Below are 57,241 nucleotides of genomic sequence, written 5' to 3'. Positions count from 1 at the left end.
TTCATATGTATCGCCAGGCTCTGCCGCGCGTCCCGCAAATGCGGAGGCGATATCCGACAGTTCGGCCCGCAGAATCTCCATGCGATGGGCAAACGCCGGGGGTCTGGCAACATCGCTCAACCGATTACCACGCAGCTTGTAGCTGATTGTGTCGAGGAAATCGGTGACAATATCGCCCGATATCGCCCGCCGCGTCCGGTAGGGTATCGTCCTGCCCAGGATCGTGTAGCGCCGGGACGGGATATACATGCCCTGGAAAAAATAGTCGAAGCCATGTCCGTGCAGTCCGACATCGGCAATCGGGGCGACGGCTTCCTGATGACCATGAAACATGCACATCGGCATGGTCATGGCACCGGTAAGGCGAACGGCCTCATCCAGTGTGCTGCGGTAATGGCCTTGCGGCGTTTCCATGAAGATGTGTTTTTGCCCGGTTAGTTCGGCCGCCCGCCGCGCCACAAGCACTTCACGATTCTCAAAGGCATTGATGGTGATGCAGGGAAGTTCAAGGCCCAGTTCGGCGGCATGCGCCAGGACGAGGCGCGTATCCATGCCGCCACTGAGGAACAGCGCGTAGCGTCGGCCATCGCTGGTTTTCCGCTGCAGGGATTTCTTCAGTCTGCCCGAAAGTTCTTCGGCGGCTTCCTGTGGAGAAAGCGAGAGTTTTCTGGAAAAATCAGGCGCCCAGTATGGGCTTGTGCGCAAGCCGCTGGGATCAAGAGTCAGCCGGTGCGCCGGGGGCAGCGCGAATATATCCGGATGTGGGCTCTTGGTTCCGAAGACACGTTTGTAGACCAGGGTCTCGAACAGCGATTGGGTGTTCACACCGGTGCGGCCAAGATCCTGCATGCGATCCCAGACGGCTGCGAATAGTGTTCCCCCAAGAAGCTTTCCGTCGACGAAAGCATACCAGAATGGCGGATAGCCAAACCGGCTGCTGATGATCTGCAGGGAAGGGCCTTGGGCGTGCAGGAGAAGGAATTCACCATTCAAGCTTGCAAGCCAGGCGTCATCGTGAATCTGGTAGGCCGCCTGTTGCGCCACATCCACATTCGCAATGCGATCGCCAAGAATGACGTGGCCGACCACAATTGTCCGGCTGCCATTCGGCGAATCATGCCGCGTCAGGCTGTCGGGGTGAATCCTGTCCGCGTGCATGCTGATCGATTGCGGCCCGAGGCAGGCCCATTCTGCTGTCGGAGCGCCGGCGCCGGCCGGCAGAGTTTCGACGTAAAAGTTCGGAATCTGATGTGTCACGCGACGATGCCTGATTCGACTTCAGCCGTAATACTGGCGAACGAAGCTTGTATCACGGGCCCGTTCGGAGGCCTTGAGGATGGCTTCATCGAGATCGGACCATGCACAGGAAATCCGATTCTTTCCATCAAAGCCAGCAGATACAATGGCAACCCGGCGCTCCAGCGACGCGCGGGCTTCCGGCGCAATCGGTATAACGCCAAGATCAACCAACACAATGGGGCGCCCTGAGCGGACGGCGCTGACGAAGGCACTCGACTGCGGCCAGTCGAAAAGCAGAAGATCGGCCTTGGTCAATGAGATCTCCAGAACATCCTGCACCAGTTCCGCCTCGTGGGCCTGCATCAGGGCATCCGGTGGGGTGGCGCGGCTTTCCGGATGCGGACGGAACAGGATTTTGTGCCCGCGGCTTCTCAAGTGGCCGAACAGACGATCCTGCCAGTCAACCTGCACAAGATCCGAGGGAACCGGTACGATCTCGCCCTTTTCCCCGGGGTATAGCGTCGAGACGTACATAATTTTCCGCGGCCCGGCCAAAGTCTGCGGAGGCAGCGTGGGGATGGCCTGAAAGGCTGCGGCTCCAGGCGCCGGCTCGATCTGGCAGACATGGCTCTCGTCAGCGAGCAACTGTGGGTCAATATCGGCAGTTTCGCGCTTGGCCTGAGCGGCAGTGAACGTGATGAAGCGGGTTGCTGCAGCATATTCCACCAGAGTACGGGCAGGCAGTATCCACCATCCTGCCCCGGTGCCATGGTCGAATGCGGCGCTTTCTCCACCGTGACGGGCGACAGAACGCGCCATTACCCGATTATGGAACGGTCCGAGGGAATTTGCCCAGAAGTGTCCCGGCAGCCATCGGGCCTTGGCCTCCAGGGAATCCATATAGACTTTCCCGACACCAGCGAGGGTGATGAGGGTGGTTCGGAACCGTTCCCTGATAGCAGGGCCGAACTGTTCGCCACCGGCGGAAAAGGCAGTCTCGAACGCAGTCAGGATGGCCTCAACGATTGCATTGCCCAAGGGCTGCGGCAGTGTGGCTGGATTGTGCGATCCGGTCGGGAACCAATCGGATCGGTCGCCCAGAACCAGCCGCAGGCCGGCGGCTGAAGCGGAGCTGATGATAAGCGGCGTCACGTTGAAGGCGAGAATGTCGCGATTTTTCCGCATGCTCCGCGGCAGATCGCGCGGCAGGCGCGTGCCGCGCCAGGGGGCAAGTGCGGCCGACGCCAGTCGTACGATCGGAGAGCGTGGCGGGATCCCTTTCAGGATGCGAGACAGGGCAATCGGCAATGGCAACGTGGCGCCCGTGGCCAGGGCACCGAGAATGCCGGCGCCATCATAACGGGCAGCAATGCCGCGATTCGCAAACCGGCGGCTCAGTGCCTGTGCCGCGTAGCATTCCATGCTGTCGATCATCAGGACCGGCCCCGCCAGCCAGGCGAGCTCGGCCTGCTGGTTCCGGTTGATGCCATGCGCTCGGATAACGGCTGCGAATTCGGCGTTGAACACATCGCGGACGCGCACGATCTCTGCGCTGCTGAGCGGCCAGCCGTGGCCGCGAATCAGCGCGGCCTGCACCTCGCCCCAATGCCGGGGATGCAGATCGATATTGCCGAGCAAACTGTCGAGGTTCATGGCAATGAAATCACTGGAAATCTTATGACGGCCGGACTTTTCATTCCTGCCAACTCGTTGCCTGGTGCAGTCGGTGGTATTTCCATTCCAGCCGCTCCCAATCTTCCGGTGTGTCGATATCGCAGCGATAGGCTGCGGGCACTTCATACGGAAGTAGCTTGTCGACCAGTTTATGGGATGGGAAACGGCTCAGTACCTTCTGGTCGAAGACATAGAACAGCCCGGAATCGGTGAGTGCCGGTGGCAGATCCTGAGAGTTGGTCTGAACCTTGTCGGGGAAAATCGGTGTCCAGAACCCATCCTGCTTCTGCCGGAATGCCCACCAGACCGGATGATCGTAGGATTCGCAGCTCATCAGAACATCAGGTCGATTCTGCTGAAAGGCTGAAATTGCATCGGAATACACTGCCGCGGGTACTAATGCTGCTGTTGCGAGTGCAAAAACGACCTCAGATGTACCGCCATTCGCCTCGATGTATCTCGGAATATCTTCGCGAATGAGATCTATGAAGCCGGCTTTACTGTTCGACAGATCGGAGCTGCGGGGTTCGAGGCAAACTGCGCCATGTGCTTCGGCAATTGCCCTGATCTCCCTGTCATCCGTCGAGACGTGAATGCGGTCAATGCCCGGAACGGCCTGCAATGCCTGAATAACATGGACAATAATCGGCTTACCGCCAAGGGTTTTTATATTCTTGCGCGCTATACGCTGAGACCCGCCGCGAGCTGGTATATAGGCGAACATTCCAGATATCCTATAATTCGAGCGTCAGGATTGCAGCGGCAACGCGCGAAGCGCCGGGGCCTTCGAATAATTTGCGGCCGGCCGCGATCAGATCCTGGCTGACCGCGGTATCCGCCAGAAGGGATTTCAGGCGGGTCCGCATGTCATCCGTGGATTTGTCGGCAAAACTGGCCAAGACCATTGCGGCGCCGTGGTCGACCAGGCGATCCACGAATTTCCCCTGATGCGGTTCCAGTATCACGGCAGCCATCGGCACGCCGGAGGCGGCAAGTTCGTAGCATGTGGTTCCACCGGCTGTCAGCGCCAGATCGGCTGAAGCGATGAGGGAAGTGAGTCCGGCGGGCGCAACGGTCAGATGCTTTCTGGTCAGCAATTCTGCGGCGCGTTCCACATCCGTCCGGTCAGGATGAAATGGCCCCACAACCACATCAACAGTCCAGTTGTTCAGGATGTCTGCCGCATTCCGGATCAGCCATGATGTGCAGTTCCAGGGGTCTTCGCCGCCCATTGTGATCAGGATGCGACTTGGGGGAGAGGAGCGGGGCAGGCTGCGCTGCGTAAAGTATTCCGGGTTTATGAGGTTGTATGCTGCTCCGCTTAGTATCCGGCGCGCAGCAGCGGCATGCGGATAATCCGTCACTCGGACCCAGAAGTTGGGATTAATCAGAAGACTGCAGGGCAGATCGCGTAACGCTTCATCGTCCAGAACTACGGTCGGGGCAACGCTTGTGATTGCCTCCGTGTGGCCGGCATTCAAATTGCGCGAATCCAGGACGACGATGACCGGGGATCGGGACACTTGCAGGACGGACAGCAGGTGCTCTGTATCTGCGGCCGTGCCAAACAGGAAAGGGGCCTGGGTCGCGACAATGCCGTTGCGGGTTGCAAAATCAAGGGCTGCATCCCCGCCGCCATTGATCAAGATTTTTGGGTTCGCGCCAGCCGCAGCCAGGGCTCCGGCGAGGATGACGCAGCGAGAGAGATGGCCATAGCCGGCCTGTTCGCCGGCATCGCAGCGCAGAATAACGCTGACGGGTGCCATCACGACTCGATGGCACGAATCAGGTTGAAGGACTCGGCATAATTCAGGCCGCTCTGCGCGCCCCTGAAGCGGGCCAGGCTGCGGACCATATCTTCCGAACGAGGATGGGGAGCCGGCCGCATTTCATCGCCATAGGCGGCAAGGGCCGATATTTTCCGGTCGATCGACGACGATATGTCCACGAAGCAGTTCGCCTGGAATGGGTGGGCCGGATTCCATTCCGTGGAAGACAGTACCTCGAAGCTGTACACAGCCTTGGGACTCTGAGGGCCGAGCGGCCGCACCGCCGGCAGCACGGCTTTAAAGGCAATCTGGTGATCGATGTTGGGATCATTCTGGGCGTGAGTGTAAACGACACTGGCCCTGAAATCCTTCAGGTGCGCCTCGATTTCCTGGGTGAGAGCCAGCAGGGAAGCCTGATCAAGGCGGCAGCAGGGGCGTTCGGATACGAATACCTGATCCGCTGGTACGCCCAGGATATCGAGCGCTTTGAAGGCGTTGGCATTACGCAGGCGGCTGGCTTCAAGAGCCGCAGGGCTGTTGATCTGGTCGGCGGAGTAGCGGGACATCACGCCTTCCGCGAGGAAGATGACTCTGACGTCCCGCTTCTTGTCCCGGGCTGCGGCGATCATGCCACCGCAACCAAGAACTTCGTCATCCGGATGCGCGGCAACCACTAAAATGCGATTCATCGATTCACCTCGCGCCAATCCTGTGCCAAGCGATTAATGCTGTCTTCCAGATCCGGCAGGCGACGGCCCAGAGCAGACTCTATCGCGCCAACATCCATCCGCATATCTCGAGGGCGCCGCGCTTTCAGCGCAACATCAGAAACGCTGCCATCCCGCATCCAATCGGTCGCAACGTCCATGGCACTGGCCAGAAGCCGGAAGAATTGGGCTTTGGATAGTCCGGCGCCGCTGCTGCCAAGATTGAACGTGCCGCATAACTCGCCGGACACAAGCTCGGGAAGAAGGGCGACCAGATCGTTGACATAAAGGGGGTTGAAAAAGACGTCAGTGAAGAGTGTGCTGGCCTGGCGGGCAGTCGCTTTGCGCAGAAGCCAGCCGACCTGGCCAGTTTGCCCGCGTGCCGGTGACCCGAAGAAGTTGGTCCGTAGGATCAGGTGATTCGTCGCATGGCGCGCGAAATCCTCGCCCCACAATTTCGTCAATGCGTACGCATTGCAGGGGGCAACAGTATCTTCGCGGCTGAAGCCGGGAGCGTCATATACTTGGTCGGAGGAGATATAAATCAGCCTCGCCTGTGGGCGTTTACGGCCGAGCCAATCGACAATATTCTTTGTAGCCTGCACATTTGCCGCGTAAGCCAGAGACATGTCGGCTTCGCAGGCATCGACGTTCGCCAGCGCGGCACAATGGACAATGCAATCTGGGATCAGCTCATCAAAAAGCAGATTCACCGAAGCTGCGTCGGCGAGGTCGACCGTATGGCTAACCATACCTGCAGGTTGACGGGCAATGCCATGCAGGCGCCCCAGCGGTGCCAGGCCTGGCATTAGGTGGCGGCCCAGCATTCCGGACGCACCGGTGACGACAATAGTCATGCTGGGTGCCGCATAGAGGTGATAGGAAAGACCAATAAGAGGTATATCAGATTCTGGCATCCGCCTCGCCGGCGGCAATGAATTCGGACAGATCTCTTCCCGTCAGCCAGTGCGTATTGATGTCACTGGAGTAATGAAAATCTTCGGCCACTTTTCTGGTACCGGTCTCCTCAAGCAGGCTGGATCTCTGTCGGTCCCACAAATGAATCGCCGGCTCAATGATGTAGCGATCATCCAGCTCAACGGTGGTGCGCGCATCGTCCGTGGTTATCATCATTTCGTGCAGTTTTTCGCCGGGTCGTATGCCGACCATGCGGAGCGGTAGATTCGGCGCCAGATTGTGCGCCAGGTCCACCACACGAATGCTGGGTATCTTCGGAACAAAAATTTCTCCGCCGCGCATCATCGCCAGTGACGACAGCACAAAAGAAACGCCCTGCCCCAAGGTGATGCAGAAGCGGGTCATGCGCTCATCTGTGATGGGGAGATCGACTGCCCCCTGCGCAATCAGCTTGCGGAAAAAAGGCAGTACGCTGCCGCGCGACGCCATGACATTGCCGTAGCGGACAACTGAGAACCTACCGCCATCGCCGCCAGCTAGATGGTTGGCAGCAACAAAAATCTTGTCCGATGCCAGCTTCGTCGCGCCATACAGATTGATCGGGCTGGCTGCCTTGTCGGTGGACAGGGCTATGATGCGCTTCACGCTATGCTGCAGGGACGCGCGAACAACGTTCTCAGCACCAATGATATTCGTCTGTATGCATTCAAACGGATTATATTCGGCTGCGGGGACAATCTTCATTGCCGCCGCATGGACGACATAATCGACATTCTTCATCGCCATCGACAGACGATCGAGGTCACGGATGTCACCGATGAAGAAGCGGACCCGTTCATGATCGGCAGCGTTGAGCGCGAGAGCAAGATCGGATTGCTTGTGTTCATCGCGGGAATACACCGCAATACGGCGCACCCGCGTCTGATCGAGCAGGTGTCGGATAAATGCCTTACCGAAAGATCCGGTGCCGCCCGTCACCAGAATCGAGGTATCGGTCAGATCAAGGGGTCCGCCTAGGTGCGGCGGGCTGTGGAATTGTTCCAGTTTCACGTGGGACTCATTTCAAGATTGAGTGAATTAATAGGTGATGTGCTTCTGGATCGATATACTGGCAGTGGCCAGGATGTTGGCAATCCTCTCACCTGAGCGGCCATCGCCGTACAGCGGATCCGGCGCATACTTGCCATGTTTAATCTGATCGGTGATGGCTTTCTCGATGTCGCTTTTAGTGTGGGATGCGTTGACTACGTTGTGGCCGCGCTCCCGCTGATCTTGGCGGGAGCCAACATTGACGACGGGCGTGCCGATGAAGGCACCTTCGCGGATGCCGCTCGAGGAGTTTCCGACGAGGCAGGCTGTCCGTGCCATAAGCTCGACATAGGTGTCGATCGGAAGATTCTTGAAGAAGTGCAATCCCTGCGCAAGGCCACGTTCGCGCCACTTGCGGATGCCGCGCGCTATATCTTCCGAGCCGGCATCTGCATTCGGCCATAACACGATGGCCGGCAGGCCGACGGCCTTGATCGCTTCCAGGGTGGCGCTGATCTGATCCTGTCCACGCCCATACTCGGTCGTGACTGGATGCTGGGAGACCAGCAGGAAGGGTTGGGAAATGTCGATCGGATCGCCGACGCCGCCTTGCATGAGGCGGCCGTTCCGCACAGTTACCGGGTTTGCAAGGATTTCCTGCACCAGATCCACTCTGGGGCAGCCCACCATGTAGACCGTATCTGGGTGCTCGCCCAAGCGGATGATACGTTCGGCGGCACCTTGTGTAGCCGGGAAGTGGATGTGGGCGAATTTGGTAATGGCGTGCCGGATGCTCTCATCAATGGTACCGGAAACTTCGCCGCCCATGGTGTGAGCGAGCGGTATGTTCATATAGGCCGCTGCCACGGCGGTCGATACGGTCTCGTAGCGATCTCCGACCGTCAGGACAACGTCGGGTTGCAGCGATTCAAGGACGGTGGGCAGCTCCAGCAGGCCAAGACCGGCCGACTTGGCCATCGTGACTGGGGTCTCGCCTTCGATCAGCATGTTGACCCGGGCGCTGATTTTGAAGCCATCCTTCTCGATGATATCGCTGACCTTACCGTATCGGTCCAGCAGTGCTGAGGCGACGGCGATCAGCTGCAGTTCGAGATCAGGATGCGCCTGAACGGCGCGCATGACCGACTTGATGCTGCTGTAGTTCGCGCGGGACCCAACGACAATACAGATTTTCCTCATTTGAAATCTTTCTCGGTGAATTTATGATCAGCCGGCAATTGCTGCCTGACTTGTTTGCCGATTACTTCCTTGAAACGGGTGGCGGATATGCCATCGCCGGGTTTTTTAAATGCCAGGTCTTCGAATTTGAGGATGGCTCCGGCGTCGAGTGCTCGTGCCGAAACGATGCTTTTCTCGAAGATGCGCTTCATATCGGCAAATGCGCTCATGTCATCTTTGTTGACCGGACTGCCGAATGCTGTCCAGGTCTCGTGCAGACCATCTACCATCGCGGCGAACCCCTCAGGTTCCATCGCATTAGCGGCGTCCGAACCGTACATTTTCTTTGAGAATGTTAGGTGTTTTTCAATGCAGACGGCTCCCAACGCGGCCGCAGCGATGGGGGCTGCAAGCCCCACTGAATGATCGGAGAAACCAACCGGTAGGCGGTAGCGCTGCGACATCTCTCCGATCACGTTCAGTCCCCAGGAATCCGGCGGACAGGGATAGGCGGATGTGCATTGCATGATGATGAGCGGTCCGCCCGGGCGCAGGGCCGCAACGGCACGGTCGAGCTCAGCCCAGTCGCTCATTCCCGAGGATAACAGGGTCGGCTTTCTGGTTGCAGCAACACGCTCCAGGAGCGGCAGGTTGGTGACCTCACCCGAAGGAATCTTGTAAGCGTCGACGCCAACAGCCTCGAGCAGGTCGACCGCCTCAAGCGAGAATGGCGACGACAGAAAGTTTATCTTCGCCTCAGTGGCTTTCGTTTTCAGTCCACGCCACTGCTCCAGCGAGAAACCAGTGCGCCGGAAATACTCCATCCTGGGTTCGCCCCGGAAGTATGCGGGCGACGGGGCATTGGCCAGTGTCTCTGCTTCGGCAATATGGGTCTGGAACTTGGCCCAATCCGCTCCCAGTTCGGCGGCCAGCGCAATGAGTTTGCACGCGTTGCCGAAGCTGCCATCATGCACAGAGCCGATTTCGGCGATAACGCTGTTATGGAACACGGTCATGCGGTGGCCGCCATTTCTGCCTAGAGATAATTCTCGTCGGTTTCCTTCTTCCAGCGTTCGAAGAATGCGATAACGCGGGTGTAGTCGTCGCGCGGCCACGGCTTTTTGGCGCCGGATTCCATCTTTTTCCCGATGACGACCAGATAGTCGGTGTCGATGTAGCGATTGACGTGAATCGGATCGAAGCCGACCGAACCGAGCAATCCGCACAGGGCATTGGCGCTGAAGTGGAAGGAATGCAGGTCGACGGGATTGCGTGGGTTGAAATAATAGTGCAGCGGCTTCTTGAACGGCACCAGAATGCGGCTGCCAGTTGCCACTTGCAGGTACCCGCCTACTGGCAGCAAGTCATAAACCGCTTCAATCACGCGACGTGCGTTCTGCGTGTTTTCAAGAGTCCAATTGAGACCGATGAAATCGAAGGCGCCCTTCTTGGTGTCAGGGTGCGCGATATACTCCTCGACGCCCCCGGCAAAGCAGGAGATACCCATGCCATCAAGCAGCCTGCAGTTTTCCACCGACGGCTCGACCCCGAACACGCTCTCAGGGTTCTTCCGGGATTTAATCATCTCCAGGAAATCGCCTTCGCCGGCACCGATGTCGCAGACCTTCTTTCCTTTGAAGCCGACCAGGGTGTCGAAATTCTCAAGCGCGTATGTCAGGCGGGCAGTGACGGCAGGCACCTTGGCGGTATAGCCGGTATAGCCGGTGTTTTCCGTCTGCTCGACATCGAAGGCGTCGCCGAACATGCTTTCGGCCCAGTCTTTCTTGATCGCTTCGTCGGATCGACGCATATGGGCAAAGACAAATCCGCACTGCGTGCAGGTATGAAGAGTCTGCCCACCCGAATAATCCGGAACGACCGGAATCTCGGCCGCCTCCATGCTACCGCATACGTCGCAGGCGAAAGGGGAAAGCGTGGCGCTCATAAGGTCAGTCTCTCTTGGCTGGCAAGTTGTTCGAGTGGCATTCTGAGTTTCCAGGCATTGCCTTCAAACGCCCAGATTTCATTGTTGCGATGCATGTCGACAATCGAATTGAACTCGGGCTCGCTGAAGCCGAGGTACTCCAGTGCTTCTGGCAAATATGTTTTCGGGTATTCGCCGTCGTACTTTAAGGCAAGCTTCAGGCCGTCCAGTCTGGACATCTGGTTATTCTGGATCATGCGGCAGGCATCGCGAACCGCCCGGCCGAAGCCAAACTTCACAAACTGCATGTAATAATAAACGTTGTCGATTTTGTCATCGAGGCTATCGAAGTCGGTGAATGTGCCGTCGGTGCGGCCATTCGGAGCCGTATGGAAATCGATCTTGTCGCGGAGGTAGTGATAATTATCCAGCATGCTCCAGCGGAAGAAATAAGCGAAATACATCGCGGTAATACCGAGTTCTTCAACCTGGTTCAGGTCCGGATAAAGGTAAGGTGCGAGATCGCGTTCCTCCACTACATCGTCGATCCAGTTGCGCGGATCGTCGCCTATCTGGTGTTCCAGAACTTCGGTAAAGTTGCGGATCTTCCGGCTCTCCTCGTTGAGGACGCGGCCGCCGTATTCGCTTTCACCGTGCTCAGCGTAGAATATAAGCGGAATCTTGTATTTGACCGCAACCTGAACCGGAATCGTGTTCACTCCTGCATCCCAGTGCACTTTGGGATTGCCGCGCTCAGAGAAGAAGCGCCGGGACAAGTGGCGTGAGACGCGTTGGTTCGGCCGTACAAGGATATGATCGAAGCCGAGCTTCAGCATTTCCTCGCGATTATGAACGGCCAGTTCGTTTGGGATAAGCGGAGAGCAGGTGACCAGGAGCGGATTCAGGCCGAACTCGAATTTCAGCTTGTGCGCTATGGCGCTCGAATCCTTCCCTCCGGACCAGGGCACGATGCAGTCATAGGGCCCTGATTTCGGGCGCAGCCGCTGAAGGTAATCAAGGAACTCCCTGCGGCGCGCGCTCCAATCGATGCGATCCTTTTCCTCAGCCGTCCGGCAGGCGTTGCACACACCCTCGCCATCGAAAACGATACGTGGGCGACTGTCCGGCATCAGGCATTTGCGACAATAACGAACTTGCATGGTCGGTATCCCGTTGATAAAGGCGATCCGTCAATCCTACGGATAGTTATGCACTGTGAGGTCAAGGCCGGTCAGCGCAGTTACCCGAAGGTTATCGGCATGAAATGTCTCCCGCAGGATGTCTTCATATCCCAAGAAATTATATTCGGCGCGGGCCGCGCCGGCCTGGCGAAGCAACCTGTCGAGTGTCCATCGTGCGTGATCGATCCAGAAATTATAGACCATCCCCCGTCCCATATTTGCGGGTGTACCGATCCGGCGGAACAACTGCCGCGTCAACCAGACGACGGGGCCGCAGGGGCTATCGTTGACGCGCCGTCCGAAATCCACGGCATCTAGGCCATCGGAAGGTATGTCGAAGCGCTGCAGTACAGCTTCGATTGTCTCCCGGCGATACAGGTCTTCAGCCGTAATTACATGGACGCGCTGTTGGCCGAAAGCCGTTTGGTAGGCCTCAATGAGAGGTGCGTAGCGGAACCAGTCCAGCATATTGTGGAAATGCCGGTGCCGCGCCCATGCCTCGAAGTCGGCGACATAGCCGTACTCGACATCATCCATGTAGAGGGATTGGACGATCGAACGTTGATTGCGGATGACAATCAATACAGGAACGTCGCCAAATATTCGATGCAGGCGTTGCGCCGCCAGCGGCGCATGGCTTCCCGTGGCGGCGGCGATCGAGCCATATCCGGAAAAAGCCTCGTTCGACAGGCAGTTGAAGTCCTTTCTGGAGAATTCACGCGCGACCGCCTCAATGTCGAACCCGCCATCGCCCTGGCTGGCTAGAGAAATCCAGGCGCGACGGAAGCGCAGGTCCGAGGTTCCATCCGGCTGTTTGCCGGATGGCTGGCGCAAGGCGTGGATCTTGGGCAGGACTTCATACTGCAGGAATGTGCTGCCGCATTTGTGATGCCCGACATGAATGAATTTCAATGGTGGGCCGCGATGCAGTGGTTGATCGGCTGACATGATGTTCAAAAAAATTACTCGGTTCGGATCGCTACGCCGCGCTTTGAAAGAAACGATTTCGCACTGCGGATGCTGGTTTCGGTAAAATGGTAAATATTCTGCGTACAGGCGGCATCGACCGATGTGTTAGAGAATAAATCTTGCATGTGCGCCCAACTGCCACAGCCGCCCAGCGCCAGAACCGGAATGCCGACCGCCTCTGCAACCTGGCTGGAGAGGTTGAGATCGTAGCCTTCCAGCGATCCATCGCGATCGATCGATGTTATCAGAATTTCGCCGGCGCCGAGTTGTTCGGCTTCCTGCGCCCATTCGCGCGGGCGGCGCCCGGTCGGCATGCTGCCGGCATCCGCATACACTTCGTACCCGCCATCGGCTGTCTGTTTGGCGTCAATTGACAGGACAACGCATTGCGAGCCATAGCTTTCGGCGATTTCTGTAATCAGACTTGGCCTCTGCAGCGCGCCAGTGTTGATGACAATCTTGTCGGCGCCGCTGTCAAGAAAGCGCGCGACATCGTCGAGAGTGCGGATACCGCCGCCGGCCGCAAGCGGAACGAAGCAGCGGCTTGCAAAACCGCCGATCGCATCATGGAATTCTTTCGCTCCGGTGCCGCCCTGGCGGGTGACGTCGAGGACCACGATTTCATCCACTGACCACGCATCCACAAAATTCAGTGTATAGCGGTAGTCCGGATGGAACAGCTTTGTGCGGAACAGCACGCCGTTGTTGAATGTCAGCACCGTGACGATGCGTTTGCTGAGGGCGGTCATAGCGCGAGATAGTTCGTCAATACCTGCAGGCCCTGCCGCTGGCTTTTCTCAGGGTGGAACTGCGCCCCGAAAATATGCCCCTTCTCGACGACAGTGCAGAAGGCATGGCCATGGGTGCATTCGGCAACGGCCGCAGTCTCGTCCTTCGGCCGGAAGTGGAAGCTGTGGACGTGATAGAAATAGGCGTTTTCGGATACGCCCTGCAGCAAACGGCTGAATTCGATTTGTCGGATTGTATTCCAACCGACATGAGGGACGCGTTCTCCCGTGGCATCAGAGGTAAGGCGTGTGACGTCGCCGGGGATCAAGTCTAGTCCGGGATGCTGACCGAATTCCGAACTCTGGCTTGCTAACAGTTGCATACCCAGGCAAATGCCCAAGATGGGAATACCGGCTGTGAGAACGCGATCGCGAATGACAGCATCGAGGCCGCGTTCCCGCAGGTTGTTTATGCCCCGGCCGAATGCACCGACCCCAGGCAGAATAAGCTTGTCAGCCCGGGCCACAGCCTGCGGTGTTGCGACGAGCTCTGCGCTCGCACCGAGTTTCCCCAACGCGCCGACCACTGACCTCAGGTTGCCCAGGCCATAGTCGATGACACCAATCATCTCAGGTCAGTCCGCTCACTATTTTCGCTACTGGGAATTGGTGAGCGTACGCTGCCGGGCCTGATCCCAGCGCTCGATATACCACTCGGCATAGCGACGATAGCCGGTTTCCAGGGACCAGGACGCCTTGAAGCCAAGCTTCTCTTCTGCATGGGCCGTGGAGAGCGTGCCGCGAACAGGCTTGTCCTCGGCCCGGGCTGTCTCAACGCCGATAGCGTTGGGCACCATTTCTTTCACGATGTCGAACAGGTCCTTAATGGTGCGGGCATTGCCATAAGTGATGTTGAATGTTTCGCTGATCCCGCTTCCCTCATGCAGCGCCAATGCACGCACCATGCCGTCCACAAGGTCGGCGATATAGGTGAAGTCCAGGCGGCCGTCGCCGCCGCCTTCAAGTCGAAGCGGCTTTCCAGCCAGAGCATTCTCGATGAACATCTGGCTGACGCGCTGGCTGACGCAGCGTTCGCCATACAGCGCGCTGGGACGGATGATCGTGGTGCCAAGTCCGTGCTGATGGCAGTAGGTGCGGACCAGTCGCTCTGCCATGTATTTCGTGTTGGCGTAAATGCCTTTCGGCTGTGGACGAGTATCCTCGGTGACCGTCGGGGTCTCAAAGTCGCCATATACGGTGCTGGAACTCAGCAGCATGATCTGATTGATTTCGCCGACACGTTCGCGGCAGAGTTCAAGAACATTGCGCAATGTCACCAACTGCAGGTCGAAGCACAGGCCGGGATCGTGTCGCGCGCGTACTGCACTGGCGATTGCCGACAGGTGAACCACCTTGGTCGGCTTGAATTCATGAAAGGCGCGTGCCAGATCGGTCATGATGCGGGCATCGCCGTTCTTCATAGTCAGCTTCGGCGATTTACGCAGAATCTCGAAACGTTCAAGCAGAAAACCACGATACAGCTCGGCCTGTACGGCTTCGCGCTGATTGTTGTAGACGTTCTCGATCAAGCTGTTGAACATCAGATTGTCAAAGATCATCGTCTCGATGCCCTTGCTGGTCAGTTCCAGCGCAAGGTTGTGGCCGATGAAGCCGGCGCCGCCAACCAGCATGACACGTTCACCAGCAAGCTTATCGATGCAGCTCTGATAGGAAATTTCAGTCATAGTGCAATGTCCATTTTCTCTGGGATAATTCCGGATACTTGCGAATAGTGTTGTTGCCGGGCGGCGGTTACTGGCGCTTTGCTTGCATGATGGCGGTCTTCATCGCAGCTCCGATCCGCTCGGGGTCGCCATCATGCAGGTGAGGTCCGACGGGAAGTGAGATCGTCTGTTCGGCCATCCATTCCGCCACTGGGAACTGACCCGGGCGGTAGCCGTATTTTTCGCGGTAGAAAGTGAATAGTGGTACTGCGCTCGGATAGTGAACGCTGGTACCGATGCCCTGTGCATTGAGGCTTTGCACGACAGCGTCGCGATCAATACTGCGATCGTGCGGCAGGATGGCGTTCAGGCAGTAATGCGACGAGCGCGCCTTGCCCTGCTGCGGTGCAAATACGGTCACTTCATCCAGGCCGGCAAGGCTATCGCGCAAGGCGGCGTAATTCCGTGCCCGCACCTTCTGAATTTCATCGAGTCGGTCCATCTGTGCCAGCCCGATAGCGGCATGCACTTCGCTCATCCGATAATTGAATCCCAAGCCGACCACATCATAGATGCCGGGCTTTGTCCGTTCGCCCAGGCCGCGATCATAGGAGAATGCTTTGGCGCGCCCCAAACGTTGGGCCAGATTATCATCATCGGTGATAATCATACCACCTTCGGCCGTTGTCATATGCTTGGCAGGGTAGAACGAGAAGGTGCCGGCGAGGCCCAGTGTGCCGGCTTTGCGGCCATCATAATCAGCATCCAGGGCCAGAGCGCAGTCCTCCAGCAGGAAGGCATTCGCCGGACGAGCGAGAGCCTCAAGGCGGTCCATATCGCAAGGCAGACCAAGGTAATGCACGGGGATGATGGCGCGGGTTGCTGGCGTCAGGAGCGACTGGACATGGGCAGGGTCGATATTGCCGCTGTCAGGCAGAATGTCGGCGAAAACAGGCTTGGCGCGGCAGTATTCAACGGCGTTGGCGGTTGCCACATGGGTCATCGCCGGCACAATAACCTCGTCACCAGGACCGATGTCATGGACGTGAAGTACCAAATGCAGCCCAGTCGTGCAGGATGACACGGTAATGGCGTGCTTTGCACCTGCACGCGCGGCAAACCGCTGCTCGAATGCCTTGGCGACTGGGCCATGTACAAGCTGCGGACCGGATAATACCTGGACCACGGCATCGATTTCCGCCTGGCCCATTTGCGGGCGACCGAAAGGAATCGGATTCTCGATAGTCATGATGACGCTTGTTCCTTAAGTGATGTGAAGCACGGTCAGATTAAATAGCTGATAGATATCGTCCGGCGCTGCTCTGCGGCTTCCATTGCCGCAAAGCAGACATCCATCACGCGGAAGACGTCGATATGGTTCACATTAGGCTGTCGGTGATTGCTGATCGCCTCGACGAACTCTGGAATCAGGTCACCCTTTTCCATTCCTGGATACGGCGTCACCACTTTACTCTCGTTTTCTGGCTGATCGCCGGAAAACACCTTGGCATCTGGCGTGTCGTTTTCGAAGCTGCGTTTGGTTCCATAAACGTTAAGCGCGTGGAACTTTGGCCGCGCCGGTCCGAGTGTCGTCAGGCATTTCCCGAGTGTCTGGTTTTGGAATTTGAGCATCGTCAGGAAAGTGTCGTCGAAGCGGTATGATGTATCGCGGGTTAAGATCTTGTTGCCGAAGGTAGCGACTTCGGCAACCTCGGCGCCGACAATCCACCGCATCAGGTCGATAAGATGGATGCCGCCGCCATAAATCGTGGAATAGTAGGGCATCTGTCCGCGCCAACCCCGGATGATCTTCCAGAGGATGTCGTGCAAGTAGTCGCCCTCAATACATATGATCTCGCCGTATTCGCCGGCCTGAACCTGTCGGCGCAGCTCTTTGAAGCGCGGACTCTCACGCAGGATCAAGTTCGAACTGAGCGTCCGTTTTGCATCCTGCTGTGCCCGCAGTATGGCTTCGGCATCGCGTCGGAAAAGCGCCACCGGCTTTTCAACAAAGACATGCTTTCCGTTTTGGAACGCGGATATGCACTGCTCGGAATGCGCGTCATCGTAGGAGCATATCGAGACGATATCGATGTCGGTGGCTTCGGTAACATGACGCCAGTCAGTCGTGCGGCGCGCGACACCGTAGCGATTCCCAATTAGCTGCAGCCGGTCGGGGTCAATGTCGCAGATAACCGAAACCTCGCAGTCTGGGAGTGACTCGTAACTGCGCAGGTGCGCCTCACCCACGCCAAGACCGACAATACCAACGCGCATCATCTCAGGTCGTCGCTTTCATCGCGGATGGGTGCCAATGAAATGTCCGATCGATACGGATTCTGCGGAAGCCATGCTTCTCGTACAATCGGAGTGAGCCATGATTGCTGCTTTGCGTGCCGACCTGCAGGGAATTGCAGCGTTTCACGTAATGATCCTGCGCCGCAGTGACCAGGGCACTGCCTACCCCGCTAGCCTGATGGGCAGGCGCCACTGCAATCAAGTCGATCAACGCAGTCTTGTCGCGCAGGAGGCAGGTGTTGAAACCGCACACCTCATCCTGTCTGCGGAAGAGGAATGTTGCATCAGCACGTCCGGCCGCGTTGTTGCGGGCCCATGCGGCCTTGATCGAATCCGCAATGGCGCCTGGAATTTTTATATCCGCATGATAGCGGTCATGCCTGAATGCCTGTGTGGCAATGGCAGTGATAGCCGCCAGATCGGTCGATGTGGCGATGGTGATGGCCGGGTTGGATAGCTTGACTAGGGTCTCGCCGGACAAGTCGCATTCCAGTGTCACAAGCTCCTCAATACAGGTGAAGCCGGCAGACAGAAGCAGATCGGTACTGGCCTGGGCATCTGACGGTATGCGGCAGAAGGCTAGGCAAGATGCCGAAGACTCCAGGAATCGGACGATCTCCCTCATCGTATCAGCCTCGGTCGGAAGAGCGATGCGCCAAACGGGCCCTCCGAAAAAACCGGCTTCAAAGGCTTGATGCGACAGAAACGGTTGCAACCGCGAAGGGCAAGTGTGCGGCGTCACGACGCAGCGGCCTCGGCCTGATCGAGGAATATGCGTGCCGATATGAAGCTGAAGATGAATTTTGAGAAGCTGTTCCGTTCGTCGGCACTCTCAAGAAAGTCGGTGAAGCGGGTGCGATCGACAATATCGAATATTGGGCCGTCAGCCATCATCCAGTCCCGTGTTTCGGCAGACTTGACATCGATGAGAGAGCCGATGGGTACGTTGAAACCGCGTTTGCGCCGGTCAAGCCGTACCTCATCCGGCACCCGGCCAGCGCCTGCGGCACGCAGTAGCCATTTGGGATAGCCGTCGTAGATAAGGTGTTCTGCCGGCACGGTAAACAGGAATTCCGCAAGCTGCCGGTCCAGGAACGGGGTGCGATTCTCGATCGACTCCTGCATGAAGACCAGATCGTTCTGGTCGAGGAGTAACGGCAGGCTTTCATGCCATATTTCGTTCAGAAGTCGGCGATGCAGGAGGTCTCCGCCGTAAGGCATTTCGTGAAATCCGGCCGCCATAGGCTCGTGCATCAACCCGTTGAAAATATCTTCATTCAGATAGATGTGGTCGCGCCGTTCCGGCTGTTTGGCAAAGCAGAGTGGATCGCTGAGTACAGGGTTTCTGACGAAACCGCCATAACCCTTGCGCCAGTCGGTGATCAAGTCGTCGATATTTCCACTCTTCTGTCGGTCGGCCAGCCAAAAATTGTAATGGTCATAATAACCGGTGAACAGCTCATCGGCCCCTGTGCCGGTAATGGCTACTTTGTAACCGTTGGCGCGAATGGCCTCGGCCAGGAAAGATTCGACATAGAAGCTGATCGTGGCCAGGGGAGCGTCGTGATAAGCGATCAGACGCTTCATGCGTTCGAGAAAGCCATCCTTCGAGGTATGGGTGATGTGGTGGTCGCAGCCAAGTGTCCTGACAACACGCTCGACATTCTCGGATTCGTCGTAGCGGCTGTCGTCATCGTATATGCTGAAGGCGTGGATGCTCTGCCTGAATTCATGATGTGCGATGCCGGCCAGGGTAGTTGAGTCGACTCCGCCACTCAGGCAGAACGCGATCGGGACATCGGCGCGAAGACGCAGGCGTAGCGCGTCGTCCACAAGACGACGAATCTCCATTTCGGCCTCGTGGAGTGACATGTTCCGGGGCGCATAGGATAGGGTCCAGTAGCGCACGGGTTGTGGCTCGGCGGGCCGGGTCAGGAGCGCGTAGCTGGCTTGGGGTAATTGACGCACGTCGTTATAATAACTGTCCGGGGACTTGAACAACGACTTGTAGCCTTGAACAAGAAAACGCCGGATATGGTCATGATTGAGACCGGTATCCTTGGATCCGAGCGTACGAAGAAATGATGTCTGTGACGCGAAATACAGCGTCTTCCTCGTGGCATCCCAGCGATAATACAGTGGCTTTTCGCCGAAACGGTCCCGACTGAGAAGCAGGCTGCCGGCTTTGCCGTCGGTCAAGGCGAAGGCCCACATTCCTTCCATGCGTTTGAGACAATCGACACCCCAGCGACGATAGGCCTCGATGACGACTTCCGTATCGCTATCGGTGATGAATGTGTGGCCCAGGCCTTCAAGTTCGTGGCGCAGTTCTTTGTAATTGTAGATTTCACCGTTGTAGCAAAGGCTCAGATGATCTTTCACAAAGGGCTGGTTTGACCTGTCGTCAAGATCGACGATGGCCAGGCGCGTGTGCAGCAGATTCACGCCGTGCCCTGCAAGATCGCCCTGCCAGTGCGCCGCGGCATCTGGTCCGCGATTGTTCATCGCCGCCAGTGTCGCAGCCACCCGCTCATTACTGAGCGGTGTGTTGCCGAAGCTTCCTGCAATGCCACACATGATACTATTCTTGCAGCCGGTCTATTCTATGTCCTGCCGGGCGATCAGTTCGCCGCCGCGGCGAGCGGTGTGCAGTTTCCGGCCGATCAGGACGTGCAGGTCGGCAGCGGGGAATTCACGGGCCGGCCGGGCATACATGAGGTCGGATTCGGTCAGCACCGCGCCGGCATCCAGATCGCGGGCGGCCACGACGCCTTTGCGGACTGCTATCAGATTCCCGGTTTCGCTCGGCATGCGCTGCTTGTCATATGAGCCGAGGCTCGCTTGGATGCGCGTGACCTGGCCGACCAGGTCACGCAATTCGTCGGGCTCAAAACTCAGCTCGTGGTCACGGAACGTGCGGTTGGCTTTTTGATCGGTCATATGGACTTCAAGTACTGTGGCGCCAAGGGCAATGGCACCCCAGCAAGCCTCCGGACCGATGACATGATTGCTGTATCCGACATATAGGCCGTAGCGGTCGCGCATGAACGGGATCGCCCGAATGTTGGCTTCATTCATGGGTGTCGGATATGCACTGACGCAGTGCATCAGAATCAGGCGCTCGGTCAGAGGGGCGGTGCCGATTTCGCTCCGCACCCAACCAATGGCCGCATCGATTTCTTCGATTGTGCCTAGGCCAGTCGACAGGATGACGGGCTTGCCACTGCGCGCGGCGGCACGGATAACCGGTTCGAACGTCAGATCGCCCGATGCAATCTTGTAAGCAGGCACCATCGGCGACAGACGATCTACCCAATCCTCCGTCAGCGGGGTGGAGAAGAATGCCACACCCAGCTCGGCGGCCTCTGCGGCGAGACGGCGATGAGCGCTCTCGTCCAGTGCGAAGCGCGAAACGCGGGCCAGGCGCTCCGGATCGGAGGCCGAGGCGTAACGCTCCGGCGTATAGCTCTGGAACTTTACAGCATCCACGCCCGTATCGGCTGCAAGCTGTAGCAGGCGCGAAGCCGCTGCCGGATCGCCTTCGTGGTTGACCCCGATCTCTGCCACGACGGCGATTTCTCGATCAAGCGATTTTCCAAAGATTTTCATGCCTTGTACCCGAGCTCCTCGACACTGGCGAAGGGATATGGCCGTCCTTCGAAGCCCACCATGATTCTGCGGATGTGGAATGGCCCGACATCCTCGATCGTATTGCTGCCTTCGATGGCGGTCGGGCAATGATCAAAGCCGCGCTGCTTCAAATATGCAATGACAGAGTCATTGTAGTCGCCTGCCTGGCCTTCCGGATAAGAGAAGAAGGGGGAGGGCTCATCGATCATCCTGGCAAGATGGCTTACCGATTCATCGATCTGACGATGCATCTCCGGCAGCGGCACTTTAGCCAGGGAGATGTGATCGATCGTGTGGGCACCGAAGGATATCAGCGGAGACCGGTTCATCTCGCGTACCTGATCCCAGTTCATGAAGGCATATAGCGGATGATCGCCCGACGAGCCGTGGCCAAGGGTGTCTGTCACAGCGCGAACGACGCGGTCTTTATCTTCATTGGGTAGCGCCTTGCAGCGTGTCTTAATATCAAGAAAAGCGGCAACACGGCCTGCGCTTGAGTCGAGTGGGTAGTAAAAAGACTGGCCGGCGACTGCAATATCAAGATGGCTCTGATCAGTATCCAGGATACTGGTCTCCAGCTGATCGCTCCAGATCATCCGGCCGGTACCGATATATCCGGTGGCAATGTAGATTGTTGCCGGAACGCCGAATTCCTCGAGGATGGGCCAGGCTGACTGATAGTTGTTGAGAAATCCATCATCGAAGGTCACTGCCACGGCACCTGCAGGCAGGGTTTTTCGTCCGGCATAGGCATCGGCAATGTCCGCCATCGAAACAACGGCACGATTGGCGGCAAGATGGCGCATCTCCGCCTGGAAGCGGTCGCTCGGAATATGCTTGCCGGAGCGGTTGCGGGGCCGGGTCTGCAAGCCGGTATCGTATACGCCATGATACAGTAGCACATCATAGGCGGTCATGGCGTGGACTCCTGAATGCGGGCTTGCATATGCGTCCGGGCCGCCCAGCGGGCGATTATCCGGCCGGCACGAATCTTCATCAGATGCGGCATCGGGCCGTAGTATCGGCCGGATCCCGTTTGGGGAGCAGAAGCGACATTGCCGGCCAGAAAGCGCGACAGAAGATTGAGGGTCATCGGCACCAGCGTGACCGTGACGTGGTACCGCAGGCTGACGAGCGACAGGTCAGGCGCCGGCTGGAGGCGCTGTTCGGCAAGAATGTCGCCGGTATCAAATTTTTCGGCGACGTGATGAAGCGTGATGGCCATATCTTCGGGGTGGCCTTCGAGTGCGGCCCATAGATTTGTATCGAGGCCGCGGTAATTCGGCAGCAGGCCACCATGGGCATTAATCGCCGCGACCGCGGCGCGCCGGTATACAGAAGGTTTCACCAGGCCGGTTCCGTAGACAAACAGGATGTCGGTGGGATGTTGGTCCAGGAAGGCCGCCGCATCCGCATCGTTGACGTCTGCGACTGTTATCAGGGGGAGATCGGGGGGCAGCGCATCATCGCCGTCGACGAAGAAGCGAGCCCGCTCATAGGCGAGAACCGATCGGGCGAGATTTTTGGATTGAAGATAAGGGTTCCCCAGCAGGCCAATCCAGGCATTGGGCAGCTTCTGGATGAAGAATGCCTTGGCGCGGCTAATCCAAGGATAAGGTTTGGTTTCAAACATCACGAAGGACAGATGGGCCGGTGCAGGCAGCAAGCGATAAAGCTCGCGGATAAAATAGCGATGATGAGGCGTGTCGGTGGTGAGTATGCCGATGCGCATGGTCATTCGACCTGGTTCGCACTTGCCGCCGCGACCACTTGGTCAAGCGTGGCGGTTTCCGGTCGTACTCCGAGATGGCGTGTGATGGCTTCCGCCCGGGCGTAGTCTTCCGGGGTGTCAACGACGAGGCGCAATCCGATGTAGCGTTCATGCGTGGCGGAATGTCGCGCGATATGAAAACGCTCGGGGAACCGGTAACAGAACCTTGTCAGGTGTTCACGATCTTCGGGATCGCTCGCGTCCCGATCCAGGCGTCGGGTCAGGCCTGCCGTTAGAATCTCGACGGAGATGCCAAAGGGGTAGCTGCGCGGCAACATGTTGGTGGCGAGCTCAGCATTTTCCTCCGCATGCAACGCCAGAAGGTGATCCACCAGCTCAGTATCCATGAACGGGCTATCGCAGCAAATGCGTACGAACCTGTCCAATTTGAAATGATCGACACAGGCGACGGCGCGGGCGAGCACGTCGTTTTTATCGCCACGGAAAACGTCCACGGCTTCGGATTCGGCAAAAGAAGCAATCCCGTCGTCGTCCGGCTGGTCGCTGGTGGCAACAATAATTCTTGCGGGTGTGGACAGGAGGCGCATCCGGTCGATGACACGCCCGAGCATCGGGCGGTCGCCCAGCGGCAGCAGCACTTTGCCGGGCAGGCGACTCGAGTTGAAACGACCGAACAGCACGACGGCCGTCGTGCGATCGAGCGGTTTCGAGGTCTCAGCCATAATGTGGGTGTAAAAGCTTGCCGGTTGGATGCTGACTTGCATCTTTCGTGCGCCAAGCTTCTGGGATCAGGGGGCCGCTCACCGGTTCGCCGGACGCTAGCAGCTCTACGAAACGCATCAGGCGATCCATGGCCTTGCCATCGAATATGGTATCCTGGGCAATGCGAGCGGCCTGCTGCCGAAGATCGAGCATTTGCGGTGATCGGGTATAGGCGAGCGCAATCGGCAGCACCGCCGCGCATTCGTCCGGTGTGTATACCTCGAATACGCCGCAGGGTTCGCGGAAGTAATCCAGGCGCAGGCCGAGATAATCCATATTCAGGACTGGCACGGCGCACAGCTTTGCCCACAGGCAGGTCGTCGAGCAGCTGCAAACGAACAAATCCGCGGCCGGAAGGATGTCGTGAAGCCGCTCGTCTGCGAAGTGGAAGCCGCAACGATCGGCGAGAGCTTGATAGTTCTTGCGCTCGGATTTTGGGTGCAGGCTCAACAGGACGGTAGCATCATGGCGCGCAATCTTGGACCAGAAGGACTCCTGGCGCTGCAGGTGCGTGGGCCAGTCGCAGAGATCGTGTTCGGCCTCATTGGGTACGGCCATCACCACCAGCGGACGGCCGTCAGCGATGCCGTAGCGCCCCGACAGTTCTTTGCGCAGGGCTTCCTTCCGGAACAGGTTTCGATGCAGCGGATCAAGCGTCACGTCGCCGATGCCCACTACCTTCGAATCGGAGAGGCCCTGCCGAAGGTATTCCATCAGCTTGCTGCGGTTATGCTGCAGGATGAAATCGCTCAACCCGCCACCCTGTATCCAGGGCTGCTCTGGCAGCATGTTTTCCAGGGCCAGGGCAAATGTGCGCCAGCCGGGTGAGAACAGCAGGCGGCCATAACTGGAGCGCAGAGTTTGTTTGGGATGAAGCCACGCCGCCAGAACGCTCAGCAGTGGCGCACCTCTATGAAGCTCGGACTGGTGGCCCGGATCGTTCAGGCGGGTAACTTCCAGTCCGCCTGAATAAGGCAGATTGGTTGCTGCGATCAAGGTTGGCACATGCTCATCACGGCAGGCGCGCAGCATAGAGGGAACCGGGGATAGTTCACGATCGCCGGGCAGCAGGACGGCTTTCGCCTGACAACTGTGCAGGAAGTTGCGGAAAATGTCCCGTTCTACGCCAAGCTGGCGACGCAATTCGATCATGCGGAGCATGGCGACGGGCAGCCAGTTGGCGAAGCGGGGGCTGTTCTCAACCCTGTCTTTGATGTGTGCCAGAAGCCATGCCGCCACACCCGCTGTAGCCGACATCCTGGTTGCAATTTCGCTATACAGATCAACGAACGGCAATTGTTCGGTTTCTAGAATGTGCTTGCGGGCTGCGGTATAGTCATTGGCCAGCACAATGAGGGAATGCAACTGGTCGGTGTCGCGTATCCGCTGCGCTATCGGCAGCATTTCAGCCCACGATGTAGAGTGGCGCGGCAGTATGACAATAGTTTTCTTGCTAAGCATCATCAGGCGGCGGCGCCGGAGCGGTACTCGGACTTGCCGGCCGCGCGATGTAGCAGCTCGGAGAATCGTTCGGCCGCGCGACCGTCCGGATTGCCGATCTGCTGATTTAAGAATGCCTGGAGCCGTTCCGGGCTGCCCCGGCGCAGATCATGTCCTTGCAGTGCCTGTTCCAAAAGTTTCTGGAGGCCCTGCTTGGATTCCGCAATGCTGAAAAGATCAAGATAATCCCGGAAATAAATCATGTCTGCGTGTCGCCCTGCTGCTTCGGCGAAGATCGGAATAATCGTATTGCGATCCAGCACGCGCGATTCGATGACCGTGGTGGAGTTCAGGACGATGTTGGCCAGCGATCGGCGCATCAATATCGGAGCGGAGTCGCCAACGATGCGCAGGTTGGGGATGTCGCGGATCTGCAGGCCGGTCGCCGACCGGACAATGGCGTCGATTTCGCGGATCCACCAGTCTTCCACATTCTTGGGCTTGATCAGGAAGTCGGCTTCCGGGTGCTTGATCGCCATTTCCGCAAAGCCGCCATGCACATCGGCAAAAAGCTCAGTGAAGCCGCAACTTTCATCGGCGCTGAAGTAATAAGAGCGCAAGGGTGGCAGTGGCGACGGAAATGGACCGGTCAGAGTGCCAAAGGAAAAAAGCGTCAGTTGCGGGCGTTGGCCGGAGGAGGCTGTGGCCTGTGGCAGATGCGCTTCCCGGTGCAGGGAATCCGCGCGCATCAGACCGATCGTGGAAATCTTGGTCGACGGGAAAATCCCTGCATCCGCCATCAGTTTTTTTGCCGTTTCACTGACCACGGCCAAATGACTACCAAAGAAACGGAAACCGAGGTTGCGCGCTTCGGTCGCCCGTTGGGCGACATGCTGTGGTTCAAGCACGGTGAATTCTTTGTGCAGGGCGACGAATGGCAGGTTGATATAGTTGCAAGCACGTGCAAAGGGCACTTCCCGGACATATTTGAACGCACCGCTGACCGCGCAATCGAGTCGCCGCCATTTTCGAACCCACTGCATGACCTTGGCAATACGTGCGGCGTGACGGTCGCGATCCTCGAGGACCATGGGGTCGGCTTCAAGGAAGTAGTCGCCGGGCGCATAGCGCCGCCGCGTCCGGGGTGGTTGTAGGATTGCATTGATCAGCTCCACCAGACGGGTGGGGAAATCCAACAGCTGCAGGTTCTCGATCCGGCCAAGGGTCTCTACATCCTGACGCCAGCGCTCACGGCTGAAGACGGCCACTCTCAGTCGAGTCTTCCCGTCAGCACGGCCGGTGTTGATCGGCTTCAACGTGCAGGACACAGCCAGTGCAATCAGGAACAGGCCGGGCTCGGAACTGAGCAAGGACCTGAGCAGGCGGAGGCCGCCAGACTTAAGCATGTTGGACAAGGGTGCTGTGCCTTCGGGGAAGTGTTACGAATCCGACATGACGGCTTCGCGCGGACGCCGGCGCAGAAGGCGACGAGCCAGGCTGCGCGCCAGCCGCGCCGGCGAGGTATCTTCAATCAGGTTAGTGAAGGGCTGATAATGCGAGCATTTCTTGCAGCAGTCGGGAATGTTTCCTGCGGCCCAGTTGTCGCGCAAGCGCTGCAGGGCCGGATCGCGCCAGGCGCTGCCCAGACTCTGATAATCCTTGATGTTGCCGGCCCATAGTTCCGGTTCAACGCGGCATGAGCAACCTTGTATCGTGCCATCGATCAGGACCTGGAGCTTGCGGAAGAGCGCATAGCAGGGAACGGTCTTGTCGACGGCGTTATACTTGAATTCATGCCCGACAGGTATGCCGTCCTGTCCGATAACGCCGTGGAAGTCATCCCAGAGGTTATCGAGAATCTCGATGTTGCCTGGATCGATATAGGTGGTGATCTCCTTGTAGAGATCAGAGGACAGGAAGACGTCGAACGGCTTATCGATCCGCAGCAGCAGGCTGAAAAGGATGGGGCGGCCAAGCGTGGCGTTCATACGCAAAAGATTCAGGATATTGCTGACAACCTGATCGTATTTATCGACACCATAGAGACGCTTGTATTGCTCGCGCGACCCCAGACTAGTAGAGATGGCCATATGCGTAAGGCCGGAGGTCAGAACCTCCTTCGTGTCGAAACGATCGAACAGGATTGCGTTGGTGAAGCAGGATACGCCGACGATGTTGGCATGCGAGCGGGCCTCGCGCACCATGTCGATCCAGTCCGGGTGCGCGGTTATCTCACCCAGGATGGGTGACAAGGCAAACGAGCCGCCACCAGCATCGGAGTAAAGCTTCAGAATGTGGGAGTAGATCGACCGATCCAACTTCCGTTTCGGACGCGGATCCGCAGCCTTGCCTTTCGGCCCTTTGCCATAACCGCAAAATGAGCAGTCAGCATTGCAGGTGTTGATGATCTCGGCGCCCACATCAATCGGCAGCGGGGAGTTGATGATATCCTGCGAATAGACAGTTGCGCGCGGCTTGCCGAGGATCCAGCGAACCGCCTGGCGCCACAGGCGTTGTCTTGCCGTAAGGGGAATGGATGGAATCACGCCGGACCTTCAGAGGTTCTCTGTCGTAACGCGGCATCGGCAAGCATCAGGTCGAACGGAGTGTCGATATCAATCGAATCCTCCGGCTGCATGAGGTAGGGCCGGCAGGGGTTCGCGTACAGGGTACCAGCCAATATATCGGCTGGTCTGGATACGACGATCGCCGGTCCATTCCGAACGAATACGGGTGGTAACGCTGAGGATGCGGCACCGGGCACGTATTCGCTGGCCAGGAATGGCTCCAAGGCTCCGTCCCGCTGCTGCATGACCTTATAGGGATTGTACTGATGAGGCACGACGGTCACGCTGACCACGGAGCCGGTGGGCTGGCTCTGGAACAGGGCCACGGCCTCGTCAATATGCCGGCCAGTGCGCAGCGGTGACGACGGTTGCAGCAGAATCACGGCATCAATCGTGGAATCGTCTTGAACTGCTCGGAGCAGGTGCTGGAGCACCGGCAGCATGGGCGTATCATCACGGCTAAGTTCGGTGGGGCGCAGAAACGGCACTTCAAAGCCCAGTTCCCGGCCTGCTGCGGCGATCTCGGGGTCATCGGTCGACAGGATCGCGCGTGACACGCTCCGACTGTTGCGCACGGCTTCGGCGGTCCACGCCAGGAGCGGGCGATTGGCGCACGGAGCGAGATTCTTGCGTGGCACCCGCTTGGAGCCACCTCGTGCCGGTATGATGGCGAGCGTTTTCAAGCGGTCTGGATGTTTCTGTCGCTACTGGGCAGATATGGAAGCATGCCTGCCCGTTCCGTAAGCCGGCCATTCTCGAGTCGGTATGCAATAGATGCGATCCGTTCGATCGCCGGGCGATGGGTGATGGCGATGACGGTAATATCGGGAATCAGCTTTGCCAGCGTTGCGCAGAAGTCACGCTCTGTTTCAGCGTCCATTGCGCTTGTCGCCTCATCAAGCAGCAGGAGAATGGGTTTTCTCAGCAGGGCGCGCGCAATGCTCAGGCGCTGCCGCTGTCCACCTGACAGAGAGGCGCCGCGTTCGCCGACCATTGTTTCCAGGCCATTCGCTTGTGCCGCAACAAACTCGGCTGCACCGGCGCGCTCTAGAGCGGTTTGGATATCGGTTTCGGAAAACTCACCGCCGAGCGTGAGGTTATTGCGGATGGTGTCGTGCAGCAATGCGGCTTCTTGCGGCACATAGCCGATGCTGCGTCTCCAGGCTGCGATATCGTGATCCCATAGCGGCTTGCCGTCGACCATGATGCGGCCGGTTTCAGTGCGCGACAGGCCGGACAACAGATCCAGCAGCGTCGACTTGCCCGCGCCCGACGTCCCGACAACGGCAACCAATGATCCAACCGGCACATTGAGCGAAAGATTTTCCAGCACCGGGGTGCCGGGGATGTAGGAGAAGGAAAGCTCTTCGACCCGCAATTCCGATTGCAGGTGGGGCTGCCGTCCATGCGTCGTGCTCTCAAGCGCCTCGTCGGCAGCCTCGGCTGCGCGGATGGTTGCTTCGAGTTGGTGGTGGGTCGATTCCAAGATGGCGATATTCACCAGGGCACTCTGTATGCCGCTGATCCGACCGATGGTGCGGAGAAATATGCCGGCGAGAATAAGCAAGGCGGCCGGCGGCACATCGAGCACTTCAACGGCGAGAATCAGGCCGCCCATCAGGAACACGATACCGAAGGGTTCTTGCAGCGCCTTGATGATGCTGCCATATAGCTGAATCCGGGTTTGCGCCCGGCAGATGCCTTCGACATTTTCCGCAAGCCGGCGGGCCAGCAGGCCTTCGAGATGCATCGCCTTCAGCGATTTCAGTCCATGCAGCCAATCAATCACACCGCTGCTGAATGTGCGCATCAACTCCGTACGACGGCGGCCATGTCGCCGCGAGACGCTGATCAGCTTGTTCAGGCTGACAAGCAGGAAGATGCCCGAGACCAAGGCCAGTGCGGTGAATTCCCACGAGATCAGCAGTGCAGTTGCGAAATAGACAAGTGTTTGGATCGTGAAGTTGGCGAGCCCGAACAGTTGCTTTGCAGCATCGGTGGAGGACTGACTTTCCGTCGTGAAAGCGTTGAGCAGGCGGCCGGCCGGTTCCCTGGTGAAGTAAGCCCATTTGGCCGCACTGGTGGCGCGCAGCAGGCGCAGGCGGAGGTTGCGGGTGATCTGGATGAAGACGATGCCGAAATACGCTTCGGAGACAAATTGCAGCACAGCCTTGACCAGTATGGCCGCCAGCATGCCGGCCAGAACGGTCGTGAGATTCAGTTCCAGGCCAACGGCTGCATAGGCCTGCAGGAATACCTGCATGACGGGGTTGTCGAAACGGGCATTGCCTCGGAACAGTAGTATCTCAAGCAGCGGCAGCAGCGATAGAACGCCGACACTTTCTGCCAGGCCTGCCAGCAGCAGAAGCAGGAGCGCAATGAGGAAACGCCACGGATGCTGCGGCACATAATCGGCAACGATGGCCGACAGGCTGCGCCAGAGTGCTTCCGGTTTTGAGGAGGATTTAGCCACTATGATATCCGCGGTCGGGAAGGCTTATGCATTCGCCGGGCGGGCGATGATGTTCCAGGCGGCAAACACGCCGTTCTGGGGCTCAAATTGCCTAACGGTCTTGTGCTCCAGAACCTCGATAGTGAAATCCGACAGGAGGTCACGCAAATGCACTTCATCGGCGAAATGGGCGACGCCAGTGCCGGCCAGTCGTCCCCGCGTAAAGTTGATTCGGGTGTAATGATCCTCGCCAGCTTCCCCCTCGGCGAATTCGGAGAAGTCCGTCGAGAACATGTCCACCGACAGAAGGTGCCCGGTAGGCTTCAGTGCGTTGCGGAGCAATTGCAGAGAGCGACGCAGGCAGGAGGTCTGGTTGTGCGTCAGGGAGCCGCGGTCCAGGATCAAGTCGAATTGCCCGGGGGCGCCGATCTGGCGCGTAAAATCGCCAACCAGCATGCGCTCGGCCATGTCGGGATAGGTTTCGCGCAATTGCGCAACGATCGCCGGACTGCCTTCGATCGCCCAGTATTCGACGCCGAGCGAACGGAAGAATGGAATATTGGCACCCGCGCCGCAGCCCAGCTCCAGAACCCGGAAATCAGGTGAGGCGGGGCGGATGTGGCGCAACGTCAAAGCCACAACGTCGGTCCACGGCCAGATGCTCAGATGGCGGCTGGAGGTGTATAGGCGGTCCCACTCTTCAGCAAATGGCATCAGTCAGGCTTTCGATGGCTTTGGTCGGCAGGCGCGCGGCAATACGGCTCATGTCGATGCGCCAGAGGTTTCAAAGGCAATATCCGCGAGGTCGATGCCTTCGTTTTCCTGCTTGGCGGCACGCAGGCGTGTGCCGCGCACAAGATCCCACTCCGACACGAAAAGGCCATTGCTGGCGCGTTTGAAGGTGACGGACTGCTCATCAAGCATGTCGCCAGGCTTGAGATTTTTGCGGGCAACCACACGGCGGCGGCGTATGCTGCGCTCGGCCAGTTCAGCGGCAGCGGGGACTACATCGCCCGAGCCCATTGCGGCTTCGGCGAAGCGAACGTCGCGAACCAGTTGCGCCATTTCGCCAACATCCATCGAGAACCAGTGATCGGGACCGGGAAGGTTGTGATCAAGTGTGAAATGCTTCTCGATCACCTTGGCGCCGAGCGTTACGGCAAGCGTGCTGGCCAGCGGCCCCTGGCTGTGATCGGAAAAACCCCACACGATATCCGGATACAGTTTTTGCAAGGTCTGTATCTGACGGAGGTTGAGGTTTTCCGCACCAGTCGGATACAGCGAGACGCAATGCATGATCGCCGCCTGCGCACCTTCGGCGCGTAGGACGCGGACAATGCGGTCGACTTCACCAAGTGCCGCCATGCCTTTTGACAACAGAAGAGGCAGGCCGCTTCGCGCATAAATTCGCAGGTTCTCGACATGATCGAAATCATCAGAACCGATCTTGATACCGCACAGGCCCAAGGTCAGCATCAATTCGAGATTGATCGGATCCTGAATGGTGGTGAGAAATTGAATCTGGCGTTTTTCGCAGTAGGCTACAAGTTCGGCCCATTGATCGGGCGTGAATTCGTATCGCTTGTGAAGCTCGTATTCGCTTTCGGTGACATCACGACCCTGGCTCCGGTATGTGAACATCTTGGAGCGGTCGGCGCAGAACAGTTCGGTCGTGAAGGTTTGGAATTTAGCCGAATCGCAGCCGATCTCTTTGGCGGCATCGACCAATTCCTTCGCCTTGGATAATTCACCGCAATGGTTCTGGCTGATTTCAGCGATAATATAAGCCGGCTGCCCCGCGCCGATCAGACGGTTGCCGATTTTGATCGTCTTGCCACCGGTTGCATTCATGGGGTTGCCTCTTTAGGCCTGCTTTTCACAAAGATAGCACTTGTCCTGCAGGCCAGGCTCATCCAGGCATGCGAAAAGCTCCTGACGTACGATCTGGACGTCAGAAAACCGCTGGGTAAACAGTTTGGCGTAGTCTGCTTTCCACAGCAGGCTTTCATGCTGGCGATACGGAATCTCGGTGAATTCCGGAGCATAGTATTCAAAGCCCCAGATCCAGCGGCGCGTGACGCGATGCATTTCCGAGAGGAGGCCGTCGATATTCTCCGGCGCAATGTGGATCAGAACATTATTGGTGAAAACGAGATCGAAATATCCGTCCTTGAACGGGATGTCGAAGCCTGAACCGACAATGATGTCGAGGCCGCGATAAAAATCCTTGGAGCGATCGACGCTGTACCGCTGAATGTCAATGCCGGTCAGGTTGGAAAAGCCGAGGCGCTGCAGCGCGCGCAACTGATTCCCGACATTTGTCCCGACCTCCAGAATCCGGATATCTCGGGGCAAATCGCCAAGCCAGTCCTGATTGATGTCGTCACGCTTGCGACCGTACCGGTTCACATACAGCGCATTGAATGCATCGTCATTCTCGAATGTGCATCGCTCGGTATACGAGGCACCGAATTCGCCCTGCCATATCTCGATTTGGCGTGTCGTCATGAATGAATATCCTGGCATGTTACAATGGTGCGGAGGTTTGGATTGAGTTCAGATTCGGGCGGCCGGGTTCTCTGTGCACATCAGCAGATCGACCAGTCCCATATTCGGTTCAAAGCCGGGGTAGGTCTGGGTATAGGTGGGGTGCTGGTAGTCTTGGAATTCGACGACGATGCCAGCCGCCTTGAATTTGTCGAGTTCCAGATAGTCGCGGCCCTGGCTGCCCGAAAGATATGTAGTTGCGCCGGCAGCCAGGCACAGATTCAGCACCAGATCGCTTTTTGTGCCTTCGATCGCCGGCATTTCGCTTGCTGCGACAATCTCGGTCGGAATCGACAGCCAGGTACTGAATGTCCGCAGCATCTCAAGGCACAGTGCGGACAGATACGTCCAGTCACGATCGTAAAATCCGGATAGCCGGGGAAAGACCTGCGCAAAGTGCGGGGCACGTCGGTAATTCATCTCGATCGCGGCGCGATGCTTGCGGCGCCAGTCGATCCGATTGTTGATCAAGGTGTCGCGTAGCGGCGTATCGAACAACCGCCCCTTGGTCTCGACCGGAATAGTCAGCCAAGTCCAGCCATCAGCAGTGCGAATCTTATTGCGATTCTGAAAGCTGCTTTTTTGGAACTGAACCGTGTCCAGGTAAATGAAACGATCAGCCCGGCGGATTTTATCGAAATACCCGAGCCACGGCAGGTAGGCCGGCTGGTGGATGCTGACGATCATCGAGAAGGATGGTGATGAGTATGTTGCACGGCTACCGCAGGGCGGGTGACTTTGCCACCACCACCAGAGATGCAGCTAGGAATAATGACGGTGGGGAACCGGGTCAATGTATTTGTTCATTGCATGAACGGTCATCTAGGTATGTGATCATGAATTTTCATAAGTCATTGATAAGTAATGACATATCCCTGGGGCGCCAGATGGATATTCACAGCATCCAGTCGGCCGTTACTGGTGTTGAATGTTATTATTCACGCCTTAGTATGTAAAATTGTCGTCCGTAGTTAATGCCCAGTCTGTGCTGCAAGCCGCGATACAGGCTTTTGAGATGCTGTATGGTGCAGCGCATACGCATGCCGGGCGCGAAGGGCACGGGGGGGAAATAAGTCATTGGTGTCAGTGTGAAGCCCACTTCCTTAGCCAGGCGCTCGAAATGGGCGGGTTTCATGTAGTTGAAATGATGCTGATGGTAATAGCTGATGATATCGCGTTTGCTGATTTTGGTGGCCGCCTGCAGGGCAGGCAGTTCTCGGTCCAGGGGCATGTAGGGGTTGTTGATATACAAATAGGCCCCGGGCGCCATCAGGCGATAGATCGTCGCTAACGTCTCGCGCGGGTCCAGAACATGCTCGATGACGGATTGGCAGGCGACCGCATCGAAAGGGCCGAATGCGGTGGCTTTTTCCAGTCCGCGGGTATGGAGAATGCCGGGGAAATTCCGATCCCGGTAGGCCTGTTCACCAGGCGGCGAGAACGGATCGTAGGCAACCACGGTGCCGACGCCCAGGGCGCGCGCAATGTTGCAAAGTGTTCCGTTGCCCGCGCCGAAATCCATAAATTTTATGCCGCGTGTTTTCCCGGCCGCAGCGAGTACAATGAGGTTGCGGATCGTCCAGGCGGCAGCATCGATTCTGCTATACAGGCGGGGATTCTCTATCGATGAATCTCCTCCACCGTGGTCGGTCACCAGTTCGTTCACCGATGCCGCCTCAGGATAGGCAATAACATCACGAGTGTAAAAGCACCCGCAATCACTACATTCGACGACCGTAGATGTCGAATTCTCGTCCCAACCGTACAGCCTCAGTTCATCCGGCGGCGACCACCGTACTTTTGTCAGAAAGTCCCAAGTATAGGTAAACTTTGGGACATGGTGGTCTGAGCCGCAAATGATGCAGCGACGAATGATCTTATTTGTCATGATCTATTGGCGGTCCGTCTAAAGGTGCAATGGCGGTTTCTTCCCGATAGCGCTGGCTTGAGGACGCCAAGGCTGAAGCCAGGGTGGCGGGCAGTGCCTTTAAGAAGGCATTCTGGAATTTGGCAACGCCTTCGGCATTCAAGTGCACGGCATCGGCAAAATCCTGCTCGGACAATGGCAAGGATGTGAAATCGAGTACCGGAGCGCCGCTCAGAGCAGCGGTGGCGCGGATAAAGTTGGGAATTTCCGGCAGTTGCCGGCGCAGTTGTGGCAGGATGGGAGTCAGAACCGGTATCAGGGTGATGCCGCGCTGGCGGGCCAGGACTGTGATGTCCTGTAACGCAGTGGCATTGTCCGGGTGAATCACGAAATATGGTGTCTTGGCCTGATCGGCAATCCGGGTGGCCGTTGCCGCATCCAGTGTGCCGTGCAGCAAGATACTCGGATGAGGCGCAACGGTTTTATGCAGCGTGTTGAGAAACACGTCTGTGTTTAGATCAATAAGGTGGCTGATCTTACCCGCATAATACAGTTCCGGACTGGCATGGCGGAGCAGGTGATCCAGGCGCGGGCTGTCATGACGGTAGAAGCGCTGTGAAATTTCCGGTCCGGCTTTGGCATTCAGGCCAGATATCTCGAGAATCACTGCCTTTGGCGGGCCATAGCGATCAATATAGTCAGCAAGCAGGGCCTGCATGAGCCGGGTTGACGCCCCCAGTAGGGCGTAGTTGCGCACAGTGAGGCCGGTGCTGTCGCTGAGGGGCGTGGTTTCGAAATGCCGGTAGGCGCGTGAATTTCCAAGAATCAGAATATCGCCCGCGCCGCGGCCAGCATACAGTTCAGCCAATGGCATATGGGATTTCGCGGCTGCAGCACGGCCGAGCAGGGCCAGGGCCCGATCGCCAGCCAGGAAGGCCAGAACGAAAGCCAGGATCAGAAGCGGGATAGCCGTGTTAGTCCGATGGTTCATCAGAATTGGAAATAGACAAATTCAGAGCCTTCAAACGCACCGAAACTAGCGATTAGCCATAGGAGTACAAGTAAGAAGATCGCACGCAACCAGGGATTCATGAATCGGGCCGGCAGTCCTCGGCGCTGACGATACTCCGCAATGATCTCCATTCCCATCAGGGCGCAGATAATCAGCAGGTTCCGCACAATGGCGAGGCGGTCGGCCAGCGCGGCCGTTCCGTCGTCACCTGTCGCGATCTTGCGGATGACCAGTAATGCGTCGGCAAGGGATTGGGACCGGAAGAAGATCCAGGCGAAGTTGACGGCCAGGAAGACAGCGATGATCTGTGCTGCATCGCTTACCCAATGCCTGCGTGAGGCCGGGAAAACCCCATCCGCACCACGCTGAAGCACCAAATAGGTGGCATGCAGCAGACCCCAGATCACAAATGTCCAATTCGCGCCATGCCACAGACCACCCAGGAACATCACGATGAACAGGTTGCGCGCCGTGAGCAGGCCGCCCGAGCGGTTTCCGCCCAACGGTATGTATAGGTAGTCGCGCAGCCAGCTCGACAGCGATATGTGCCAGCGCTGCCAGAAGTCGCTAAAGCTTGTCGCAAGATAAGGGCGGCGAAAGTTTTCGCCAAAGTCGTAACCCATGACGACGCCAAGGCCGATGGCAATCAGCGAGTACCCGGCAAAATCTCCGTAGATCTGGAATGTGAAAAACAATGTGGCCAGCGCGAGGGCTGCGCCGCTCGAATCAGTCACATTGCTGAAGCTTGCATCGACGAACGCAGCTAGGTTGTCTGCGACGATCAGTTTGAGTGCAAATCCTATGATCACCAGTTCGATCCCGCGCAGAACCCTTTTCAGGTCAAAAGGCTGGTCGATGATCATCTGTGGCAGAAGTCTGGAGGCGCGTACAATCGGGCCGGCCACGAGCTGGGGGAACAATGCAATATAAGCAGCGAAACGCAGCGGATTGCGTTCAGTCCGGCAGCTGCCACTGTAGACGTCGATGACATAGCTAATGCCATGGAACGTATAGAAAGAAATGCCAATGGGTAAAACAAGATTCAGTAGGCCGGGGCTTACTAACAATCCGATGCTGGCAAAGGCGATTTGCAGGCTGGCGATGAAAAAATCGAAATACTTGAAGAGTGCAAGGATGCCGAGATTGCAGGTTACCGCGATGCAGACGATGGTTTTGCGCCACTGCGGTCTCGCATTGCCGATCAGTAAGCCAGCCGCATAGTTAATCGCAGTCGACAGCATGATGAGCGGCAGAAAACGCCAGTCCCACCAGCCGTAAAAGAAATAACTGGCAACCATGGCCCAGGCGATGCGGATATTGCCCCTGACCGCAAAATGGACCGGAAAGTAAACGGTGGCGAAAGCCAGGAACGTGAGGCTGTTAAACAGCATGTATTTCTATCGCCGTGCTTCCGAAGCAGATCGGCATCGGGAGAATGATTACTTGTAGCTTCTATGGCATACGAAGAATTACTTTGCCAGTGTCGATCTATTTCCAACAATACGTTTTGTTGTTACGCTTCCGGTTTGTTAGGCCGGCTATGGAACTGCTCCACCGGAATCCCCTGCATGCGGATATTCTGAATCAATGCGCATTGTTCTTTTCCTTCGCTCGCTTTTGTACGGTGGGACGGAGCGCCAAGTGGTGGCACTCGCTTGTGCGCTGCGCCGGCGCGGACACGAAATTTGTGTTGTGACCCTATATGGCGGCGAGGCATTTGCCGCCGACCTAGCAAAAGCCGGAATCGAGCATCGGGTGGTAGGCAAGCGCGGACGCTACGATCTCCTGGTTCCGCATTGGCGGATCGCCGAACTTGTCCGTGAATGGCGTGCCGACATCTTTTATTCATTCCTGCCGGCGCAGAACCTTGCGGCCATTGTCATGAGCCCTTTTCTCGGCGGCGCGAAGGTCGTTCTGGGTGTTCGCGCGGCATATCTTGATGCGTCGCAGTACGATGGCCTGGCGGGATTGAGTTATGGACTTGAACCGTATGTGGCGCATTTTTCCAACCTCATCATAGCCAATTCCGCATCTGGATTGCGTTGGTGCATGGATCGTGGCTTTCCTTCGAAAAAATTACGACTGGTGCCGAATGGTGTAGATACGTCGCGATTCTGTCCTGATCCTGAGGCACGCAGTCGATTGCGTGAATCGCTTTCACTAGGCCCTGAGAAAATTCTCATCGCAACAATTTGCCGTCTCGATGTAATGAAGGATCACCCTTTATTCTTGCGTGCGGCTGCACGCTTGGCAGTTTTGCATCCGGAGATGGTTTTTGCCTGTGTGGGCAATGGGGATAGCGCTTATCTCGCCGAGCTCAAGCGGATTGCATCCGGATTGAATTTGGAGGACCGACTACTATGGCTCCCGGCGCAAGAAAATGTCGAAGCGGTGCTGAATGCGGCCGATATATGTGTACTGCCGTCGGCTCACGGCGAGGGCTTCCCCAATATCATGGTAGAGGCCATGGCCTGCGGCACGCCGATTGTAAGCACTGGTGTTGGCGATTGCGCCGCGATTGCCGATCAGCTGCTTCCCGTTGTACCGCCTGGTGATGATGAAGCCATGGCGCAGGCGGTGGAGGTGACGCTGCGGCGTCTAAAGCTTGAACGGGGGGAGTACCGCGAGCGCCTGCGGGAGCGGGTGTTGCGCCATTACAGCGTTGATGTGCTTGGAGCGACCACAGAAGCGCTCCTGCAGGGCATTGCGGCCGGTTCCCGGATTGGAATCTAGCGCAATAAATTATCGACGGCCTGTGCGAGCCGCAAAAGCCGCCTGTCCTGTCCGTTGCGGGCAACCAGCATCAGACCGATCGGCAGGCCGTTGACTGGCAAAGGCAGCGAGATCGCGCAAAGGTCGAAGAAATTGGCGACGGCCGTATTGCGGAGCAGAAGCATATTGGCAGTCGTGAAGGGTGCCTCATCCTGGATGAGATCGATGATCTTGGGCGCTACGATGGGCGTGGTCGGCAGAATCAGGGCATCCAGGTCGGCCAAATTGCGATCCATGACGGTGATCAGTTCGGCCCGGCGACGCTGCATGAAAATATAGTCGGCCGCCGGCACGGCTCGGCCGCGTTCAATACGGCCGCGTACAAGCGGGTCGAAATCGCCCGGGCGTTGCTCCAGCGCCGCGCGATGGATGAAATAGGCCTCAGTGGCGGCAAATCCGCCCTTGGTATTCACGGCCAGCATATCGGCCAGCAGGGGCAGCGGATGGTCGCTTATCCGGGCGCCTGCCTTGCCCAACAGGGCAAGGGCGCTGTCAAAAGTGGCGGCAACCGCCGGTTCCATCCCTTCCATCAGTGGGCCCTGCGGGATGCCCAGCCGCAGGCCGGCCAGCGGTGCCGCCAGGGCCAGCGGCACCGGGGCTTCCCCGGCCATCACTGCGTCGGCGAGTGCGCAATCGGCGACACTGCCAGCCATCGGGCCTATGCTATCTAGGGCGTAGGACAGTGGAAAGGCCCCGGCAGTCGGCACGCGGTACTGGCTCGGCTTCAGCCCCACAATGCCGCAGAGCGCGGCCGGGATGCGGGTGGAACCACCAGTATCCGAGCCGATGGTAATTTCGGCCATGCCGTCAGCAACCGAGACGGCACCGCCCGAGCTGGATCCGCCGGGAATGCGGCTGCGATCGGCCGGATTCCCCGGGGTACCGTAATGGGGATTGATCCCGACACCGGAAAAGGCGAATTCGGTCATGTTGGTCTTGCCGATGATGACGGCACCGGCAGCGCGCAGCCGGGCGATGGCGAGCGCTTCGATGATGGCTGGGGTCGCGTCACGGCGCAGCTTGGAGCCGGCTGTGGTCGGCTCGCCCGGTATATCAAAGAGGTCCTTGACCGAAACAATTCGGCCATCCAGGGGGCCAAGGCTCTGACCGAGTCGGGTCCGGGCATCCGAGGCTTCGGCAGCTGCCCGGGCGCGCTCGGCATAGACTCTCGTAAAAGCCCGTTGGCCTTCGCCGTCTGGGTCTTCGATCCGGGCCAGACAGACTTCCAGGCGATCCCGGCTCGAGCGGGCGGCAGCAGGCGCGTTCATGCGGTCCTCCGAAAGATAAGTTCTGGCACTATCGCGCTTTTCATTTTTTGGACAAGAGCTAGCGGGATTTCCACCGGCGACGCATACTTAAGGCATGAGCTTTGTCGCCATCTATGCCCGCGTTCTGGCGCTCCTGAAACCGGAAAAGCGTCTCGCCATGATTCTGGCGGCGGCCAATATCGGCCTTGCCGGGGTCGGCTTTATCGAGCCGATTCTGTTTGGCCGCATTATCGATGTGCTGTCAAATTCCGCCGGCTTCTCACCGGACGAGAATTGGTCCAGGACCATTGAGCTGCTGGCGCTTTGGTGTGGCGCCGGTCTGGCCGGCATCCTCGCCGGCATCTTGGTCGCGCTGCATGCCGACAGGCTGGCGCATCGGCGTCGGCTTGCGGCCATGGCGCTTTATTTCGAGCATGTCCTCAGCCTGCCGGCGGCATTCCACTCCGCCACCCATTCCGGCACGCTGCTGAAGATCATGCTCACCGGTGCCGATAATCTGTTCGGCCTGTGGCTCGCCTTCTTCCGCGAGCATCTTTCGACTTTCGTTGCCGTGCTGGCATTGCTGCCTCTGTCGCTGTACCTGAACTGGCGTCTTGGCCTGCTGCTGATTGCGTTAATCGTGGTTTTCGCACTCGTGAGTGCCATTGTGGTGAGCAAGACCGAGAAGGCTCAGGGCCTTGTTGAGGCTTATCATTCCGAGTTGGCGGCACGGGCCAGCGATGCGCTTGGCAATGTAGTGCTGGTTCAAAGTTTCGTGCGCCTGGCGCTGGAAGCGCAGGAACTGGCCATGGTTATGGAGCGGTTGCTCAAGGCGCAGTTTCCCGTTCTCAATCTTTGGGCGCTGATGACGGTGTTGAGTCGTATGGCCTCAACCATCACGATCATTAGCATATTCATGCTCGGCAGCTGGCTGCACCTGCATGGCCAGACGAGTGTGGGCGAGATCGTCAGTTTCATGGGTTTTGCCACCCTGCTGATCGGCCGGCTGGAAGCCGCAATGGGCTTCGTCAGTCGGATGTTTTTCCAGATGCATTCGCTAGGCGAGTTCTTCCAGGTGCTCGACACCGAGGCTGCGGTGCGCAACCGGTCGAATGCGCGAGAAGCCGGTGCGCTGAAGGGCGCCGTGACTTTCGATCATGTCACGCTGTCATACGACGACAAGCGCCCCGCAGTGATCGATCTCAGCTTCGACATTGAGGCCGGTAAAACAGTGGCGCTGGTCGGGCCGACCGGATCGGGCAAAAGCTCGACCATGGCCTTGCTCAGCCGGCTGTGGGATCCGCAATCAGGCAGTATCCTGATCGATGGCATCGATATTCGCGATGTGACACTGGAAAGCCTGCGCCGCAACATCGGCGTCGTCTTTCAGGACAGCGCCGTCTTCCATCGCTCTATTGCCGACAATATCCGCATCGGCCGGCCCGAGGCGAGCGCCGCCGAGGTCGAGCAGGCCGCGCGGATGGCGGAGGCACATGACTTTATCCTGCGCCAGAGTAATGGCTATGCAACGATCGTCGGTGAACGCGGCGTGAACTTGAGTGGCGGCGAACGTCAGCGACTGGCAATTGCCCGTGCTCTGTTGAAGAATCCCCCGGTGCTGATCCTCGATGAGGCGACATCGGCCTTGGATGCCGCAACCGAAGCCCGCATCCAGAAGGCGCTTGATACACTGATGAGGGGGCGAACCACCTTTATCATTGCCCACCGGCTCACCACGGTACGTCGGGCCGATCTGATCCTGGTTCTGCAGAATGGTCGGGTTATTGAGCGTGGCAGTTTCGATGAACTGGTCGCCGCCGGCGGTCTGTTTGCTGAACTGGTCCGCACTCAGTTTCAGGGTGTGGGCTGATTCGAAAAAAGGAAGCTCCCACTTTGCGAATTAACTGTATATCCCTTAAAAAAGCAGGAATACCTATGTCTGATGCGATCATATACTTGGTGGATAGTTAAAGAATGTCCTACCGTCTAACGATCGTGATTGAGGCATTGGATCGAGGTGGTGCGGAATGGCATTTACTGCAGGTGTTGCCGCGCCTGCTTGGCCATAACTTCGAGGTTGAGGTCTTTTGCTTGCATCATCGGGGTGAACTGGCTGCGGAGATGCAGCGACGAGGGATTCTCGTCCATGGCTCCGATGTTCCTCAGTCAAGTCTTCTGGTTCGCATTGGCCATCTTTTGGTCAGGGCGGTGATGCTTTTTTTCCATTTGCTTCGCCGCAAGCCGGAGATCGTCCACTTCTTTCTTCCGGCCGCTTACATTCTAGGTGCTCCGGCGTCTGTTCTGGCGCGTAGCCGCATTCGCTTGATGAGCCGTCGTAGCCAGAATAGATACCAGAAGCAAATGTTCTGGAGCGGCTTTATCGAGCGGCAATGGCATCACCGTATGAGTGCGGTGCTCGGTAACTCGCAGAATGTTATCGAGCAGCTTTCTGAAGAAGGTGTTCCGAAATCAAAATTGTATCTGGTTTATAATGGCGTTGATCTCTCGGCCTTCGGTCGTCAGATACCGCAGCAGGTTGCGCGCGATCGGCTCGGCTTGAGCGGCGAAGCCCTCGTTTTTGTCATCGTCGCGAACCTCATTCCGTATAAGGGGCATGCCGATCTCCTCCAGGCATTTGCAAAGATCAAGGAGCATCTGCCGCAAAACTGGGCCCTGCTTTGCGCCGGCCGCGATGACGGCATCGGCTCGCTTCTTCAGGACATGGTTGAGGAACTGGGCCTGACGCAGCGTGTGCACTGGTTGGGTTCAGTCAAAGATGTTCCTTCCTTACTCGCAGCCGCAGATATAGCACTGCTCACCTCACATGAAGAGGGCTTCTCCAACGCTCTCATCGAATATATGGCGACCGGGCTTCCGACGGTTGCCACTGATGTCGGTGGTAATCCAGAAGCTGTACTCAACGAGCAAACCGGCATCATCGTGCCGGCGCATAACCCGGCGGCTCTGGCAGATGCGATTCTGCGACTGGCACTCGACCCATCCTTGCGTCAGAAATTTGGTACAGCAGCTCAACTGCTTGTGCGTGAGCGTTATTCTCTAGAGGCTTGTGTCGAGAATTATGTAGAGCTGTATCGCAAAATATTAGAAGAGCATGGTCTGAAGGTGGGCTGATCAGCGCCAGACGCGGCGTAGCCGGTCGGTTTCCGCCGGAGCTGCTGGTTCGGGCGCCGCAGCGGGTTTGGGTGCGGCTTCGCGAGCCGCCTGCCTTTCCTCCCAAGCCTGGCGCAGTTTTTCATGTCCTTCAATGCTTTGTACCGTTAACTCGCATTCCTGGGCGATGCTTTGCATCACCATCCTGTCGAGTTTGGCGTAATTTTTCATCTTAGTGATGACACAGTCTTCGCGCTTTGGTGTGACGCCGGGGGTATAAAAGTCGGCCTCGGCATTTCGTCCCGAAGGCCGTAGCGTATAGCCGACAAAACCCAATGCCAGGATGACAGCGACTACGCCACTGCTGATCAGCAGGCGGCGGTCAATGCGGCGCAGAAGGGCTGAAATGGCGATGGCGCAGTCCTCGTCAGTTGGCACTGCAGCATAGCGCAAAATTCCGGTCCGGCAGGTTAAGAATCGAAAACGGCCGCCGGTTTACCGATGGCGCACTGCTTTATTCTGCCAGGAAAGGCAGATTCAGTCCCTGTTCCCGAGAGCATTGGATGGCCAGCTCGTAGCCTGCATCGGCGTGGCGCATGACACCTGTGCCGGGATCATTCCAGAGCACCCGCTCGAGCCGCTTTGCTGCTGCGGATGTCCCATCGGCCACGATGACCACGCCGGCATGTTGGGAAAAGCCCATGCCCACGCCGCCGCCATGATGCAGGGATACCCAGGTGGCGCCCGAGGCGGTATTCAGCAGGGCATTGAGCAGCGGCCAGTCGGAAACCGCATCCGAGCCGTCCTTCATGGCTTCTGTCTCACGGTTCGGACTGGCAACCGATCCGGAATCTAGATGGTCGCGGCCGATCACGATGGGGGCTTTCAACTCGCCTTTGGCCACCATCTCATTGAATGCGAGACCGAGGCGATGGCGCTGGCCGAGCCCGACCCAGCAGATGCGGGCCGGCAGGCCCTGGAAGTGGATGCGCTCGCGCGCCATGTCGAGCCAGGTATGCAGATGCGGATCGTCGGGGATCAGCTCCTTCACCCTGGCATCGGTCTTATAGATATCTTCCGGATCACCGGACAGCGCCACCCAGCGGAACGGGCCGATGCCGCGGCAGAAGAGCGGCCGGATATAGGCCGGCACGAACCCCGGGAAATCGAAGGCTTCCACGACCCCCACTTCCTTGGCCATCTGGCGAATGTTGTTGCCATAATCGAAAGTTGGAATGCCAAGCTTCTGGAAGGCCAGCATGGCCCGGACATGGGTAGCCATCGACGCCTTTGCCGCTTTCACAACACCCTGCGGATCGGTTTCGCGGGCGCGCTCCCATTGCTCCAGGCTCCAACCGGCAGGAAGGTAGCCATTCAGCGGATCGTGTGCGCTGGTCTGGTCGGTCACCGCATCGGGGCAGATGCCGCGCTTCACCATGTCCGGCAGGATTTCCGCGGCGTTACCGAGCAGGCCGATGGAGATCGCCTTGCCGGCTTTTTTTGCCTCATCCAGCATGGCTAGCGCCTGATCCAGCGTTTCGGCCCTGGCGTCCAGATAGCCGGTGCGCAGCCGCATCTCGATACGCGAGGGTTGGCATTCGATCGCCAGCATCGAAGCGCCGGCCATAGTGGCGGCCAGCGCCTGGGCACCACCCATGCCACCGAGGCCGGCCGTCAGAATCCAGCGCCCCTTCAGGTTGCCGCCGTAATGCTGGCGGCCCATTTCGACGAAAGTTTCGTAAGTTCCCTGCACGATGCCCTGGCTGCCGATATAGATCCACGAGCCGGCCGTCATCTGGCCGTACATCATCAGGCCCTTGCGGTCGAGTTCATGGAAATGGTCCCAGGTCGCCCATTCCGGCACCAGATTGGAATTGGCGATCAGCACGCGCGGCGCATCTTCATGAGTACGGAATACGCCGACCGGCTTGCCCGATTGCACTAACAGGGTCTCATCAGGCTTCAGCGTTTTCAGGCTCTGCTGAATCTGATCGAAGCTCTGCCAGTTGCGTGCCGCCCGGCCGATGCCGCCATAGACCACCAGTTCTTCCGGCTTCTCGGCCACATCGGGGTCGAGATTGTTGCGCAGCATGCGGTAGGCTGCCTCGATCTGCCAGTTGCTGGTATTCAGATCGCTGCCATGCGGGCTGCGGATGACGCGAGTGTTGTCGCGGCGGTTATCGGCGGACATGGCGGGGCCTCGTTACAGATACGTGCGCTTCGACGTGCCGTCGGCGCGATAGGAAAACCGGGTCGTGAAACGGTGTGCGTGGCCGGGATGCCAGAGCACCGCGGCGGAGACGATCTGACTGCCCGACCAGGTGCGGCGGCGCAGGCGCAGGCAGGGTTCGTTGCCGCCAATCTTCAGCAGCTTGCGGATGCGGGCGTCAGGCATGGCGGCTTCGACGATATGCTCCACCTCGGTGGCCGGCGCTGTCTGCATCAGGAATTCGTTCGGCGTGATGGTGGTGAAATCGGCACCCAGATAGCCCTGAGCAGTGGCGGGGTTGACGAACCGGTCCTCCACCTGCAGCGGCACGCCATCGGCCATATGCACCAGCACGGAATGGTAGACGACCGCGTGGATGTTAAGGCCGAGGTCGCGCGCTGTTTCGAGCGTGGCCCTTTCGGACTTCAGCAGTTCGACGCGGGCGGTATGGCGCTGGCCGCGTTCGGCAATTTCCTCGGCAATATTACGCAGTTCAACCAGATTGAAGATCGGGCGTTTTTCAGCCACGAAAGTGCCCGTACCTTGCACACGCACAATCAGGCCTTCATGGGTCAGCTCGCGCAATGCACGGTTCACCGTCATACGGCTGACCTTGAGCTGTTTGACCAGGGCGCTCTCGGACGGCACCTGGTCGCCGGCACGCCAGTCCCCGGCCTCGATATGCCTGACGATGAACTCCTTGACGCGGCGATACCTTGGCGTTGGTCCGTTTTGCGTCACTGCTGCTGGCCCGGACATCGGCTTCCTGCCCTGTCGTTTTTGCCCTGGCAGTATAAGTTCAATTGTATATACAAGTCCAGCCGGGCAAGGCCTCGCATGGCCGGCCGAATCTGTGTAAAACCCTGCAAAACCCTAACCAGAATGTGACGCCCGCAGTGACACAATCGGCCCCATCGGTGACGATCGTAACCGTGACCCACTACAGCGAGCGCGTCATCGGCGAATTCCTGACCCATCTTCCACCGGGCCGGCCGCTGGTAGTAACCGATAATGCCAGCCGGGATTCCACGCGTGATATCATCCGCAGTCGGACACCGCAGGCGACCTTGATTACGAACGAGATCGGCCGCGGTTTCGGTAATGCTGCTAACCAGGGGCTTGTGCAGGCGACCGGCGATTTCATCCTGCTGGTCAACCCGGATGCCAAGCTGCGCCCCGATTGCCTGGAACGGCTACTTGCTGCGGCCGAGCGCTATCCCGAGGCTGGCGTGCTGGCGCCGGCTCTGCACACTCCGGCCGGCGGATGGGAAGTTTCCCATGATGTCGATATGTTCCGCCGGGCAGAAATGTCGCCAAAGCGTACTGATCCCGAACCGGAAGGCGATATCTGCGCCGATTATGTTTCCGGTGCCGCCATGCTGGTCCGTCGCGCGGCGCTGGATGGCGTGCCGGGCTTCGATCCGGCTATCTTCCTGTATTATGAGGATGATGATTTCTGTATCCGCCTGCGGCGCGCTGGCTGGTGTCTAGTCCGGGTCGCCGATGCCGTCGCTGATCATGTTGGCGGCGGGTCGATCAAGCGCAGCTGGGACAAGCACTGGGAGAAGTTCTGGCATCTGGCCTGGTCGCGGCTGTATATCGAGCGGAAATACCGCGGCACGATGGCAATGTGGCTTATAGCCCTGCCGGCATTGCTCCGGTTTGGCATGAAAATGCCATTTTATCTGCTGACCGACTTCCGCAACAAAGGTCTGCGTGATGCCGGCCGGTTCTGCGGGACACTGGCTTACCTGATAGGGATGAAATCGAAATGAAAGCAGTCATCCTGGCTGGCGGCTACGGTACCCGCATCACCGAGGAAAGCGCGCTGCGACCCAAGCCCATGGTCGAAATCGGCGGGCGCCCGATCCTGTGGCATATCATGAAAATATATGCTGCTCATGGTATCACGGATTTCGTGATCTGCCTCGGTTACAAGGGCTATGTGATCAAGGAATATTTCGCCAACTATGTGCTGCACGCTGCCGACGTGACGGTCGATCTGGCGAATAATCAACTAGAATATTTGAGCGGTGCGCCCGAACCATGGAAGGTAACGCTGGTCGAAACCGGTGAGGCAACTGAGACCGGTGGACGGCTCAAGCGTGTGGCGCGCTGGCTGCAGGACGAAGAAACCTTCTGCATGACTTATGGCGACGGCGTTGCCGATATCGACATCACGGCTTCAATCGCTTTCCATCGCGCACATGGACGGCTGGCCTCGATGACGGCAGTTACGCCGCCGGGGCGGTTTGGTGCACTGACTCTGGATGGCGACAGCGTCACCGGCTTTCGCGAGAAGCCGCGTGGCGACGGCGGACTTATCAACGGTGGATTCTTCGTGCTGTCCTCCAAGGTGCTGGACTATATCGCCGACGAAAAGACAGTTTGGGAGCGTGTTCCGCTAGAACGGCTGGCAACCGAAGGCCAGTTGCGCGCTTTCCGCCATGACGGTTTCTGGCAGCCGATGGATACCGTGCGTGAGCGCCTGGTGCTGGAATCGCTGTGGACCAGCGGCAAGGCGCCGTGGAAGACCTGGGCCTGAAGGTATGGGGCTGACCCGCGAATTCTGGCGCGACCGCCGTGTCCTGCTGACCGGTCATACGGGCTTCAAAGGCGCCTGGGCGGCCCGCTGGCTGCGGCGTCTGGGGGCCGAAGTCTATGGTTTTGCCCTGCCGCCGGATACCAGGCCCAGCCTGCACGCCCTGCTGCAAACACCGCTGGCTGGCGAATGGCTGGCCGATCTGCGCGATGCCGGAGCCGTCGACCACGCTTTGACGGAATCGAAGCCTGATCTTGTGTTGCATCTGGCGGCCCAGGCTCTTGTGCCGGCAAGTTATCGCGACCCGCTCGGTACATGGACAAGCAATGTTCTTGGCACACTCCATCTGCTGGAGGCGATGCGCCGGCATCCGCAGCCGATGACGGCCGTGATCGTCACCACGGACAAAGTCTACGCCAATAACGAAAGCGGCGCCGCCTTCCCTGAAACCGCGCCTTTGGGCGGCGACGATCCCTATTCGGCATCGAAGGCGGCGACCGAGATTGCCGTGCACAGCTGGATGAAAAGCTTTTTCGCCGGCCGCCACAAGGTCGGCACGGCCCGCGCCGGTAATGTGATCGGCGGCGGAGACTGGTCGGCGAACCGGTTGATTCCCGATATCGTGCGGGCCGCGCAAAGGCAGGGCAGTGTCGTGCTGCGTCGGCCCGATGCGACGCGACCGTGGCAGCATGTGCTCGATCCCGTGCATGGATATCTGCTTTATGCCGAGGCGCTCCATGCGCAGCAGACAGACCTGCCCGCCAGCCTGAATTTTGGCCCGCTGGAGGATCAACGCATCACCGTTGGAACCATTGCTACTGATCTGACCCGGGCCTTCGGTGCGCCGATGTGGCGTCATGAAGCGCAAGACGGGATCGGTGAAAAGGGCGTGTTGGCGCTGGATGCCCGACTGGCCGCCGAAACCCTTCAATGGCACCCGCAATTTTCCACGCAGGCCGCACTCGATGCCACCGTGACATGGTATCGTGACTGGCTGGCCGGTGGTGACGCCGCCGCCCTGACGGATTGCCAGATTGCCGATTTCGAGGATGGACTATGAGTGAGTGCCGCTTCTGTCATGCGCCGCTCGCGCGCAGCTTCGTTGATCTTGGCCTGCAGCCGCTGGCGAATTCCTATGTGGCGGCAAACAAGGCAGGGGTGCCTGAGCCCCGCTACCCATTGCATGCCCGCCTCTGTGAATCCTGCCTGCTGGTGCAGGTGGATCATGATGTTCCGGCTGAGGCGATTTTCTCCGATTATGCCTATTTCTCGTCTTACGCCACCAGTTGGGTCGAGCATGCCCGCCGCTATGCGCTGGTCATGCAGCAGCGGTTCGGTCTGGGGCCGGAATCCCAGGTGGTGGAGGTCGCCAGCAATGACGGATACCTGCTACAGCATTTCAAAGCTGCCGAGATCAAAGTTCTGGGTGTCGAGCCAGCTGCCAATGTAGCTGCTGTGGCGGAGCAGAAAGGCATTCCGTCGGAAGTGGCTTTCTTCAATACGGAAACGGCACAACGGTTGCGTAATGCAGGCTATGTTGCCGATCTGATGGTCGCCAACAATGTGATGGCCCATGTGCCGGAACTGAATGAATTCGTAGCCGGCTTTGCCATTCTTCTGAAACCGCAGGGCGTGCTGACCGTAGAATTCCCGCACCTGCTCAATCTGATCGAGCAGGTGCAGTTCGACACCATTTACCACGAGCACTATTCCTATCTGTCGTTACTGGCGGCGGAGAAGATTTTCACTGCCCATGACCTGCGGGTTTTCGATGTTGAGCAGTTGCCGACCCATGGCGGCTCATTGCGACTCTTTGTTTGCCACCGTGATGCCGTGCATGCCGATTCGTCGGGACTGACGATGGTGCGTGCTCAAGAGCAGGCGGCTGGCCTGCAGGGGCTCGCGGCCTATGATAATTTTGCCCCGAAGGTGCAGGCTGTGCGCGAACAGTTGCGGGCTTTCCTTGCCGAAGCCAAACGGGTCGGCCGCAAGGTGTGCGCCTATGGTGCTGCCGCCAAAGGCAATACCTTGCTGAATTATTGCGGTGTTACCGCATTAGATATTGCGGTGGTCTATGACAAGAATCCGCATAAGCAGAATCACCTGTTGCCCGGCTCGCAGGTCCCGATTCGCGATCCGCAGGCAATTGCCGCGGACAGACCGGATTACCTGCTGATCCTACCGTGGAATCTGCGCGAGGAAATCTCTGCCGAACAGGCGCAGATAAGGGACTGGGGCGGTCATTTCGTTACCGCGATTCCGCGTCTGCAGGTGTTCTGATGCAGATATCCTCGACCGGCCTTGAGGGACTGTTCACGATCGGAACCACGCCAAGCCAAGATGAACGCGGATATTATCATCGTCTCTACGATGCCGCGACCTTTGCCGCAGCCGGCATCGACTTCGTGCCACGACAGGGCGGTATCAGCCATAATGCCAGGCGCGGCACCCTGCGCGGCATGCATTATCAGAAGGCACCGGTAAAGCAGGCAAAGCTGGTGCGCTGTCTGACTGGGACGATCTTCGATGTCGCCATCGATCTGCGACCGGAATCGACCACCTATACCCGCTGGTTCGGCATCGAACTGACCGCAGAAAATAATATGGCGCTGTTTATCCCGTCTGGCTTTGCTCATGGCTTCATTACGCAGGCCGATAACACCGACGTGCTTTACGAACTCGGTGCCGCGGAACAGAGTGATTGTGCTGCAGGCGTCCGCTGGAACGATCCGGCCTTCGGGGTTGCCTGGCCGCTGGCACCGATTGTCGTCAATATCCGCGATGCCGGCTGGCCCGACTATCGGAGAACGTGAATATGGCCGGATTCCGCCGTCTGCGGGAAATGCTTGGTCTGCGAAAGATGGAAGCCTGGCCGGCGTATGTTTCGGTCGGCCGCCATACTTACGGTTTGTCGAAGCGGAATTTCGTGCAACCGCATGCTGTAGCACCTATCTCGGTGGGTGCCTTCTGCTCGATCGGACCGGATGTTCTGATTTTCGGCCGGGCTGATCATCCGACCGGGCTGGTTTCCACCTATCCCTTTCGCACCAAGCTGCTGCATCCGGAGGCAGGCAATGCCGATGCGGTGACAAAGGGTTCGGTGTGGATTGGCAGCGATGTCTGGATTGGTGCGCGCGCCATGATTCTGTCCGGCGTAACAGTGGGAGATGGTGCGATCATTGCCGCCGGGGCTGTGGTGTCTCGCGACGTGCCGGCCTACGGCATGGTTGCCGGCAATCCGGCGCGGCTGATCAAGTATCGCTTCGCGCCTGAAATTATTGACGCCCTGCTGGACATCCGCTGGTGGGAGTGGCCGGATGAGAAAATCCGCCGCTTCGAGGCGGCGTTCTACGGTCCGATCGAGGATTTCATCGCCAAGGTGAAGGCTTAAGCCTTCATCGCATCGCGCAGGAAATCCTCCAGCCGGCGCTGCGGTCTCCAGGCCGGCGGTGGTGTACCACCTTTCCAGGTCTGCATTACTTCCCCATCCCGATAAGGACGTGCTCCCCATTTGGCATGAAGGTTCTGGCCGCTGCTGGCTTCGATCAGGCCGGCCAGCCCGCGGATCGTGAGCGGTCGTCCCGAGGACAGGACATAATACGCCGGATGCGCGGCTCCGTTATGGAGCGCCTGCGCCGCTGCTATCAGTCCGGTTACGGCATCGTCGATATGCAGCAGATCGATTTCCTGCTCGCCGGGGCTGAGGGCAATTTCGCTGCCGCTTTTCGCGGCAGCGACCAACTGCATCAGCAGCTTGTTGCGCGGGTCGTTGGAGCCATAGGTATCGAACAGCAGCACGGTGCCGCAGGGCAGGCCGGCGCGGCGATCGAAATAGACCAGCAGGTCTTCGAAAGCGTGCTTGGTGGCGGCATACAGCGAAGCCGGCATGTAAGCACCGCGAACATTCAGCTGCGATGCCGTGCCGACATTGACGAAAGCGGCGCAGCCGCTGCGGGCTGCCGCGTCGGCAAACATCGTGGCGAAGCCGAGATTGACGGCCAGCAGGGCGGGAATGTCGGCCGGGGTCGCCTCGTGGCTGTAGCGGGTGGCCAGATGGAAACAGGTGGCTGGGCGCAGCTGCAGCAGCAGGTCACCCAGTGCAAGCGGATCATTGATCCGGTGCCGGGCAACGCCTGCCGGCAAATGATCTGCCTGAGATTCAGGGCGCACGAGCACATGCACGGCCTCGCCACTCTCGGCAAGCCGCTGCACCAGATGCCGGCCAACGAAGCCGGTACCGCCTGACACCACGACAGTCATGCTGGATGCTTAGCGTTTTTTTCCGGGCAGTGGAAGCCGGTCAGCTTGTCGGGGGCTCAGGCCAGGGCCGCAGCGCCGGGCGCATCTGTTCGTAAATATGGGCCATGCGCAGCACGCCGGCATCGTCGAAGCGCCGCCCGACAATCTGCAGGCCGATCGGCAGCCCGTCGCCGTCATAGCCCGCACAGATCGAGGCGGCCGGCTGCTCCGACATATTGAAGGGTGCGGTAAAACGGATGTGTTCTGACTTATATTGCGGATCGTTGCCAGGGGCGGCCTCCTCGGCATCGTAGGCTGTGATCGGCGAAGTCGGCGACAGTACGTAGTCGTAGGGCAGGGTGGCGGCCACGGTGGCCTCGCGCAACGCGAAGACCTGACCGAGTGCGCGCATGGCATCCACAGCGGTATAGCCGGCCGCCATGCCGCACCATTTGGCGATGTAGGGCAGAACCTTGGCCTGGCGTTCGGGTGACATGGCGGCGAAATCGGTATAGGCGCGCGACTGGAAGAAGGTGTTCAGGCCATTGGCCATATCCTGGGTCATGAAAGGTCTGACCGGTTCGATACGGGCGCCGGCGGACTCAAACAGTTTGGCAGCCCGTTCGACCGCATCCTGCACCGCCGGCTGTACCGGAATGCCGAGACCGGCATCCAGCAGCAGGCCGATCTTCAGCTCTTTCACCTCGCCATCCAGAAGCCTGGGATAATCCTGCTCAAGATACGGCAGCGACATGTAATCCCGGCCGTCCGGCAGGGTGAGGTGGTTCATCAGCAGAGCACTGTCCATCACCGTGCGCGTCATCGGGCCGGTGACACGGCCGAGATAGGGCGGATTGATCGGGATGCGGCCCAGGCTGGGCTTCAGCGCGAAGATGCCGTTATAGGCCGCAGGCAGGCGCACGGAGCCACCGATATCGGTGCCCAGCGCCAGCGGACCATAGCCGGCGGCAATGGCGGCCCCGGCGCCGGACGAGGAGCCGGCGGTATTGCGCTTCAGATTCCATGGATTGCGTGTCGTGCCATGCAGGCTCGAAACGCCCGAGGCCAGCATGCCGAAATCCGGCATGGTTGTCTTGCCAAGGAAGACGCAGCCGGCTTCCCGCACGCGGGCGGCCGGCGGGGCATCCACGGCGCTCGGGGTGAGGATTGTGGCGGCAGTGCCCACCGGGGTCGGGACGCCCTTGCTGGCGATATTTTCTTTCAGTGTGATCGGCACGCCGTCCAGCGGGCCGAGCTGCTGACCCTTGCGCCAGCGCTGCTCGGAGGCCTTGGCCTGCGCCAATGCGCCCTGGGCGTCGATGACATACATGGCGTTGATCTTGGGTTCCCAGAGTTCGATCCGCTTGAGAGCGGCCTTGGTCGCCTCCACCGGCGAGATGGCACCGGTGCGATAGCCCATCCATAGATCATAGGCGCTCAGATTGTGCAGGTCGGTCATGGCAGCCTCGTGGCGGACGTTTTGTGGTTAGAGCCGGTTGACGCCGCACCAGCGCGCGGTGAATGTCGCCAGAACGCTCGCGACCTCCATCATGCTGTCGATCGACACCCATTCGTCGATGCCGTGGATATTGGCGGCTGTGGGGCCATAGCAGGTGGCCGGAATATTGCCGTAGAGATTGAAGAAGCGGGCATCGGTGGTGCCGGTGAAGGCGTTGAAGGCAACGTCGCTGCCGGCGACGCTGCGATGGCAGTCGGCTAGGGTGGTGACCATGGGCGTGTTGAGATCAAGCACGAAACCTTCGGCCTGGAAGCCCTCGTAAATGACTTTGTATTCGATGCTGTTGTTCTGCGGGTGTTTCCGATGTGCCTCAGCGAAAAGCTTTTCGACAATTTCGCGCACGTCGGCCGGGCTGACCCCTGGGTAGAATCCCAGCCGGATGTCGGCACGACAGGCGGTCGGCACAGACGAGGCCCATTCGCCGCCCTGGATCTTGCCGAGATTGAAGTTCACCGGATGCTCGTGAGAATGATACTCGGCATGGCGGCCGCCTGGCGCATTCCACTGATGCTCCAGTTTCTTCAGTTCGCCGAACATGTAGAGGGCAAAATCGATGGCGGCGACCCCAGTGTGGGCCACCGAGGCGTGCACTGGCTTACCGGCCACTTCGAGCGCCAGCCACATCACGCCCATCTGGGCATGCATGATGCCGTTGAACGGCTCAGGGATGATGGCGGCATCGGCGCGATAGCCTTCCACCAGGCAGGCCAGGGCTCCGTTGCCGGTGCATTCTTCCTCGACCACCGATTGCAGAATCACATCTGCGGCAGGTTCGAGGCCGAGAGTCTTCAATGCCTTCATCGCCATGATATAGGCGACAATGCCTGCCTTCATATCGCCGGCGCCGCGGCCATAGAGCTTGTCGCCATCGATCCATGGCTCGAATGGCGGCTTGGTCCACAGGGCTTCGGCGCCGACCGGCACCACATCGATATGGCCATTGAAGATCAGGGATTTTCCGCGCGTCGCTCCGCGCGGCCGGTGCACGCCGACGATATTGTGTCTGCCATCATAGGAAACGATGGACGGTGAGTAGCCGGGGTGATCTTTCAGTTTGGCTTCGTCGATGGCGAATTCATCGACTTCAAGACTCATGCCCTCGAAAACGCCGCGGACCAGGTCCTGGGCGCTTTTTTCAGCGCCAAGCAGCGACGGACAGCGTACCATATCGGCCAGCAGATCGGTGGCTTCGTCTCGCAGGCTGTCGACCGCGCGCTTGATGTCCGTCACATCGGCCTGATCCAGAAGCGCTGACATCGCATTCTCCACTGACAGATTTTAGATGGTCGACCTAACTTGCCCGTTCGGCCTCAAGCCAGTGGCGTCCGGGCAGGGCCGCGAAGAGCTGTTGAGTATATTCGTGCTGTGGTGCGGCAAAGAGCTTCGCCGTTTCGGCGAATTCGACGATCTTACCGCGTTGCATGACGGCGATGCGGTCGCAGAGCCGCGCCGCCACGCGCAGGTCGTGAGTGATGAAGAGGATGGCGATGCCGAACTGATCGCGGATATGTTCCAGCAGGTCGAGCACCTGAGCCTGCACCGAGACATCCAGCGCGGATACGGCCTCGTCGGCCACCAGGATTTCGGGTTCCATGGCCAGTGCACGAGCAATCGCCAGGCGTTGGCGCTGGCCGCCGGAGAACTGATGCGGATAGCGGTCGAGCGCATTGACGTCGATGCCGACGATCTTGAGTAGATTGCGGGCGCGCTCCAGCGCCTCGGCTTGCTTGATTCCGTAATTCAGCGGACCTTCGATAATCGACTGGGCCACCGTACGGCGCGGATTGAGCGAACGATACGGGTCCTGGAACACCACCTGGATACGGCGGCGGAAAGGATGCAGCTGCCGCACATTCAGATGAGCGATATCGGTATTGTCCAGGATCACCTGGCCGCCGGTCGGGTCGATCAGGCGGGCGACACAGCGGGCCGCGGTCGATTTGCCCGATCCGGACTCGCCGACAATGCCAAGGGTCTGGCCTTTGTAGAGCTTCAGTTCGATCCCGTCGACGGCGCGCACCTCGCGGGTGCCCTTGAACATGCTGCGGGTGACGTAAAGCTTGCTAAGATTTTCCGCACTCAGTACCGGTTCGGCGGTGATCGGTGTGGCCTCGCGCGGTTTCAGGCGCGGCACTGCATTGATGAGCATCTTGGTGTAGTCATGCTGCGGCCGATACAGCACGTCATCGGTCTTACCGCTTTCGACCACTTCGCCATACCGCATCACCACCACGCGGTCGGCAATATCGGCGACAACGCCGAAATCGTGCGTGATGAACAGAACGCCGGTGCCGCGCTTCTGCTGCAGTTCGCGCAGCAACAGGAGAATCTGCGCTTGTGTGGTCACGTCGAGCGCCGTGGTCGGCTCGTCGGCGATCAGCAGGGCCGGCTCAAGCGCCAGCGCCATAGCAATCATCACGCGCTGGCGCTGACCGCCGGACAGCTGGTGCGGATAGGCATTCATCAGGCGCTCTGGATCGGGTAGATGCACGTCGGCAAACAGCTGCTGCACGCGTTCTTCGGCGCTGACGCCGCGTCCTTTCCAGTGGTGCGCCTTCAGGAGTTCGACGACCTGGTCGCCAACCCGGTGCACCGGGTTGAGCGCCGTCATCGGCTCCTGGAAGATCATCGACATGCGGCTGCCACGCAAATCGCGCAGCCGCGCCTTCGAAGCCTTGCGCAGGTCTTCGCCTTCCAGCCGGATGTCGCCACTGACCACGGGCAGGCTGCCCAGCCCCATCACTGTGCTGGCGGTGACCGACTTGCCGGAGCCCGACTCACCCACCAGGCAAACGATTTCGCCCGGCATGACCTCGAAGCTGACATTCTGAACGGCTAGGCTGCGGTCGCCGCCCCTGGGCAGCGCGACCGACATGTTTGTGACGCTGAGAACCGGCGCCGGCATGGTCTCGGTCATCGGTTATGCTCCCAGCCGCTTTTTCATGCGCGGGTCCAGCGTATCGCGCAGGCCGTCGCCGAGGATGTTGACCGCCAGGATGGTGACGGCCAGGAAGCCGCCTGGGAAGAGAATGATCCAGGGTGCGCGCTGAAATACGCCGCGCCCCTCGGCAATGATGTTGCCCCAGGTCGGAATTTCCGGTGGCAGGCCGGCACCCAGGAAGCTCAGGATGGCTTCGACCAGGATGGCGGAGGCGCAGATATAGGTGCCCTGCACGATCAGCGGCGCGATGGTGTTGGGCAGGATATGCTGGATCAGGATTTTCACGGTCGGTGTGCCAAGGCCGACGGCGGCTTCGACATAGGGTTCTTCGCGGATCGACAGCACCACGCCGCGTACCAGACGGGCAACGCGCGGAATTTCCGGAATCACGATGGCGACGATCACGGTGATCAGCGAGGCGCCCGACAGCGACACCAGCGCGATAGCCAGCAGGATGCCCGGGATGGCCATCACGCCATCCATGGCGCGCATCATGGGGCCGTCGAGCCAGCGGATGTAGCCCGCAGTCAGGCCAATGACCAGACCGATCGAGATGGCGATGGTCGCCACCACGGTGCTGACCAGCAGCGAAATCCTCGCCCCATGTACCACGCGGGTCCAGACATCGCGGCCCAGCATGTCGGTGCCCATCAGGAACTCGTCCGAGGGGCCGCGCAGGCGGAACCGCGGCGCGATGCTGCCGGGGTCATGTCCGGTGAGCAGCGGCGCCAGCAGGGCCACGACCAGCAGCAGCAGAAGGATGCCGCCGCCAATCAATACGGACGGGTTGCGGAAGGCCGCATGACGGAAAATTTGCTGCATGGTCAGTAACGAATCCTGGGGTCGAGCAGCACATAGGCGACGTCGATCGCCAGGTTGATCAGTACGTAGACACCGGAGAAAACCAGGATCACGCCCTGGATGATCGGATAGTCGCGACCAAGGACGGCATCGACCACCAGGCGGCCGATGCCGGGGATGTTGAACACGGTTTCGGTGATCACCACGCCGCCGATCAGCAGGGCAAAGCCGATGCCGATTACCGAAACGATCGGGATGGCGGCATTGCGCAGGGCGTGGCGCACCAGCACCACATGCTCCTTCAGGCCTTTGGCATGGGCGGTGCGGATATAATCCTCGTTCAGCACCTCCAGCATCGCAGTGCGGGTGATGCGGGCAAACAGAGCGATGTAGATGAAGCTGAGTGTCACCGTGGGCAGGGCAATGCGTTCCAGGAAGGCCGGCAGGCCATCGCGCAGCGGGGCAAAACCTTGGGCCGGGAACAGATCGAGCTTCATCGAGAAGAAGAACAC

General features: G+C 58.7%; 54 protein-coding genes (2 of these 54 only partly in view). 9 read left to right on the top strand and 45 right to left on the bottom strand.

The features are described from left to right. The 35 genes from OJJ21_RS15210 to OJJ21_RS15040 all read right to left on the bottom strand — a co-directional run. A protein-coding gene (locus tag OJJ21_RS15210; RefSeq protein WP_297687435.1) for an asparagine synthase-related protein crosses the window boundary here: on the bottom strand, positions 1-1,257 show its 5' portion. Its footprint begins 546 nt before the window's first position; 1,257 of the gene's 1,803 nt are visible here — the first part of the coding sequence; it begins with the start codon at positions 1,255-1,257; its stop codon lies beyond the left edge, outside the window. Between the two features lie 21 nt (positions 1,258-1,278). Continuing rightward, complete coding sequence (locus tag OJJ21_RS15205; protein ID WP_297687434.1) at positions 1,279-2,892, bottom strand: hypothetical protein; 1,614 nt, start codon at positions 2,890-2,892, stop codon at positions 1,279-1,281. 40 nt (positions 2,893-2,932) lie between these two features. Further along, positions 2,933-3,637: an acylneuraminate cytidylyltransferase family protein gene (locus tag OJJ21_RS15200; protein WP_297687433.1), complete on the bottom strand. Its 705-nt coding sequence runs from the start codon at positions 3,635-3,637 to the stop codon at positions 2,933-2,935. A gap of 10 nt (positions 3,638-3,647) precedes the next feature. Then, positions 3,648-4,679, bottom strand: coding sequence for a glycosyltransferase (locus OJJ21_RS15195; protein ID WP_297687432.1), 1,032 nt, complete (start codon positions 4,677-4,679; stop codon positions 3,648-3,650). After that, positions 4,679-5,371: a PIG-L deacetylase family protein gene (locus OJJ21_RS15190; protein WP_297687431.1), complete on the bottom strand. Its 693-nt coding sequence runs from the start codon at positions 5,369-5,371 to the stop codon at positions 4,679-4,681. The genes OJJ21_RS15195 and OJJ21_RS15190 overlap by 1 nt, the downstream gene beginning before the upstream one ends. Continuing rightward, a complete protein-coding gene (locus OJJ21_RS15185) occupies positions 5,368-6,246 on the bottom strand; it encodes an SDR family oxidoreductase (protein ID WP_297687430.1) in 879 nt (292 codons plus the stop codon). The genes OJJ21_RS15190 and OJJ21_RS15185 overlap by 4 nt, the downstream gene beginning before the upstream one ends. A 46-nt stretch (positions 6,247-6,292) precedes the next feature. Continuing rightward, the gene (pseB, locus tag OJJ21_RS15180; RefSeq protein WP_366093074.1) at positions 6,293-7,357 is read right to left on the bottom strand and encodes a UDP-N-acetylglucosamine 4,6-dehydratase (inverting); all 1,065 of its coding nucleotides are present in this window, start codon (positions 7,355-7,357) and stop codon (positions 6,293-6,295) included. A gap of 27 nt (positions 7,358-7,384) precedes the next feature. Continuing rightward, the gene (gene neuC, locus OJJ21_RS15175) at positions 7,385-8,536 is read right to left on the bottom strand and encodes a UDP-N-acetylglucosamine 2-epimerase (RefSeq protein ID WP_297687429.1); all 1,152 of its coding nucleotides are present in this window, start codon (positions 8,534-8,536) and stop codon (positions 7,385-7,387) included. Continuing rightward, the gene (locus OJJ21_RS15170; RefSeq protein WP_297687428.1) at positions 8,533-9,531 is read right to left on the bottom strand and encodes an N-acetylneuraminate synthase family protein; all 999 of its coding nucleotides are present in this window, start codon (positions 9,529-9,531) and stop codon (positions 8,533-8,535) included. Before OJJ21_RS15170 ends, neuC begins: the two co-directional genes overlap by 4 nt. A 20-nt stretch (positions 9,532-9,551) precedes the next feature. Then, entirely contained in the window at positions 9,552-10,460 is a 909-nt protein-coding gene (locus OJJ21_RS15165; RefSeq protein ID WP_297687427.1) for a class I SAM-dependent methyltransferase, read from the bottom strand. Then, positions 10,457-11,599: an N-acetyl sugar amidotransferase gene (locus OJJ21_RS15160; RefSeq protein ID WP_297687426.1), complete on the bottom strand. Its 1,143-nt coding sequence runs from the start codon at positions 11,597-11,599 to the stop codon at positions 10,457-10,459. The genes OJJ21_RS15165 and OJJ21_RS15160 overlap by 4 nt, the downstream gene beginning before the upstream one ends. Positions 11,600-11,635: 36 nt before the next feature. Beyond that, entirely contained in the window at positions 11,636-12,577 is a 942-nt protein-coding gene (locus OJJ21_RS15155) for a hypothetical protein (RefSeq protein ID WP_297687425.1), read from the bottom strand. Between the two features lie 5 nt (positions 12,578-12,582). Continuing rightward, complete coding sequence (locus OJJ21_RS15150) at positions 12,583-13,338, bottom strand: imidazole glycerol phosphate synthase cyclase subunit (protein WP_297687424.1); 756 nt, start codon at positions 13,336-13,338, stop codon at positions 12,583-12,585. Continuing rightward, entirely contained in the window at positions 13,335-13,946 is a 612-nt protein-coding gene (gene hisH, locus OJJ21_RS15145) for an imidazole glycerol phosphate synthase subunit HisH (RefSeq protein ID WP_297687423.1), read from the bottom strand. Before hisH ends, OJJ21_RS15150 begins: the two co-directional genes overlap by 4 nt. A gap of 27 nt (positions 13,947-13,973) precedes the next feature. After that, complete coding sequence (locus tag OJJ21_RS15140; protein ID WP_297687422.1) at positions 13,974-15,062, bottom strand: NAD-dependent epimerase/dehydratase family protein; 1,089 nt, start codon at positions 15,060-15,062, stop codon at positions 13,974-13,976. Between the two features lie 67 nt (positions 15,063-15,129). After that, a complete protein-coding gene (locus OJJ21_RS15135; protein WP_297687421.1) occupies positions 15,130-16,290 on the bottom strand; it encodes a DegT/DnrJ/EryC1/StrS family aminotransferase in 1,161 nt (386 codons plus the stop codon). 35 nt (positions 16,291-16,325) lie between these two features. Next, complete coding sequence (locus OJJ21_RS15130; protein ID WP_297687420.1) at positions 16,326-17,321, bottom strand: Gfo/Idh/MocA family oxidoreductase; 996 nt, start codon at positions 17,319-17,321, stop codon at positions 16,326-16,328. A 1-nt stretch (position 17,322) separates the two neighbouring features. Then, on the bottom strand, positions 17,323-17,964 hold the full coding sequence (locus OJJ21_RS15125) for a GNAT family N-acetyltransferase (protein ID WP_297687419.1): 642 nt from the start codon (positions 17,962-17,964) through the stop codon (positions 17,323-17,325). A gap of 113 nt (positions 17,965-18,077) precedes the next feature. Continuing rightward, positions 18,078-19,916: an asparagine synthase (glutamine-hydrolyzing) gene (gene asnB, locus OJJ21_RS15120; protein WP_297687418.1), complete on the bottom strand. Its 1,839-nt coding sequence runs from the start codon at positions 19,914-19,916 to the stop codon at positions 18,078-18,080. 21 nt (positions 19,917-19,937) lie between these two features. Then, positions 19,938-20,948 carry an N-acetylneuraminate synthase family protein gene (locus OJJ21_RS15115; protein WP_297687417.1) on the bottom strand — a complete coding sequence of 337 codons (1,011 nt, stop codon included), beginning with the start codon at positions 20,946-20,948 and terminating at the stop codon, positions 19,938-19,940. Continuing rightward, positions 20,945-21,886, bottom strand: coding sequence for a polysaccharide deacetylase family protein (locus tag OJJ21_RS15110; protein WP_297687416.1), 942 nt, complete (start codon positions 21,884-21,886; stop codon positions 20,945-20,947). Before OJJ21_RS15110 ends, OJJ21_RS15115 begins: the two co-directional genes overlap by 4 nt. Further along, complete coding sequence (locus OJJ21_RS15105) at positions 21,883-22,707, bottom strand: formyltransferase family protein (protein ID WP_297687415.1); 825 nt, start codon at positions 22,705-22,707, stop codon at positions 21,883-21,885. Before OJJ21_RS15105 ends, OJJ21_RS15110 begins: the two co-directional genes overlap by 4 nt. Further along, a complete protein-coding gene (locus OJJ21_RS15100; protein ID WP_297687414.1) occupies positions 22,704-23,465 on the bottom strand; it encodes an NTP transferase domain-containing protein in 762 nt (253 codons plus the stop codon). The genes OJJ21_RS15105 and OJJ21_RS15100 overlap by 4 nt, the downstream gene beginning before the upstream one ends. Continuing rightward, positions 23,416-24,927 carry a hypothetical protein gene (locus tag OJJ21_RS15095; RefSeq protein ID WP_297687413.1) on the bottom strand — a complete coding sequence of 504 codons (1,512 nt, stop codon included), beginning with the start codon at positions 24,925-24,927 and terminating at the stop codon, positions 23,416-23,418. Before OJJ21_RS15095 ends, OJJ21_RS15100 begins: the two co-directional genes overlap by 50 nt. Then, a complete protein-coding gene (locus OJJ21_RS15090; protein ID WP_297687412.1) occupies positions 24,927-26,318 on the bottom strand; it encodes a hypothetical protein in 1,392 nt (463 codons plus the stop codon). Before OJJ21_RS15090 ends, OJJ21_RS15095 begins: the two co-directional genes overlap by 1 nt. Before the next feature lie 24 nt (positions 26,319-26,342). Next, a complete protein-coding gene (locus OJJ21_RS15085; RefSeq protein ID WP_297687411.1) occupies positions 26,343-27,449 on the bottom strand; it encodes a radical SAM protein in 1,107 nt (368 codons plus the stop codon). Next, complete coding sequence (locus OJJ21_RS15080) at positions 27,446-28,153, bottom strand: acylneuraminate cytidylyltransferase family protein (RefSeq protein ID WP_297687410.1); 708 nt, start codon at positions 28,151-28,153, stop codon at positions 27,446-27,448. The genes OJJ21_RS15085 and OJJ21_RS15080 overlap by 4 nt, the downstream gene beginning before the upstream one ends. Then, positions 28,150-29,943, bottom strand: a complete 1,794-nt coding sequence (locus OJJ21_RS15075) for an ABC transporter ATP-binding protein (protein WP_297687409.1) — start codon at positions 29,941-29,943, stop codon at positions 28,150-28,152. Before OJJ21_RS15075 ends, OJJ21_RS15080 begins: the two co-directional genes overlap by 4 nt. Positions 29,944-29,967: 24 nt before the next feature. Continuing rightward, the gene (locus OJJ21_RS15070; RefSeq protein WP_297687408.1) at positions 29,968-30,636 is read right to left on the bottom strand and encodes a class I SAM-dependent methyltransferase; all 669 of its coding nucleotides are present in this window, start codon (positions 30,634-30,636) and stop codon (positions 29,968-29,970) included. A 48-nt stretch (positions 30,637-30,684) separates the two neighbouring features. Next, positions 30,685-31,773 (bottom strand): N-acetylneuraminate synthase family protein, encoded by a 1,089-nt coding sequence (locus OJJ21_RS15065; RefSeq protein WP_297687407.1) that lies wholly within the window; start codon positions 31,771-31,773, stop codon positions 30,685-30,687. Between the two features lie 12 nt (positions 31,774-31,785). Next, positions 31,786-32,430 carry a pseudaminic acid biosynthesis-associated methylase gene (locus OJJ21_RS15060; protein ID WP_297687406.1) on the bottom strand — a complete coding sequence of 215 codons (645 nt, stop codon included), beginning with the start codon at positions 32,428-32,430 and terminating at the stop codon, positions 31,786-31,788. A 48-nt stretch (positions 32,431-32,478) separates the two neighbouring features. After that, the gene (locus tag OJJ21_RS15055; protein ID WP_297687405.1) at positions 32,479-33,156 is read right to left on the bottom strand and encodes a WbqC family protein; all 678 of its coding nucleotides are present in this window, start codon (positions 33,154-33,156) and stop codon (positions 32,479-32,481) included. Positions 33,157-33,403: 247 nt separating this feature from the next. After that, entirely contained in the window at positions 33,404-34,357 is a 954-nt protein-coding gene (locus OJJ21_RS15050) for a class I SAM-dependent methyltransferase (protein ID WP_297687404.1), read from the bottom strand. Next, entirely contained in the window at positions 34,347-35,327 is a 981-nt protein-coding gene (locus tag OJJ21_RS15045) for a hypothetical protein (protein WP_297687403.1), read from the bottom strand. The genes OJJ21_RS15050 and OJJ21_RS15045 overlap by 11 nt, the downstream gene beginning before the upstream one ends. Next, on the bottom strand, positions 35,327-36,739 hold the full coding sequence (locus tag OJJ21_RS15040; protein ID WP_297687402.1) for an MBOAT family O-acyltransferase: 1,413 nt from the start codon (positions 36,737-36,739) through the stop codon (positions 35,327-35,329). Before OJJ21_RS15040 ends, OJJ21_RS15045 begins: the two co-directional genes overlap by 1 nt. A 196-nt stretch (positions 36,740-36,935) precedes the next feature. On the opposite strand from OJJ21_RS15040, the gene OJJ21_RS15035 reads away from it, so the two are divergent. Next, a complete protein-coding gene (locus OJJ21_RS15035) occupies positions 36,936-38,081 on the top strand; it encodes a glycosyltransferase (protein ID WP_297687401.1) in 1,146 nt (381 codons plus the stop codon). On the opposite strand, the gene OJJ21_RS15030 is transcribed toward OJJ21_RS15035, so the two are convergent. Then, complete coding sequence (locus tag OJJ21_RS15030; protein WP_297687400.1) at positions 38,078-39,388, bottom strand: amidase; 1,311 nt, start codon at positions 39,386-39,388, stop codon at positions 38,078-38,080. The genes OJJ21_RS15035 and OJJ21_RS15030 overlap by 4 nt on opposite strands. Before the next feature lie 94 nt (positions 39,389-39,482). Between OJJ21_RS15030 and OJJ21_RS15025 the strand changes: the two genes are divergently transcribed. Beyond that, positions 39,483-41,237: a glucan ABC transporter ATP-binding protein/ permease gene (locus tag OJJ21_RS15025; protein WP_297687399.1), complete on the top strand. Its 1,755-nt coding sequence runs from the start codon at positions 39,483-39,485 to the stop codon at positions 41,235-41,237. A 104-nt stretch (positions 41,238-41,341) separates the two neighbouring features. Further along, complete coding sequence (locus tag OJJ21_RS15020; RefSeq protein ID WP_297687398.1) at positions 41,342-42,499, top strand: glycosyltransferase; 1,158 nt, start codon at positions 41,342-41,344, stop codon at positions 42,497-42,499. Here the strand turns inward: OJJ21_RS15020 and OJJ21_RS15015 are convergent, their stop codons facing one another. The 3 genes from OJJ21_RS15015 to hutC all read right to left on the bottom strand — a co-directional run bounded on the left by OJJ21_RS15015 (position 42,500) and on the right by hutC (position 45,446). Continuing rightward, positions 42,500-42,931 (bottom strand): hypothetical protein, encoded by a 432-nt coding sequence (locus tag OJJ21_RS15015; RefSeq protein WP_297687397.1) that lies wholly within the window; start codon positions 42,929-42,931, stop codon positions 42,500-42,502. Between the two features lie 61 nt (positions 42,932-42,992). Then, positions 42,993-44,669: a urocanate hydratase gene (gene hutU / locus OJJ21_RS15010; protein ID WP_297687396.1), complete on the bottom strand. Its 1,677-nt coding sequence runs from the start codon at positions 44,667-44,669 to the stop codon at positions 42,993-42,995. Between the two features lie 12 nt (positions 44,670-44,681). Continuing rightward, entirely contained in the window at positions 44,682-45,446 is a 765-nt protein-coding gene (gene hutC / locus OJJ21_RS15005) for a histidine utilization repressor (protein ID WP_297687395.1), read from the bottom strand. Positions 45,447-45,604: 158 nt separating this feature from the next. Here hutC and OJJ21_RS15000 point away from each other — a divergent pair, with 158 nt between their 5' ends. Genes OJJ21_RS15000 through OJJ21_RS14975 form a run of 6 tightly spaced genes read left to right on the top strand, consistent with a single transcriptional unit; the run spans position 45,605 to position 50,620 of the window. After that, complete coding sequence (locus OJJ21_RS15000) at positions 45,605-46,462, top strand: glycosyltransferase family 2 protein (RefSeq protein WP_297687394.1); 858 nt, start codon at positions 45,605-45,607, stop codon at positions 46,460-46,462. Next, positions 46,459-47,232 carry a glucose-1-phosphate cytidylyltransferase gene (gene rfbF, locus OJJ21_RS14995; RefSeq protein ID WP_297687393.1) on the top strand — a complete coding sequence of 258 codons (774 nt, stop codon included), beginning with the start codon at positions 46,459-46,461 and terminating at the stop codon, positions 47,230-47,232. Before OJJ21_RS15000 ends, rfbF begins: the two co-directional genes overlap by 4 nt. Positions 47,233-47,236: 4 nt before the next feature. Further along, positions 47,237-48,289 carry a CDP-glucose 4,6-dehydratase gene (gene rfbG, locus OJJ21_RS14990; protein ID WP_297687392.1) on the top strand — a complete coding sequence of 351 codons (1,053 nt, stop codon included), beginning with the start codon at positions 47,237-47,239 and terminating at the stop codon, positions 48,287-48,289. Further along, positions 48,286-49,509 (top strand): class I SAM-dependent methyltransferase, encoded by a 1,224-nt coding sequence (locus tag OJJ21_RS14985; protein WP_297687391.1) that lies wholly within the window; start codon positions 48,286-48,288, stop codon positions 49,507-49,509. The genes rfbG and OJJ21_RS14985 overlap by 4 nt, the downstream gene beginning before the upstream one ends. Further along, the gene (locus tag OJJ21_RS14980) at positions 49,509-50,042 is read left to right on the top strand and encodes a dTDP-4-dehydrorhamnose 3,5-epimerase family protein (protein WP_297687390.1); all 534 of its coding nucleotides are present in this window, start codon (positions 49,509-49,511) and stop codon (positions 50,040-50,042) included. The genes OJJ21_RS14985 and OJJ21_RS14980 overlap by 1 nt, the downstream gene beginning before the upstream one ends. Positions 50,043-50,044: 2 nt before the next feature. Next, entirely contained in the window at positions 50,045-50,620 is a 576-nt protein-coding gene (locus OJJ21_RS14975; RefSeq protein WP_297687389.1) for a CatB-related O-acetyltransferase, read from the top strand. Here OJJ21_RS14975 and OJJ21_RS14970 read toward each other — a convergent pair. The 6 genes in view from OJJ21_RS14970 to OJJ21_RS14945 are tightly spaced (at most 40 nt apart) and all read right to left on the bottom strand, a layout consistent with a single transcriptional unit that may run on beyond the window. Next, positions 50,617-51,489, bottom strand: coding sequence for an NAD(P)-dependent oxidoreductase (locus OJJ21_RS14970; RefSeq protein ID WP_297687388.1), 873 nt, complete (start codon positions 51,487-51,489; stop codon positions 50,617-50,619). The genes OJJ21_RS14975 and OJJ21_RS14970 overlap by 4 nt on opposite strands. Before the next feature lie 40 nt (positions 51,490-51,529). Beyond that, positions 51,530-52,927 carry an amidase gene (locus OJJ21_RS14965; protein WP_297687387.1) on the bottom strand — a complete coding sequence of 466 codons (1,398 nt, stop codon included), beginning with the start codon at positions 52,925-52,927 and terminating at the stop codon, positions 51,530-51,532. 27 nt (positions 52,928-52,954) lie between these two features. Then, entirely contained in the window at positions 52,955-54,244 is a 1,290-nt protein-coding gene (locus OJJ21_RS14960) for an ArgE/DapE family deacylase (protein ID WP_297687386.1), read from the bottom strand. Between the two features lie 34 nt (positions 54,245-54,278). After that, the gene (locus OJJ21_RS14955; protein WP_297687385.1) at positions 54,279-55,904 is read right to left on the bottom strand and encodes an ABC transporter ATP-binding protein; all 1,626 of its coding nucleotides are present in this window, start codon (positions 55,902-55,904) and stop codon (positions 54,279-54,281) included. A 3-nt stretch (positions 55,905-55,907) separates the two neighbouring features. Next, entirely contained in the window at positions 55,908-56,750 is an 843-nt protein-coding gene (locus OJJ21_RS14950) for an ABC transporter permease (protein WP_297687384.1), read from the bottom strand. A gap of 2 nt (positions 56,751-56,752) precedes the next feature. Beyond that, positions 56,753-57,241, bottom strand: partial view of an ABC transporter permease gene (locus OJJ21_RS14945; RefSeq protein WP_297687383.1) — the 3' portion only. It continues 453 nt past the right edge of the window; the window shows 489 of its 942 coding nt (coding positions 454-942); the start codon falls outside the window, past its right edge — the gene reads right to left on this strand; the stop codon is at positions 56,753-56,755.

The sequence above is a fragment of the Ferrovibrio sp. genome, from assembly GCF_025869515.1.
Lineage (GTDB): Bacteria > Pseudomonadota > Alphaproteobacteria > Ferrovibrionales > Ferrovibrionaceae > Ferrovibrio.
This window is presented reverse-complemented; position numbering and strand designations above follow the sequence as displayed.

Excerpts from the sequence above, each read along its gene's own strand:
- OJJ21_RS15205 (WP_297687434.1), bottom strand. The coding sequence starts at position 2,892 with ATGAACCTCGACAGTTTGCTCGGCAATATCGATCTGCATCCCCGGCAT.
- OJJ21_RS15200 (WP_297687433.1), bottom strand. The coding sequence starts at position 3,637 with ATGTTCGCCTATATACCAGCTCGCGGCGGGTCTCAGCGTATAGCGCGC.
- OJJ21_RS15195 (WP_297687432.1), bottom strand. The coding sequence starts at position 4,679 with ATGGCACCCGTCAGCGTTATTCTGCGCTGCGATGCCGGCGAACAGGCC.
- OJJ21_RS15190 (WP_297687431.1), bottom strand. The coding sequence starts at position 5,371 with ATGAATCGCATTTTAGTGGTTGCCGCGCATCCGGATGACGAAGTTCTT.
- OJJ21_RS15185 (WP_297687430.1), bottom strand. The coding sequence starts at position 6,246 with ATGACTATTGTCGTCACCGGTGCGTCCGGAATGCTGGGCCGCCACCTA.
- neuC (WP_297687429.1), bottom strand. The coding sequence starts at position 8,536 with ATGAGGAAAATCTGTATTGTCGTTGGGTCCCGCGCGAACTACAGCAGC.
- OJJ21_RS15170 (WP_297687428.1), bottom strand. The coding sequence starts at position 9,531 with ATGACCGTGTTCCATAACAGCGTTATCGCCGAAATCGGCTCTGTGCAT.
- OJJ21_RS15165 (WP_297687427.1), bottom strand. The coding sequence starts at position 10,460 with ATGAGCGCCACGCTTTCCCCTTTCGCCTGCGACGTATGCGGTAGCATG.
- OJJ21_RS15160 (WP_297687426.1), bottom strand. The coding sequence starts at position 11,599 with ATGCAAGTTCGTTATTGTCGCAAATGCCTGATGCCGGACAGTCGCCCA.
- OJJ21_RS15150 (WP_297687424.1), bottom strand. The coding sequence starts at position 13,338 with ATGACCGCCCTCAGCAAACGCATCGTCACGGTGCTGACATTCAACAAC.
- hisH (WP_297687423.1), bottom strand. The coding sequence starts at position 13,946 with ATGATTGGTGTCATCGACTATGGCCTGGGCAACCTGAGGTCAGTGGTC.
- OJJ21_RS15140 (WP_297687422.1), bottom strand. The coding sequence starts at position 15,062 with ATGACTGAAATTTCCTATCAGAGCTGCATCGATAAGCTTGCTGGTGAA.
- OJJ21_RS15135 (WP_297687421.1), bottom strand. The coding sequence starts at position 16,290 with ATGACTATCGAGAATCCGATTCCTTTCGGTCGCCCGCAAATGGGCCAG.
- OJJ21_RS15130 (WP_297687420.1), bottom strand. The coding sequence starts at position 17,321 with ATGATGCGCGTTGGTATTGTCGGTCTTGGCGTGGGTGAGGCGCACCTG.
- OJJ21_RS15125 (WP_297687419.1), bottom strand. The coding sequence starts at position 17,964 with ATGAGGGAGATCGTCCGATTCCTGGAGTCTTCGGCATCTTGCCTAGCC.
- asnB (WP_297687418.1), bottom strand. The coding sequence starts at position 19,916 with ATGTGTGGCATTGCAGGAAGCTTCGGCAACACACCGCTCAGTAATGAG.
- OJJ21_RS15115 (WP_297687417.1), bottom strand. The coding sequence starts at position 20,948 with ATGAAAATCTTTGGAAAATCGCTTGATCGAGAAATCGCCGTCGTGGCA.
- OJJ21_RS15110 (WP_297687416.1), bottom strand. The coding sequence starts at position 21,886 with ATGACCGCCTATGATGTGCTACTGTATCATGGCGTATACGATACCGGC.
- OJJ21_RS15105 (WP_297687415.1), bottom strand. The coding sequence starts at position 22,707 with ATGACCATGCGCATCGGCATACTCACCACCGACACGCCTCATCATCGC.
- OJJ21_RS15100 (WP_297687414.1), bottom strand. The coding sequence starts at position 23,465 with ATGCAAGTCAGCATCCAACCGGCAAGCTTTTACACCCACATTATGGCT.
- OJJ21_RS15095 (WP_297687413.1), bottom strand. The coding sequence starts at position 24,927 with ATGATGCTTAGCAAGAAAACTATTGTCATACTGCCGCGCCACTCTACA.
- OJJ21_RS15070 (WP_297687408.1), bottom strand. The coding sequence starts at position 30,636 with ATGCCATTTGCTGAAGAGTGGGACCGCCTATACACCTCCAGCCGCCAT.
- OJJ21_RS15065 (WP_297687407.1), bottom strand. The coding sequence starts at position 31,773 with ATGAATGCAACCGGTGGCAAGACGATCAAAATCGGCAACCGTCTGATC.
- OJJ21_RS15060 (WP_297687406.1), bottom strand. The coding sequence starts at position 32,430 with ATGACGACACGCCAAATCGAGATATGGCAGGGCGAATTCGGTGCCTCG.
- OJJ21_RS15055 (WP_297687405.1), bottom strand. The coding sequence starts at position 33,156 with ATGATCGTCAGCATCCACCAGCCGGCCTACCTGCCGTGGCTCGGGTAT.
- OJJ21_RS15050 (WP_297687404.1), bottom strand. The coding sequence starts at position 34,357 with ATGACAAATAAGATCATTCGTCGCTGCATCATTTGCGGCTCAGACCAC.
- OJJ21_RS15045 (WP_297687403.1), bottom strand. The coding sequence starts at position 35,327 with ATGAACCATCGGACTAACACGGCTATCCCGCTTCTGATCCTGGCTTTC.
- OJJ21_RS15040 (WP_297687402.1), bottom strand. The coding sequence starts at position 36,739 with ATGCTGTTTAACAGCCTCACGTTCCTGGCTTTCGCCACCGTTTACTTT.
- OJJ21_RS15035 (WP_297687401.1), top strand. The coding sequence starts at position 36,936 with ATGCGCATTGTTCTTTTCCTTCGCTCGCTTTTGTACGGTGGGACGGAG.
- OJJ21_RS15030 (WP_297687400.1), bottom strand. The coding sequence starts at position 39,388 with ATGAACGCGCCTGCTGCCGCCCGCTCGAGCCGGGATCGCCTGGAAGTC.
- OJJ21_RS15025 (WP_297687399.1), top strand. The coding sequence starts at position 39,483 with ATGAGCTTTGTCGCCATCTATGCCCGCGTTCTGGCGCTCCTGAAACCG.
- OJJ21_RS15020 (WP_297687398.1), top strand. The coding sequence starts at position 41,342 with ATGTCCTACCGTCTAACGATCGTGATTGAGGCATTGGATCGAGGTGGT.
- hutU (WP_297687396.1), bottom strand. The coding sequence starts at position 44,669 with ATGTCCGCCGATAACCGCCGCGACAACACTCGCGTCATCCGCAGCCCG.
- hutC (WP_297687395.1), bottom strand. The coding sequence starts at position 45,446 with ATGTCCGGGCCAGCAGCAGTGACGCAAAACGGACCAACGCCAAGGTAT.
- rfbF (WP_297687393.1), top strand. The coding sequence starts at position 46,459 with ATGAAAGCAGTCATCCTGGCTGGCGGCTACGGTACCCGCATCACCGAG.
- rfbG (WP_297687392.1), top strand. The coding sequence starts at position 47,237 with ATGGGGCTGACCCGCGAATTCTGGCGCGACCGCCGTGTCCTGCTGACC.
- OJJ21_RS14985 (WP_297687391.1), top strand. The coding sequence starts at position 48,286 with ATGAGTGAGTGCCGCTTCTGTCATGCGCCGCTCGCGCGCAGCTTCGTT.
- OJJ21_RS14980 (WP_297687390.1), top strand. The coding sequence starts at position 49,509 with ATGCAGATATCCTCGACCGGCCTTGAGGGACTGTTCACGATCGGAACC.
- OJJ21_RS14975 (WP_297687389.1), top strand. The coding sequence starts at position 50,045 with ATGGCCGGATTCCGCCGTCTGCGGGAAATGCTTGGTCTGCGAAAGATG.
- OJJ21_RS14970 (WP_297687388.1), bottom strand. The coding sequence starts at position 51,489 with ATGACTGTCGTGGTGTCAGGCGGTACCGGCTTCGTTGGCCGGCATCTG.
- OJJ21_RS14965 (WP_297687387.1), bottom strand. The coding sequence starts at position 52,927 with ATGACCGACCTGCACAATCTGAGCGCCTATGATCTATGGATGGGCTAT.
- OJJ21_RS14960 (WP_297687386.1), bottom strand. The coding sequence starts at position 54,244 with ATGTCAGCGCTTCTGGATCAGGCCGATGTGACGGACATCAAGCGCGCG.
- OJJ21_RS14955 (WP_297687385.1), bottom strand. The coding sequence starts at position 55,904 with ATGACCGAGACCATGCCGGCGCCGGTTCTCAGCGTCACAAACATGTCG.
- OJJ21_RS14950 (WP_297687384.1), bottom strand. The coding sequence starts at position 56,750 with ATGCAGCAAATTTTCCGTCATGCGGCCTTCCGCAACCCGTCCGTATTG.